This window comes from Halosimplex aquaticum, from assembly GCF_028747785.1.
In the GTDB taxonomy this organism is placed as follows: Archaea; Halobacteriota; Halobacteria; order Halobacteriales; family Haloarculaceae; genus Halosimplex; species Halosimplex aquaticum.
Genome location: NZ_CP118158.1, coordinates 3919911 through 3976395, shown reverse-complemented (window position 1 = coordinate 3976395; position 56485 = coordinate 3919911). Strand labels below are relative to the sequence as shown.

At 70.0% G+C, this 56485-nt stretch carries 53 protein-coding genes and 1 pseudogene (1 of these 54 running past the window's edge); 43 read left to right on the top strand and 11 right to left on the bottom strand.

The window, feature by feature from the left end; genetic code table 11:
• Positions 1 to 123: 123 nt before the first annotated feature.
• Positions 124 to 1863: a YcaO-like family protein gene (locus PSC72_RS19595; RefSeq protein WP_274323111.1), complete on the bottom strand. Its 1740-nt coding sequence runs from the start codon at positions 1861 to 1863 to the stop codon at positions 124 to 126.
• A 40-nt stretch (positions 1864 to 1903) separates the two neighbouring features.
• On the bottom strand, positions 1904 to 2722 hold the full coding sequence (gene tbsP / locus PSC72_RS19590) for a transcriptional regulator TbsP (RefSeq protein WP_274323110.1): 819 nt from the start codon (positions 2720 to 2722) through the stop codon (positions 1904 to 1906).
• A gap of 279 nt (positions 2723 to 3001) precedes the next feature.
• On the opposite strand from tbsP, the gene glyA reads away from it, so the two are divergent.
• A complete protein-coding gene (gene glyA, locus PSC72_RS19585) occupies positions 3002 to 4276 on the top strand; it encodes a serine hydroxymethyltransferase (RefSeq protein WP_274323109.1) in 1275 nt (424 codons plus the stop codon).
• Between the two features lie 83 nt (positions 4277 to 4359).
• On the opposite strand, the gene PSC72_RS19580 is transcribed toward glyA, so the two are convergent.
• Together PSC72_RS19580 and PSC72_RS19575 are read right to left on the bottom strand one after the other, a co-directional pair.
• Positions 4360 to 4602 carry a HalOD1 output domain-containing protein gene (locus tag PSC72_RS19580; RefSeq protein WP_274323108.1) on the bottom strand — a complete coding sequence of 81 codons (243 nt, stop codon included), beginning with the start codon at positions 4600 to 4602 and terminating at the stop codon, positions 4360 to 4362.
• A gap of 20 nt (positions 4603 to 4622) precedes the next feature.
• Entirely contained in the window at positions 4623 to 5018 is a 396-nt protein-coding gene (locus PSC72_RS19575; RefSeq protein WP_274323107.1) for a hypothetical protein, read from the bottom strand.
• Between the two features lie 220 nt (positions 5019 to 5238).
• Here PSC72_RS19575 and PSC72_RS19570 point away from each other — a divergent pair, with 220 nt between their 5' ends.
• The 6 genes from PSC72_RS19570 to lwrS all read left to right on the top strand — a co-directional run bounded on the left by PSC72_RS19570 (position 5239) and on the right by lwrS (position 10995).
• Positions 5239 to 6588 (top strand): aryl-sulfate sulfotransferase, encoded by a 1350-nt coding sequence (locus PSC72_RS19570; protein WP_274323106.1) that lies wholly within the window; start codon positions 5239 to 5241, stop codon positions 6586 to 6588.
• Between the two features lie 67 nt (positions 6589 to 6655).
• The gene (ahbB, locus tag PSC72_RS19565) at positions 6656 to 7714 is read left to right on the top strand and encodes a siroheme decarboxylase subunit beta (RefSeq protein WP_274323105.1); all 1059 of its coding nucleotides are present in this window, start codon (positions 6656 to 6658) and stop codon (positions 7712 to 7714) included.
• A 126-nt stretch (positions 7715 to 7840) separates the two neighbouring features.
• Positions 7841 to 8503 (top strand): precorrin-2 dehydrogenase/sirohydrochlorin ferrochelatase family protein, encoded by a 663-nt coding sequence (locus tag PSC72_RS19560; RefSeq protein ID WP_274323104.1) that lies wholly within the window; start codon positions 7841 to 7843, stop codon positions 8501 to 8503.
• Positions 8500 to 9834 carry a glutamyl-tRNA reductase gene (gene hemA, locus PSC72_RS19555; RefSeq protein ID WP_274323103.1) on the top strand — a complete coding sequence of 445 codons (1335 nt, stop codon included), beginning with the start codon at positions 8500 to 8502 and terminating at the stop codon, positions 9832 to 9834. The genes PSC72_RS19560 and hemA overlap by 4 nt, the downstream gene beginning before the upstream one ends.
• A gap of 450 nt (positions 9835 to 10284) precedes the next feature.
• Positions 10285 to 10560, top strand: coding sequence for a 4a-hydroxytetrahydrobiopterin dehydratase (locus tag PSC72_RS19550; RefSeq protein WP_274323102.1), 276 nt, complete (start codon positions 10285 to 10287; stop codon positions 10558 to 10560).
• A complete protein-coding gene (gene lwrS / locus PSC72_RS19545) occupies positions 10561 to 10995 on the top strand; it encodes an LWR-salt protein (RefSeq protein WP_274323101.1) in 435 nt (144 codons plus the stop codon).
• 42 nt (positions 10996 to 11037) lie between these two features.
• Here the strand turns inward: lwrS and PSC72_RS19540 are convergent, their stop codons facing one another.
• Positions 11038 to 11724, bottom strand: coding sequence for a YIP1 family protein (locus PSC72_RS19540; RefSeq protein ID WP_274323100.1), 687 nt, complete (start codon positions 11722 to 11724; stop codon positions 11038 to 11040).
• 159 nt (positions 11725 to 11883) lie between these two features.
• Here PSC72_RS19540 and PSC72_RS19535 point away from each other — a divergent pair, with 159 nt between their 5' ends.
• The gene (locus tag PSC72_RS19535; RefSeq protein WP_274323099.1) at positions 11884 to 12516 is read left to right on the top strand and encodes an HAD family hydrolase; all 633 of its coding nucleotides are present in this window, start codon (positions 11884 to 11886) and stop codon (positions 12514 to 12516) included.
• A 36-nt stretch (positions 12517 to 12552) separates the two neighbouring features.
• Here PSC72_RS19535 and PSC72_RS19530 read toward each other — a convergent pair whose 3' ends face one another.
• Both PSC72_RS19530 and PSC72_RS19525 read right to left on the bottom strand, forming a co-directional pair.
• Positions 12553 to 14517 carry a molybdopterin biosynthesis protein gene (locus tag PSC72_RS19530; RefSeq protein ID WP_274323098.1) on the bottom strand — a complete coding sequence of 655 codons (1965 nt, stop codon included), beginning with the start codon at positions 14515 to 14517 and terminating at the stop codon, positions 12553 to 12555.
• Entirely contained in the window at positions 14514 to 15734 is a 1221-nt protein-coding gene (locus tag PSC72_RS19525; protein ID WP_274323097.1) for a molybdopterin molybdotransferase MoeA, read from the bottom strand. The genes PSC72_RS19530 and PSC72_RS19525 overlap by 4 nt, the downstream gene beginning before the upstream one ends.
• A gap of 109 nt (positions 15735 to 15843) precedes the next feature.
• Between PSC72_RS19525 and PSC72_RS19520 the strand changes: the two genes are divergently transcribed.
• The 7 genes from PSC72_RS19520 to PSC72_RS19490 all read left to right on the top strand — a co-directional run bounded on the left by PSC72_RS19520 (position 15844) and on the right by PSC72_RS19490 (position 23394).
• A complete protein-coding gene (locus tag PSC72_RS19520) occupies positions 15844 to 16197 on the top strand; it encodes an Hsp20/alpha crystallin family protein (protein ID WP_274323096.1) in 354 nt (117 codons plus the stop codon).
• 6 nt (positions 16198 to 16203) lie between these two features.
• Positions 16204 to 17865 (top strand): ABC1 kinase family protein, encoded by a 1662-nt coding sequence (locus tag PSC72_RS19515; RefSeq protein WP_274323095.1) that lies wholly within the window; start codon positions 16204 to 16206, stop codon positions 17863 to 17865.
• A gap of 294 nt (positions 17866 to 18159) precedes the next feature.
• Positions 18160 to 20079, top strand: coding sequence for a beta-CASP ribonuclease aCPSF1 (locus tag PSC72_RS19510; RefSeq protein WP_274323094.1), 1920 nt, complete (start codon positions 18160 to 18162; stop codon positions 20077 to 20079).
• 288 nt (positions 20080 to 20367) lie between these two features.
• The gene (locus PSC72_RS19505; RefSeq protein WP_274323093.1) at positions 20368 to 20577 is read left to right on the top strand and encodes a hypothetical protein; all 210 of its coding nucleotides are present in this window, start codon (positions 20368 to 20370) and stop codon (positions 20575 to 20577) included.
• 3 nt (positions 20578 to 20580) lie between these two features.
• Complete coding sequence (locus tag PSC72_RS19500) at positions 20581 to 21261, top strand: DUF7504 family protein (RefSeq protein WP_274323092.1); 681 nt, start codon at positions 20581 to 20583, stop codon at positions 21259 to 21261.
• 208 nt (positions 21262 to 21469) lie between these two features.
• The gene (locus PSC72_RS19495) at positions 21470 to 21652 is read left to right on the top strand and encodes a DUF5786 family protein (protein WP_274323091.1); all 183 of its coding nucleotides are present in this window, start codon (positions 21470 to 21472) and stop codon (positions 21650 to 21652) included.
• A gap of 398 nt (positions 21653 to 22050) precedes the next feature.
• Positions 22051 to 23394, top strand: coding sequence for a ribonuclease J (locus PSC72_RS19490; RefSeq protein ID WP_274323090.1), 1344 nt, complete (start codon positions 22051 to 22053; stop codon positions 23392 to 23394).
• Positions 23395 to 23435: 41 nt separating this feature from the next.
• On the opposite strand, the gene PSC72_RS19485 is transcribed toward PSC72_RS19490, so the two are convergent.
• Positions 23436 to 24500, bottom strand: coding sequence for a hypothetical protein (locus PSC72_RS19485; RefSeq protein WP_274323089.1), 1065 nt, complete (start codon positions 24498 to 24500; stop codon positions 23436 to 23438).
• A gap of 161 nt (positions 24501 to 24661) precedes the next feature.
• Here PSC72_RS19485 and PSC72_RS19480 point away from each other — a divergent pair, with 161 nt between their 5' ends.
• On the top strand, positions 24662 to 25237 hold the full coding sequence (locus PSC72_RS19480) for a cupin domain-containing protein (protein ID WP_274323088.1): 576 nt from the start codon (positions 24662 to 24664) through the stop codon (positions 25235 to 25237).
• A 94-nt stretch (positions 25238 to 25331) separates the two neighbouring features.
• Here PSC72_RS19480 and PSC72_RS19475 read toward each other — a convergent pair whose 3' ends face one another.
• Positions 25332 to 25631 (bottom strand): DUF5785 family protein, encoded by a 300-nt coding sequence (locus tag PSC72_RS19475; protein ID WP_274323087.1) that lies wholly within the window; start codon positions 25629 to 25631, stop codon positions 25332 to 25334.
• Positions 25632 to 25798: 167 nt separating this feature from the next.
• On the opposite strand from PSC72_RS19475, the gene PSC72_RS19470 reads away from it, so the two are divergent.
• From PSC72_RS19470 to PSC72_RS19365, 22 genes are all read left to right on the top strand, one after another.
• A complete protein-coding gene (locus tag PSC72_RS19470) occupies positions 25799 to 26110 on the top strand; it encodes a HalOD1 output domain-containing protein (RefSeq protein ID WP_274323086.1) in 312 nt (103 codons plus the stop codon).
• 124 nt (positions 26111 to 26234) lie between these two features.
• Positions 26235 to 26795, top strand: a complete 561-nt coding sequence (locus tag PSC72_RS19465; RefSeq protein ID WP_274323085.1) for a GNAT family N-acetyltransferase — start codon at positions 26235 to 26237, stop codon at positions 26793 to 26795.
• Between the two features lie 451 nt (positions 26796 to 27246).
• A complete protein-coding gene (locus PSC72_RS19460) occupies positions 27247 to 30123 on the top strand; it encodes a DEAD/DEAH box helicase (RefSeq protein WP_274323084.1) in 2877 nt (958 codons plus the stop codon).
• Between the two features lie 92 nt (positions 30124 to 30215).
• On the top strand, positions 30216 to 30407 hold the full coding sequence (locus PSC72_RS19455) for a hypothetical protein (RefSeq protein WP_274323083.1): 192 nt from the start codon (positions 30216 to 30218) through the stop codon (positions 30405 to 30407).
• Positions 30408 to 30533: 126 nt separating this feature from the next.
• Positions 30534 to 32495 carry an ABC transporter ATP-binding protein gene (locus PSC72_RS19450; RefSeq protein WP_274323082.1) on the top strand — a complete coding sequence of 654 codons (1962 nt, stop codon included), beginning with the start codon at positions 30534 to 30536 and terminating at the stop codon, positions 32493 to 32495.
• Between the two features lie 263 nt (positions 32496 to 32758).
• The gene (locus PSC72_RS19445) at positions 32759 to 33328 is read left to right on the top strand and encodes a hypothetical protein (RefSeq protein WP_274323081.1); all 570 of its coding nucleotides are present in this window, start codon (positions 32759 to 32761) and stop codon (positions 33326 to 33328) included.
• A 111-nt stretch (positions 33329 to 33439) separates the two neighbouring features.
• On the top strand, positions 33440 to 34612 hold the full coding sequence (locus tag PSC72_RS19440) for a TIGR00341 family protein (RefSeq protein WP_274323080.1): 1173 nt from the start codon (positions 33440 to 33442) through the stop codon (positions 34610 to 34612).
• Positions 34609 to 35769: a hypothetical protein gene (locus PSC72_RS19435; protein ID WP_274323079.1), complete on the top strand. Its 1161-nt coding sequence runs from the start codon at positions 34609 to 34611 to the stop codon at positions 35767 to 35769. The genes PSC72_RS19440 and PSC72_RS19435 overlap by 4 nt, the downstream gene beginning before the upstream one ends.
• Before the next feature lie 152 nt (positions 35770 to 35921).
• Positions 35922 to 36725: a DUF2182 domain-containing protein gene (locus tag PSC72_RS19430; RefSeq protein ID WP_274323078.1), complete on the top strand. Its 804-nt coding sequence runs from the start codon at positions 35922 to 35924 to the stop codon at positions 36723 to 36725.
• Between the two features lies 1 nt (position 36726).
• Entirely contained in the window at positions 36727 to 37719 is a 993-nt protein-coding gene (locus PSC72_RS19425; protein ID WP_274323077.1) for a hypothetical protein, read from the top strand.
• 63 nt (positions 37720 to 37782) lie between these two features.
• Complete coding sequence (locus tag PSC72_RS19420) at positions 37783 to 37995, top strand: heavy-metal-associated domain-containing protein (RefSeq protein WP_274323076.1); 213 nt, start codon at positions 37783 to 37785, stop codon at positions 37993 to 37995.
• 285 nt (positions 37996 to 38280) lie between these two features.
• Positions 38281 to 39852, top strand: a complete 1572-nt coding sequence (locus PSC72_RS19415) for a permease (RefSeq protein ID WP_274323075.1) — start codon at positions 38281 to 38283, stop codon at positions 39850 to 39852.
• A complete protein-coding gene (locus PSC72_RS19410; RefSeq protein WP_274323074.1) occupies positions 39849 to 41183 on the top strand; it encodes a hypothetical protein in 1335 nt (444 codons plus the stop codon). The genes PSC72_RS19415 and PSC72_RS19410 overlap by 4 nt, the downstream gene beginning before the upstream one ends.
• Positions 41180 to 42742, top strand: a complete 1563-nt coding sequence (locus tag PSC72_RS19405; protein ID WP_274323073.1) for a cytochrome c oxidase subunit I — start codon at positions 41180 to 41182, stop codon at positions 42740 to 42742. Before PSC72_RS19410 ends, PSC72_RS19405 begins: the two co-directional genes overlap by 4 nt.
• Positions 42743 to 42816: 74 nt before the next feature.
• Complete coding sequence (locus PSC72_RS19400; protein ID WP_274323072.1) at positions 42817 to 43239, top strand: PadR family transcriptional regulator; 423 nt, start codon at positions 42817 to 42819, stop codon at positions 43237 to 43239.
• Complete coding sequence (locus PSC72_RS19395) at positions 43239 to 43586, top strand: hypothetical protein (RefSeq protein WP_274323071.1); 348 nt, start codon at positions 43239 to 43241, stop codon at positions 43584 to 43586. Before PSC72_RS19400 ends, PSC72_RS19395 begins: the two co-directional genes overlap by 1 nt.
• Before the next feature lie 105 nt (positions 43587 to 43691).
• The gene (locus PSC72_RS19390; protein WP_274323070.1) at positions 43692 to 44783 is read left to right on the top strand and encodes a hypothetical protein; all 1092 of its coding nucleotides are present in this window, start codon (positions 43692 to 43694) and stop codon (positions 44781 to 44783) included.
• The gene (locus PSC72_RS19385; RefSeq protein ID WP_274323069.1) at positions 44780 to 45094 is read left to right on the top strand and encodes a hypothetical protein; all 315 of its coding nucleotides are present in this window, start codon (positions 44780 to 44782) and stop codon (positions 45092 to 45094) included. Before PSC72_RS19390 ends, PSC72_RS19385 begins: the two co-directional genes overlap by 4 nt.
• Before the next feature lie 53 nt (positions 45095 to 45147).
• Positions 45148 to 46104 carry a transcription initiation factor IIB gene (locus PSC72_RS19380; protein ID WP_274323068.1) on the top strand — a complete coding sequence of 319 codons (957 nt, stop codon included), beginning with the start codon at positions 45148 to 45150 and terminating at the stop codon, positions 46102 to 46104.
• Positions 46105 to 46189: 85 nt separating this feature from the next.
• Positions 46190 to 46960, top strand: a complete 771-nt coding sequence (gene coxB / locus PSC72_RS19375) for a cytochrome c oxidase subunit II (protein WP_274323067.1) — start codon at positions 46190 to 46192, stop codon at positions 46958 to 46960.
• A complete protein-coding gene (locus PSC72_RS19370; protein WP_274323066.1) occupies positions 46960 to 47730 on the top strand; it encodes a cytochrome c oxidase subunit 3 in 771 nt (256 codons plus the stop codon). The genes coxB and PSC72_RS19370 overlap by 1 nt, the downstream gene beginning before the upstream one ends.
• Before the next feature lie 79 nt (positions 47731 to 47809).
• Entirely contained in the window at positions 47810 to 49225 is a 1416-nt protein-coding gene (locus PSC72_RS19365; RefSeq protein ID WP_274323065.1) for a lipopolysaccharide biosynthesis protein, read from the top strand.
• A gap of 35 nt (positions 49226 to 49260) precedes the next feature.
• On the opposite strand, the gene PSC72_RS19360 is transcribed toward PSC72_RS19365, so the two are convergent.
• Positions 49261 to 51225 (bottom strand): 3-hydroxyacyl-CoA dehydrogenase/enoyl-CoA hydratase family protein, encoded by a 1965-nt coding sequence (locus tag PSC72_RS19360; protein ID WP_274323064.1) that lies wholly within the window; start codon positions 51223 to 51225, stop codon positions 49261 to 49263.
• 114 nt (positions 51226 to 51339) lie between these two features.
• Here PSC72_RS19360 and PSC72_RS19355 point away from each other — a divergent pair, with 114 nt between their 5' ends.
• The 5 genes and pseudogenes from PSC72_RS19355 to PSC72_RS19335 all read left to right on the top strand — a co-directional run bounded on the left by PSC72_RS19355 (position 51340) and on the right by PSC72_RS19335 (position 56197).
• Positions 51340 to 52497, top strand: coding sequence for an acyl-CoA dehydrogenase family protein (locus PSC72_RS19355; protein WP_274323063.1), 1158 nt, complete (start codon positions 51340 to 51342; stop codon positions 52495 to 52497).
• 678 nt (positions 52498 to 53175) lie between these two features.
• A pseudogene (gene cysE, locus PSC72_RS19350) lies at positions 53176 to 53688 on the top strand (serine O-acetyltransferase); the annotation flags it as partial.
• A gap of 330 nt (positions 53689 to 54018) precedes the next feature.
• Positions 54019 to 54621 carry a DNA-3-methyladenine glycosylase family protein gene (locus tag PSC72_RS19345; protein WP_274323062.1) on the top strand — a complete coding sequence of 201 codons (603 nt, stop codon included), beginning with the start codon at positions 54019 to 54021 and terminating at the stop codon, positions 54619 to 54621.
• 192 nt (positions 54622 to 54813) lie between these two features.
• Positions 54814 to 55824, top strand: coding sequence for a transcription initiation factor IIB (locus PSC72_RS19340; protein WP_274323061.1), 1011 nt, complete (start codon positions 54814 to 54816; stop codon positions 55822 to 55824).
• A gap of 73 nt (positions 55825 to 55897) precedes the next feature.
• Complete coding sequence (locus tag PSC72_RS19335) at positions 55898 to 56197, top strand: hypothetical protein (RefSeq protein WP_274323060.1); 300 nt, start codon at positions 55898 to 55900, stop codon at positions 56195 to 56197.
• A gap of 30 nt (positions 56198 to 56227) precedes the next feature.
• On the opposite strand, the gene PSC72_RS19330 is transcribed toward PSC72_RS19335, so the two are convergent.
• Positions 56228 to 56485 carry the 3' portion of a putative ATP-dependent zinc protease gene (locus PSC72_RS19330; protein ID WP_274323059.1) on the bottom strand. The gene runs 1086 nt beyond the window's last position, so the window shows 258 of its 1344 coding nt (coding positions 1087-1344); the start codon falls outside the window, past its right edge — the gene reads right to left on this strand; its stop codon occupies positions 56228 to 56230.

Below are 56485 nucleotides of genomic sequence, written 5' to 3'. Positions count from 1 at the left end.
TAAATCCTCGTATTAGTCTATTTCCTGGCAAATTACGGGCTGTCGGGCGATCGGGAAAACCGGCTCCGATCGGGCCCGACCACAGCGGGCCGTCGTTGCGCGCCCCGAGTGGACAGCTACCTGTCAGGGATAGGGGTGGTGGTCGCGGTCGAGTGCGGGCTCGAACCCCATGTCCGCCGGGACGGTCCGGGCGCGTTCGCCGAAGTACGGGTCGCCGAAGAAGAGCGGCTGGGCGCCGGGGACCACCACGCGGACCGCCTCGAAACCGAGCTGCTGGACGTCACGCGTCGTCGTCCGCGCGCCGTAGACCGACATGCCGGCCGTGACGACGCGGTCGAGGACGGCGTCGAGGTGGTCGCCGCCCTCGGGGACGGTCTCCGGCCCCACGGAGTCGGCCGGCACGCTCGTCTCGGGGCTGACGAACTCGTCGACGACGGCCGGCCGGTCGGCGTAGTGGCCGATGGCGCCGTCGGTCGCGGCGGCGTCCTCGCGGCCCATCCCGTCGAGTTCGACCCAGTTCTGGACGGCCTCGGCGAGCGCGTTCCTGGCCGCGCGGCCCGCGTCGAGGTGGGCGGCGGTGCCGAGCGCGAGTTCGGGCCACTCGTCTCGGGTGACCGCGACGGCGACGACCGGCACGTCGACGTCCTGGGTCAGGAGGAGCGCGGTCGCGTCCAGCCCCTCGGCGCCGGCGCGGGCGGCGAGGCGCTCGTAGCCCTCGTCGGCCACGTCGAGGCCCAGCGGGTCGAACGTCGAGTACCAGGCGATGGTCGTCGCGTCGCGCTCGACCACCTCGTAGAGGCCCGAGAGCAGCGCCTCGACCGAGGAGTTGCCCAGGCCGAGTCCGGTGGTGATCGCCGGGCGGATCGTCCGCTCGGGCGGCGGGTAGTGGACGGTCTCCGCGGGGAGCGATACCGGCTGTTCGGTCACGAGGTCGGTCCCGCGGACCCACGGCCGCTCGGCTCGGTCGCCGCCGGCGTCGACGCCCCCCTCGTCGTTCCCGACCCAGCTATCGGGGCGGACGAACGACGACGGTTCGATGGCGTCGGCCAGGTCGGTGGCGGCGGCGCGTTTGAACTCTTCTCCGTGGTAGACGCCCGCGCAGTAGCGCTCGTATGCCTCGCCGAGCGCCTTCATGAACGCGGCGTCCCAGCCGGGGTCGACGCCGGCGGCCTGCCGCGAGGCCGTCGCGTCCGCGAACGCGCTCGTGTCGCAGATCTGCGCGAGGTAGTACGGCGCGGGGTAGGACTCGGCCTCGCCGACCTGCTGGACGATGCCCACGCGGTCGTCGAGTCCCGCCTCGGCGCGGGTGAGCGCCCGCTCGACGTCGCGGTCGAGGTACCCCCTGTCGAGGACGCGGTCGCGGCCCTCGCCGCAGTCACAGCCCGGGACGGGCAGGAACTCCCGTTCGGCGTGGGGGAGTTCGACGACGGTGCCGAGGGGGTCCGGTTCGGCGGGGTCGAGGAACTGCGCGGCGCGGCGGCCGGCGACGGCGCCGGCGAACCGGGCGGTCGCGTCCGACGGCGCGGCCGTCGGGTCGGCGTCGGCCTCGACGTTCGATTCCACCCGAGCGGAGAGACACCGGTAACAGGCGCCCTCGGGGTCGAATCCCGCGACCGACGCGTCGACGACGGGGACGCTCCCGACGCCGCCGAGTTCGACCGCGAACCAGGGGAGGCCGGCTTCGCGCGCCCGCTCGTTCGCCCGCTCGAAGGTCGCCGCGCCCGCCTGGTCGACGACGACGGCGAGTCGCATGCCCGGCTCGAAGTCGTCGACGCCGACGCGTTCGATGGGCTCGTTCACGTCGCCCAGGGCCGCCTCGACGGCCGCGGCGGCCGGGCCCGATCCGACGAGTCCGACTGTCATGCCTGCCCGGAGGCGGCGGCGGGTAGAAAAGCCCGGGGACTCACTCCTCGAGGCGCTCCTGTGCTATCGCGGCCAGCTCGGGGAGGTCGGCCTCCGCGATCTCGTCGTCGCCGGGTCGGAGGCGCAGGCGCGGCCGGCCGACGTCGATGGGCACCTTCTCGGTCTGGACGAGGCCGCTGTCCTCCAGCCGCGTCTTCATCCGCGAGAAGGTCGCCTTGCTCGCGAGACCGACGTCCTCGCCCCACTTGCTCATGTCGTAGAGCAACTGGCCGTTGCGCGCGGCGACGAGCAGGGCGATGGCGACCTCGTCGAGCCCCTCGCCGTCGCCCTTCGCGACGGACAGCGAGTCGAGCAGGCCGTCGAAGTCATCGGCGGTGTCGGTCCCGATGTCCGCCGCGAGCGTCTCGCGGACCCGCGACAGCGGCGGGGTCCGGAGCGAGAACGCCTCGGCGCCCTCCCACTCGTCGGCGTAGCGGTCGCGCATCGCCGTCACGAACTCCTCGTCCCTCGTGGTGAGTCCGCCGACCCGGTCGCCCGCCGAGACCAGCGAGACGACGCTGGATTCGGTCACGAGCAGCGACGCCTCCGGCGCGTCGTCGAGGACGCGCAGCCCGAGCGTGTCCGCCGCCACGAGGTCGGCGGCGTGCCCGGCGACGATGAAGTCGGCCATCACGTCCTTGATCGGATCGCCCGGCGCGAGCAGCCTGACCGTCGGCGGGTCCGCCACGTCGTGGAGCCGGAATATCAGCTCGGTGAGAGTCTCCCGCGTGGGGTTGACGGCGTATACGAGGCCGCTACTGTCCCGAAAGACGCCCGCGAGAACGTCACCGACGTCCTCCTCGAGAAAGTTCGAACTCATCTGATAGCTGCGGTATTTCGGATTATCACACTTAATTTTACCGCCGATGGCCGATGAATCGACCCGTATCGCTCCCGTTCGGGCGCGTTTCGGCCGACCCGTCGCCGTCTCGCGATTGGCAGGGCCGTCGCGCGTCCACGGAGCGGCGTCCTGCGGGTGTCGTCCCGTCTCGGTCGCGTTTCGTCGGTCCCGTGCCACTGTCTCGCGGTCGCCCGCGGGTCGTCGCCGCTCGCCGAAAAGGTAGATTATTGACGGACCGTCGCCGAGAAACCAGTACAGATGAACTACGACACGGTCCGGGAAGTAGACCCGGAGGTCGCCGACGCGCTCGAAGCGGAAGTCGAGCGCCAGGGCGACACCCTGGCGATGATCGCCAGCGAGAACCACGTCAGCGAGGCCGTCCTCGAAGCGCAGAGCTCCGTCCTCACGAACAAGTACGCCGAGGGCTACCCCGGTTCGCGCTACTACGGCGGGTGCGAGTACGCCGACGTCGTCGAACAGCTCGCCATCGACCGCGCGAAGGAGCTGTGGGGCGCCGAGTACGTCAACGTCCAGCCCCACTCGGGGTCGCAGGCCAACATGGCCGTCTACACGGCCGTCCTCGAACCGGGCGACAAGATCCTCTCGCTCGACCTGACCCACGGCGGTCACCTCAGCCACGGCCACCCGAAGAACTTCGCCGGCCAGGTCTACGAGGTCGAGCAGTACGAGGTCGACCCCGAGACGGGCCGGCTGGACTTCGACGAGATCCGCACGCAGGCCGAGGACTTCGACCCGGACATGATCGTCTCGGGCTTCTCCGCGTACCCGCGCGAGGTCCAGTGGGACGAGTTCCAGGCCATCGCCGACGACGTCGACGCCTACCACATGGCGGACATCGCCCACATCACCGGCCTCGTCGCCGCGGGCGTCCACGACTCGCCGGTCGGCGTCGCCGACTTCGTGACGGGCTCGACGCACAAGACCATCCGCGCCGGTCGCGGCGGCATTATCATGGCCGACGAGGAGTACGCCGACGCGGTCGACTCGGCGATCATCCCCGGGACCCAGGGCGGTCCCCTGATGCACAACATCGCAGGCAAGGCCGTCGGGTTCCAGGAAGCACTGCAGCCGCACTTCGAGGAGTACGCCGAGCAGACCGTGAAGAACGCGAAGGCGCTCGCCGACCACCTGCAGGACCACGGTTTCTCGCTGGTCTCGGGCGGCACCGACAACCACCTCGTGCTCGTCGACCTGCGCGACTCCCATCCCGACGTGACGGGCAAGCAGGCCGAGGAAGCGCTCGAAGACGTGGGGATCGTCCTCAACGCCAACACGGTTCCGGGCGAGACCCGCTCGCCGTTCGTCGCCTCGGGCATCCGCGCCGGCACGCCCGCGCTGACGACCCGCGGCTTCGACGAGGACGCCACCGAGACGGTCGGCCACTGCATCGCCGAGGTCATCGACAACCCCGACGACGAGGACGTCAAGGCCGAGGTCGCCGAGATCGTCCAGGGACTCACCGAGGAGTACCCGCTCTACGGCGACGACAGCGAAGGCCTCGTCTTCGAATAAGCGCCGGGACTCCCATTTTCGGGCCGGTCTCGCTTTTCGCGCCGACTCAGCGGTCCGCACTGACTCCACGTTCGTCGCGGCCGCTATCTGATCTCGTCAGACTGGACGACGTCGCTCTCGCGGACCGTCACGCCGTCGATACGTATCTCGCCGGCGCCGTCGACGGTCACCGTGTGGTCCGGGACCTCGAACGTGAGTTCCCAGTCGTCCGTGTCCGCCTCGGCCATCGCCCGGACCGCGTCGGTCGCCACGTAATCGTGCAGCGAGTAGTCGAGTTCGTGCGCTTCGACGCCTTCTACCGCGGCGATAGCGCCCACGAGTTCCATGGTGACATCGTCGGGCCGGGTCACGACTGCCCCCCCGCGTGCTCTTCGAGCCGCTGGCACTCCTGGGTCAGTTGCGGCGGGATCGCGCCCGCGTACGCCTGGAGCGCGTCGAAGACCACCGCGACCTCTTCGAAGGCGGGTCCGCGTTCGACCGAGAGCGGTTCTCGCTCCCACTCGACGAAGTCGTGCTCGGCGAGCACCGGGAGGTGCGTGTGTACCAGGTCGACGTACAGCGTCTCGGGGTCGCGGAGTTGATACGGCGGGTTCGCCGCCTCGGGAAGGGACAACTGTCGCTCCGGCGGCGCCTCCATGAGCGCAACTACGATCTGTCTGCGCGGTTCCGCGGTGAGTGCGCGGAACACGCGGTCCCATCGCTCGATCATCGCCGACGCGCGCCGATCTCTGTCAGTCGGCATGGTGTGATGCACGGTCTCAATGACCAAAGCCGTTCCGTGGTCGGACCTGTGGATCGCGACGTCGCCTCGTCGGTCCGAGATCGCTTCAGCAGCCGACGGAGTCGTCGGACGCGAACGGCGCCCGAGAGCGGGCGGTCGGGCGACGAACGCCGCTCTCCACCGCCGGCCCTGCGAATGCCGCGGGAACACCTTCGACCGGCGAGTCCCAGACGCGGATCGAATGCGTTCGCTCCCTCGCCGGTGGCGGATCCGCGGGGCCCTCGGTGTCGTCCTCGTAGCGCTGCTCGCACTGACAGCCGCGGCCGTCGCGTCGGAGGAGTCGACCGCCGCGGCCACGGCTATCGATTCCCGGGCGGCGGCGGAGACGATTATCAGCGTTCAGGGCGTCCGCTTCCGGGACGACGTGCGCGGCCCGTCCCCGTCGCGACTGTTCGCCGTCGACGGCGACGGGGACGTCCAGTGGAGCTACAGCGGGACGAGACACGGCTTCCGGTGGCTCTACGACGTGGACCCGCTGTCGAACGGGAACCTGCTCGTGACGGCGACGGTCCCCGGCGACACGGTGGTGTTCGAGTTCGACCCGGAGACGCGCACCCGTGCCTGGACCGAGCGGTTCGACGCCCGCGACACGCACGACGTGGACCTCATCAACGGCGACGAGTTACTGGTCGCCAACCTCCGCAACTACGACGTCGAGGCGAACGTGAGCCGCGACCGCGTGTTCGTCTACAACCGCACCCGCGACGAGATCGTCTGGGAGTGGCAGTTCCGGGACCACTACCCCGAGTCCACGGATAACGGGTTCCGAGTCGGCTGGACGCACCTCAACGACGTCGACGAGATCGACGACGGGCGCTTCCTCGCCTCGCCGCGGAACTTCGACCAGGCCATCGTGATCAATCGGTCCACGAGGGAGATCGAGATGCGGCTCGGCCGAGACGACAACCGGACGAAACTGTTCAAGCAGCACAACCCCGACTACCTCGTCGGGGAGAACGGGACGCCGACGATGCTTGTGGCCGACAGCGAGAACGACCGCGTCGTCGAGTACGCGCGCGTCGACGGCGAGTGGGAGCGGACCTGGGCCGTCCGCGGGTTCCACTGGCCGCGCGACGCCGACCGGTTGCCGAACGGGAACACGCTCGTCACGGACACGAAGAACAACCGGGTCGTCGAAATCACGCCGACCGGTGAGGTCGTCTGGGCGGTCGCCGCGCCGTGGGGAACGTACGAGGCCGAGCGCGGTCGCGACGGCTCGCACGGGCCGACGGTCCGCCAGCAGAACGCGACCGGCCGGTACCGCGTCCACGGCGGGGAACTCGGCCGAGTCGAAGCCGGCGACTCGGTCGGGACGTGGATCGCGACCGCCGGCGAGGGGACCCCCGCCGCAGCGCAGGCCCGCGACCTCGGCGTCGCGTTCCGGCGATTCGAGGAGCGGTTCGCGCCCCCGTGGCTGTCCAGCTGGGCGTTCGCGGCCGCGGTCCTCGCCGGAGTGGTGGCCCTCACCTGGGCCGCGGGCGAACTCGCCTTTCGGTATCGTCGCCGGCGTCGGGGCGCAGAGGGCCCCTGACTCGGTGCTCCGCAGCGGCCGTCCGACAGCCACGCCGCTTATGAGCGCTGGCTCCCGAGAAGCGGGTATGACCGACCTCGATTCCGTCGACCGGGCGATCCTGAACGCCTACCAGGGCGGGTTCCCGGTCGTCGCGGACCCCTACGGGCCGGCGGCCGCTGCGCTGCGCGACCACGGCGTCGACGTGACCGCCGCGGAACTCCACGAGCGCCTCGCCGCGCTGGACGAGGAGGGCGTGCTCACCCGGTTCGGCGCGCTGATAAACGCCGAGGCGATCGGCGGGACGGCGACGCTCGTCGCGATGCACGCGCCCGAAGACCGGTTCGACGAGGTGGCAGAGCGAGTCAACGCGCACGCCGAAGTCGCGCACAACTACGAGCGCGAACACCCTCACCTCAACATGTGGTTCGTCGTGAGCGTCGCCGAGGAGGACCGCGTCGACGAGGTCCTCGCCGAGATCGAGGAGGAGACCGGCCAGGAGACGTACAACCTCCCGAAACAGCGGGAGTTCCACGTCGGCGCGAAGTTCCCCGTCGAGGGGACGCTGGAAGACGTGGACGGCGGGATCGACCTCTCGGACTTGGGCCCCGACGTGGAGCTCGTCGACCGCGACGGCCTGACGCCGCGCGAGCGCGATCTGGTGGTCGAGATCCAGGGTGGGCTTCCGACGACGCGGACGCCCTACCGCGACGTGGCCGAGGCGCTCGGCGAGGACGTGGAGTGGGTGCTCTCGACGATCAAACGCTTCGACGCGGAGGGGAAGGTCCGGCGCGTCGGCGTCATCCCGAACCACTACTCGCTGGGCTACTCGGAGAACGGGATGACCGTCTGGAACGTCCCCGACGACGTGGTCGACGAGGTCGGTCCGGAGATCTCCGCGTTCGACTTCGTCACCCACTGCTACCGGCGGCCCCGCCACGAGGGCGTCTGGCCGTACAACTTCTTCGCGATGACCCACGGCCGCAGCGAGGACGAGAGCGAGGCCCGCGTCGAGCAGGTCCGCGAGAAGATGGCCGAGCACTGGGACGTGACCGACGACGACTGGGACACGCTGTTCTCGACGGGCATCCTCAAGAAGACGGGCATCCGCATCGAGGAGCGCGCCGACGCGAACGTCGACTCCTGACCCGCTCTGGGGCGTCTGCCGTCCGAACACGTGCCAAAGAGCGCCTGCGAAACGGTGGCACGTCCGGCCTCAGCGGGGCCATCGCCAGAAGAACGCTTACTTACCGGCAGTGGCAAGGACTCCAACATGATTCCCCTGCTCCACGACTTCGGGGGCGAGACCGTCCTCGTCTTCGGGGGCGGACGCGTCGGCGCCAGGAAGGCCCGGCGGTTCGCCCGGGAAGCCCGCGTGGTCGTGGTGAGCCCGGAGTTCGCGACGGCGGACGGCGAACGGGTGGACTTCGGCGACGCCGAGCTGGTCCGCGAGGCGCCCGACCCCGACGACGTGTCAGAGTGGTTCGACCGGACTGACCCGGCGCTGGCGGTCGCGGCGACGAGCGACGCCGAACTGAACGAGCGGGTCGAAGCGGTGGCCCGCGAGCGAGGCGTCCTCGTCAACCGGGCCGACCAGCACGGCGAGCGGGAGGCGGGCAGCGTCGTCGTCCCAGCGACAGTGCGTGACGACCCCGTCGTGGCCGCGGTAGCGACGGGCGGCGCGAGCCCGGCGCTGAGTCGGCACCTCCGCGAGCGGATCGAGACGGAGATCGCCGACGCGGGTGCGATGGCCGAGTTGACCGGCGAGCTACGCGAGGAGTTACAGCGGGACGGGGTCGCGCCGGACCGCCGTCGAGCGGCCGTGCGGGCGGTTGTCAGGTCGGACGCGGTTTGGAAGGCTTTAGATAGTGGGATACCCAAAGCTCGACAAGTGGCAGCGGACGTAATCGCGGACGTGACGGGTGAGACAGCGTGACTGTCGGAACGGGCGTCATCTCCGGCGCGAGCGTCGACATCGACCGCGCGACGGTCGACGAGCTCGAATCGGCGACCGTCGAGAGCCAGCGGGAGGCCGTCGACCGGTTGCTCTCGGTGCCGGCGGTCGAGGAGGCGTACGTCCTCCAGACCTGCAACCGGGTCGAGGCCTACGTCGTCACCGGCGACGGACCGGAGGGTCGCGCTGCGCTCGACGTCTTCTTCGAGGGCGTCCCCGACGACGTCCTCGTCGAGTTGGGACACGAGGAGAGCCTGCGGCACCTGATGCGAGTCGCCGCGGGCCTCGAATCGATCGTCGTCGGCGAGGACCAGATCCTCGGCCAGGTCAGCACCGCATACGAGGACGCCCTCGCCGCCGGCGGCATCGGCCGGATTCTCGAAGCCGGCGTCACGAAGGCCGTCCACGTCGGCGAGCGCGCCCGGACGGAGACCGCGATCAACGAGGGCTCCGTCTCGCTCGCCAGCGCCGCGGTCAAACTCGCCGACGAGGAGGTCGGCGTCGACGGGGCGGACGCCCTCGTCGTCGGCGCCGGCGAGATGGGGCGGCTCGCCGCCCAGTCGCTCGCGCCGCGCGTCGACCGCCTCTACGTGGCCAACCGGACGGCCGAGCGCGCCGAGCACCTCGCCGACACCGTCGACGCGGACGCGACGGTCGTCGGGATGGACGACGTGGCCGATGCAGTCGGGGAGGCCACCGTCGTCGTGACGGCCACGGGGAGCCCGGACTACGTCTTCGAGAAGCCCACCGTCGCCGACGCCGGCGAGACGTTCGTCGTCGACATCGCCCAGCCGCGGGACGTGCCGCCGACGGTGACCGAACTCCCCGACGTGACCGTCCGCGATCTGGACGCGCTGAAGACCGTCACCGACGAGAACCGCGCCCAGCGCGCGGAGGCGGCGACGGTCGTCGAGGAGATGATCGACGTCGAGTTCGACCGCTTGCTCGCCCAGTACAAGCGAAAGCGGGCGGATCGAGTCATCTCGGCGATGTACGAGAGCGCCGAGCGCGTCAAGGCCCAGGAGGTCGAGACGGCGCTCGGCAAGGCCGACCTCGGCGAGGACCAGCGCGAAGTGGTCGAGGCGATGGCCGACGCCATCGTCAACCAGTTGCTCGCCGCGCCGACCAAGAGCCTGCGCGACGCCGCCGAGGAGGACGACTGGTCGACCATCAACACCGCGCTCCAGCTGTTCGACCCCGAGTTCGGCGGCGAGAGTGAGAGCGAAGGGGACGCGGTCGACGGCGAGGAGATCCCCGAACACATCCGCGACCAGATGCCCGACGCCGTCTTCGACCAGCTGAGCGACGACTAGGTGGTTTTAGTTCTCAGTTCGGCCGCGCCTGGCTCAGAGAGACCGCTAACTCGACAGCGACCGCCGGCTCAGTCGTGACTGCGAACAGCGTGAAAGCCCCGGCGCGTTCGACTCGGGAGACTCGCTGCGCTCCTCGGCCTTCGGCCTGCGGTGCTTGCTTCGTCTGCCTTCGTCGAACGCGCCGCCCCTTTCATTCCCGCCCGCACAGACTGATCGGCCAAGCTACGCGGGTGGGAATGAAAGGGGCCGGACGCTCCGGGAACCCGGGCGACGCAAGCACCGCAACGGAGTGAGGAGCGCAGCGAGCCCCGGGACCGGAGCGTCCGGGGGCTTTCACGCTGTTCGCGGTCCCGGTTCGAATAGCGGTTGTCTCGATCCCGGGCAGATCGTCGCGAGCGGTTCTCACTCCTCGGCCGAACTTTCATGCGGGTACCGCTCCACTGTTCGAACATGGCAGACCTGCTCTCTGACGACGAGATCGAGGAACGGCTCCCGGAGGAATGGGAACGCGACGGCGACGAGATCGTGCGGACCTACGAGTTCGACGCGTACCTCGACGGCGTCGGCTTCGCGGCGGGCGCGGGCGGGGTCGCACAGGACGCCTTCCATCACCCCGAGATGACGATCGGCTGGCGCGAGGTCGAAGTGCGGCTGACCACGCACGACGAGGGGGGCATCACCGACAAGGACATCGAACTCGCCGAGCGGTTCGACGACCTGCAGTAGATGGCGACGGGTGACGACGAGGGGCGGGGCGGTGACGGCTCTACGGCGGCGACCGACGCGAACGCGGCGTACGTGTTCCGGGTGACGGTACGGCTCGAACCCGGCGTCGAGGGGGTGTGGGCGACGCCGGACACCTTCGAGACGACGGTGTTCCGCGCGGCGGATCCCCCGGGCGAGCCCGGGTGGCTGTACTTCCGGGACAACCTGTGGAGGGGCGAGTGCGGCGACGAGTCGTACATGCGCGAGGTGACCGAGGACGCGCTGGGGACCACGGTCGCGAGCGTCTCCTTCAGCGAACTCCGGACGACGCAGGGGTATCTCGACGACCTCCGCGAGACGATCGCCGACAACCTGGACCTGTTCAATGCCTCGACCGTCGACGAAGTGCTCTCGAAGTACCTCGGAAGCTCGATCCACGTGACCAGTGAGGTGTGAGCCCGCCCGTTTTCGATTCGGCTCGCCAGTTTTCACGCCGATTCAGACCAGTCCGAGAACCTGCGCGAGGAACGCGACGTAGGTTCCGACGGCGTTCAGCACCGCGATCCCTCCGGGGAGCGCGATGCAGAGCAGCGCCTGACGCTGCGTGAGATCACGGCCGTACTCGGCGGCCAGCGTCCACAGGTAGACGACCCAGAGGGTGAACAGCGGCCGGGCGAAGTCGACGGCCACCCGGGCCGGATGGTCCACGACGGTCGAGCGAACCCACTGATTGAGCGCCGCCTCCGACGCGAACGTGGGCGCGTCGAGGAAGATCGCGGTCATCGCGACTGCGGACGCGGCCGCCGGGATCAGCGTCGGCGCGAGCGTCCATCCGACGAACGCGAGCACGCGCCGGAAGGGCCCCTCGCCGTCGAAGTACAGGGAGACGAGGTAGATCACCGCCGCGACCGCGAGCCAGATCGCGAAGTAGGCGACGGCGTTGACCCACAGCAGGAGGACGAACGACCCAGGCGCGCTGACGCGCTGGCTCGCGGTGGCGTAGACGAGCGTACCCAGGTCGATTTCGGACAGCAGGCGGCCGAACGTCCGGAGGAGCAGCGCCGTCGGGGCGATCACGAGGAGGGCGTGCGCGACGACGACGAGCGCGGGGCCGACAAGCGAGGGGTCGTCCCGCCGCCGCGCGAAGAACGTCCGCGGGTCGGTGACCAGCGTTGACAGGCCCATGGTGTCCGCACGCTGGACCGTCTATGTCATAAATCCGGTCGGTCCCGGCCGCCACGCTTCGCCGAGCGATCCTGGTCGGGGGATCGCCGGACAGCGGGCGGCCGCTGCTGGTGCTCGCCAGAAGGTACTTACAGTCCAGACTCCTATAGTATCGATCCAATGGCCGGCGACGCGTACGATTTCTGGTTGTTCGACCTCGACGGCACGGTCGTCGACGTCGACCCCGACTACCCCCGCGAGGTCATCGGCGAAGTGGGGGACCGGCTCGGGTACAGCTTTACCGACCGCGAGGCCGACCACCTGTGGTACGGCGTCGGAGGCGCGCGATCCGACGTCTTCTCCCGGCGCGGCCTCGACCCCGACGTGTTCTGGGAGACGTTCCACGAGGTCGAAGACCCGATCGCCCGCGCGGAGTCGTCGTTCGTCTACGAGGACGCGGCGGCGTTCATCAGCGGCCTCGACTGTCCGACCGGCGTGGTCACCCACTGCCAGTCGTACCTGACCGGGCCGCTGCTCGACCACCACGACATCGCCGACTGGTTCGACGCCGTCGTCTGCTGCGACGACGACATCGGCTGGAAGCCCGACCCGAAACCGGTCGAACTGGCGATGGACCGCCTCGGCGTCGGGTACAACGGCCACGAGGGAGCCCTCGTCGGCGACGACCCCGACGACACAGGCGCGGCGTGGAACGCCGGCATCGACGCGATCCACGTCGACCGCGTCGACGCGGTCGAACGCGGTCAGTGCGTCCTGGGCGACCGCCGCATCGGCGGCTTCGACGACCTCTGAGCTCGTCGAGCGGTTTCAGCAGGTATCGATACGCTATCACTCGCTCTCGAAGCCGTCGAGGCCGTCGAGAACGTCCGAGAGGTCGTCGAGGCAGTCGCTCAATTCCCTCACGCTCGCTTTCTCCGTCCGGTCCGGGTTCGCCAGCACGCGGACGGACTGGACGCCGACGGGGACGAAATCAAGTCCCAACTTCGAGGCCGTCGCGCGGAGCCCGAGCCCGGCGTCGGCGTCGCCGGCGGCCACGGACCGCGCGGGGCTCTCGAACGCCCGCGCGGCCAGGTCGAACCCGGAGATGGCGTCGGTCACGTCCCGCCGTTCCACCCCTCGCTCCTCGGCCAGTTCGGCGAGGGCGTTCGAGAGACTGGTCCGGAGGCCGGACTCGGACCCGCGGTTGACGAACGCGAGGTCGCGGTCGACCAGATCGCCGAGCCCGTCGACGCTCTCGGGGTTCCCGTCGGGAACGACGAGGCCCCACTCGCGCGTCCAGCCGCCGAGGTCGACGGCGTCGGTCACGTCCTCCTGCTCGGCGTCGAACGGGCCGGCGACGACGGCGACGTCCGGCAGTCCGTCGCGAAGCTGTCGGAGTCCGCCGCGCGACCCGCGAGCGAGATACCGCGGGCGGTCGAGCCGGTCCAGCAGTCCCGAGAGCGCGGGGTCGTCTTCGCCGACGCCCAGCAGCGTCGGCGGGCGGACGTCCGGCGAGAACAGGTCGACGGTGACCGAGTCGCCGGCGGCGAGGCGGTTCGTGTCCGCGGGCACGTCGACAACGCCGTCCGCCGCGGTGAGCGTCGTCGTCGCGCCGCTGCCCTTGTCGACGGGGTAGACGAGCGTCTCGCCCGATTCGTCCTCGACGAGGCCGACCGCGAGCAGGCGGCGCCGGCCTTCCTCCGAGCGCTCGGAGACGGCCATCCGGCCGTCGACGCGGGCGGTCTGCGGTTCGGGCAGTCCCACGGCGGAACGGATGGCGGGCGCGACGAACGTGCGGAAGATGGTCAGCGCCGAGACGGGGTAGCCGGGGAGGCCCACGTAGGCGGCGCCACTGTCGGGGTTCGCGTCGGCGGGTCCGTCCTCGCCGCCGATCCGACCGACGAGCATCGGCTTGCCGGGCTTTATCGCCACGCCGTGGAGCAGGAGTTCGCCGCGCTCCTCGATGACTCGATACACGACGTCGACCGCGCTGGCGCTCGTGGACCCGGAGGTGAGCACCAGGTCGCAGTCGGCGGCGGCCTCGACGAGCGTCCGCTCCATCGCGTCCATGTCGTCGCCGACGTGGGGGTAGACGACCGGGTCGCCGCCCGCTTCCTCGACGGCGGAGGCGACGGCGTAGCTGTTCACGTCGTATATCTGGCCGGAGCGGTGGTCGAGGTCGCCGCCCGGCCGGACGAGTTCGTCGCCGGTCGAGACGATGGCGACCCGGGGCTCGGCGCGGACCGGCACCTCGTCGACGCCGAGCGCCGAGAGCAGTCCGATCTCCCGGGGAGTGAGACGCGTGCCCGGTCCGAGCGCCCGCTCGCCGGCGGCGATGTCGGCGCCGGCGAGCATGACGTTCTCGCCGGGCGTGACCGCCGTCTCGACGCGGACACCCCGATCCGACGGGCTGTCGCCGTCGACCTCGCTCCCGGCCACTTCTTCCGTCCGCTCGACGATCACGACCGCGTCGGCCCCTTCCGGCATGACGGCGCCCGTCGATATCTCCGCCGCTTCGCCGGCGTCGAGGGACAGGCCGGGGGTCTCGCCGGCGTGTACGCTCCCGACGACGGGGAGCGCGACCGGGGAGTCGTCGGCGCCGTAAGTGTCCGGCGCGCGGACCGCGTACCCGTCCATCGCGGCGCGGTCGAATCCCGGCACGTCGAGGGTCGCGTCGACCCGTTCGGCGAGGACGCGCCCCCGAGCGTCTTCCAGTGGGATGCGCTCGCTCCCCGTCGACAGATTCAGGGAGGCGACAGTCTCGCGGGCCCGCTCCGGGTCGGCGAGGTCGCGGAACTCCTTGCGGTCGCTCATACCGACGCCTCCCAGCGCTCGACGGAAACCGTTTCGCCCGCGGCCAGTCGCTCGCGCGTCGGCGGGACGACCATCCACCCGTCGGCGCGGGCGAGCGTCGACAGCGGTTCGTCGGCGACGGGACGTGCGGTCCGCTCCGTCTCGGTGTCGGATTCGTCCCCTTCCTCGAATTCGACGGGGACGACCGAGGTCACGCCGGCCTCGCCGTCGAGGGCGGTCGCGAGCGCGGCGTCCGCGGTCACCGGTACGGGCGGGTCGCGGCCGGCGAGGCGGGCGACGGCGGGCGCGACGAACTGCGTCGTCGCGACGAACGCCGCGACGGGGTCGCCGGGGAGCGAGAGGATCGGTCGGTCGTTCACGACGCTCAGGGCCGTGGTCTCGGCGGGTTCGACCGCCACGCCGTCGACCTCCACCTCGCCGAGGTCGGCGATGACGTCGACGATGCGGTCCGATTCGCCCGGCCCCGTCCCGCCGACGGTGACGAGTAGGTCCTTCGTCAGGTCGCGCTGGACGGCGGCGCGGAGGGCGTGCGGGTCGGGCGTGACCGGATCCCGGTAGGTCACCTTGCCGCCGAAGCGCTCGGCGAACTCCGCGACGGTCGTCCCGTTCGTCTCGACGGTCTCCTCGGGCCGAGAGCCGCCGTCCGCGATCCCTCCGCCGGTCGGGACGATGCCGACGGCGGGCCGCTGGACGACTTCGACGCGCGTCCGACCGACCGCGGTGCAGAGCGCGGGATCGGACGGTCGCAACCGGTGGCCCGCCGGCCTGACCGTCTCGTCGGCGGCGACGTCCGCGCCGGCGCGGCGGACTCCGACCTCCGGGTCGACCGGGCGCACGACTGCGAGGGATTCGCCCGTCGCGTCCGGATAGACCACTGCGTCGGCCCCGTCCGGCAGTTCGTCACCCGCCTCCACGGGCACGGCCGTCCCGGGTTCCACGGACGCGGTGGCGCCCCCGTCGGCCGAGGCGGTCGCCACGGCGAGTTCTACCCGCGCGTCGGCCGTGTCGGCGGCGCGGACGGCGAAGCCGTCGCGTGCGGCCTGGTCGAACGAGGGGACCGCGCGGTGGGCGGTCACCGGCTCGGCGAGCGGGCGGTCGACGGCGGTGCTGACCGGGAGCGTCTCGGTCCTGTCGATGGGGGCGACGACCGCGCGGAGTCGCTCGCGGGCCGTCGACGGCGAAGTCCGGTCGGGAGCCGACCGGCGTGACTCGGTCATACCGACGGTTCCGGCGCCCGGCCAATAAGCGGTGCGTCGCAGCCGTTCGGCCGCCCGTCGGGGCTGAGACACCGCGGCCTTTTTCGCCGTCGCATCCCAAGCACCGCCCATGACATCGTTGCGCGACGCGCTCAGGGACCTGCCCGACGCCGTCTTCGCCGACGTGCTGGAGAGCGACGACGCGTACCTGCTGGTGCTCGACCTGCCCGGTGCGTCCGAGGCGACAGTTGACGCGGCGGTCGACGGCAGTCGGCTGCGCGTCGAGGCGCGCCGCGAGAAAGACGTCCCCGCCGACTTCGAATACGTCGAGGAGGAGCGCTCGCTGTTCCTCGACGTCGAACTGCCGCTGCCACCGGGGGTCACCGGCGCCGGCGCCTCCGGGTCGATCGACAGGGGCGTCCTCGAACTCGAACTCCCCAAGGCCGAGGCCGCGCCGGAGACGGAGATCCCCATCGACGGCTGAGTTCACGTGAACATACGCGCATACTGGCGGTTCGTCGTCGTCACGTGGCAGTTCCTGCCGCTCGCGGTGGCGTACGTCCGCGACCGCAACCGGTTCTTCCTCTTCGGCCGCCGCCGGTCGGTCTCGCCGGAGACCCAGCGCGAGCGCGCCCGGACCCTCCTCGACACCCTCCTGACGCTCGGACCGACGTTCATCAAGCTGGGCCAGCTGCTCTCGACCCGGCCCGACGTGCTCCCGCCGGAGTACATCGAGGAGCTCGAGGAGCTCCAGGACCGCGTGCCCCCGGCCGACTGGGAGCGCGCCCGCGTCGTCCTCGAAGAGGAACTCGGCCCCGTCGACAGCCGCTTCGCCGAGTTCGACACCGAGGCGATCAGCGGCGCGAGCCTCGGCCAGGTGTACCACGCGCGGACAGAAGACGGCGAGGTCGCCGTCAAGGTGCGCCGGCCGGGCGTGGAAGACCTCGTCGAAGCGGACCTGCGGGTGGTCAAGTGGGCGCTGCCGATCCTGCTGTACTTCGTCGACGAGTCGCGGGCGTTCTCGCTGGAGACGCTGGCCGACGAGTTCGACCGCACGATCCGCCAGGAGATGGACTACGAGCGCGAGGCGCGGATGCTCGCGGAGATCCGCGCGAACTTCGCCGGCGACCCGGACATCTGCATGCCCGAGGTCGACGAGTCCCGGTCGACCGACCGCGTCCTGACGATGGAGTACGTCCCCGGGACGAAGATAACCGACCTCGAGGAACTCGACGACCGCCACCTCGACCGCACTGAGCTGGCCCGGACGCTCCAGGAGGCGTACCTCCAGATGATCATCGAGGACGGCGTCTTCCACGCCGACCCGCACCCCGGCAACCTCGCCGTCCAGGACGACGGCACGCTCGTCTTCTACGACTTCGGCATGAGCGGGTACGTCGACCCGTTCATCCAGGAGAAGATCGTCGACTTCTACGTCGCCGTCGCCAACCAGGACATCCAGGCGATCCTCGACGCGCTGATCGAGATGGGGACCCTCAGTCCGGACGCCGACCGGAAGGTGATGGCCGACGTGCTCGAACTCGCCATCGCCGACGCCCGCGGCGAGGACATCGAGCAGTACCGCGTCCAGCAGATCGTCCAGCAGGTCGAGGACACCATCTACGACTTCCCGTTCCGCCTGCCCGCGAACCTCGCACTGGTCCTCCGCGTGGCCACCGTCGTCGAGGGGGTCTGCGTCACCCTCGACGAGGACTTCGACTTCATCGACGTGGCGACGGACTACCTCCGCCGGCAGGGCTTCCTCGCCGACACCGCCCGCGAGTACGTCGAGGACCGCGTCGACGAGGTCCAGGAGGCGACCAAGTCCGCCGTCAGGACGCCCCCGAAGATCGAAGAAGTGCTCGATCTGGCGATCCACGAGGACCTCCAGGTCGAGGTGGACTTCCGGGACTCCCAGAACCTCCTCGGGCGCGTGACCCGGCGGCTCATCTACGGGATGGTCCTCGCGAGCGCCGTCTTCTCCTCGGCCGTGCTCTTCGCGTTCGAGCAACTGGTCGCCGCCGCCGTCACCGTCGCGCTCGCCGTTCTCGTCGCCGCCCTGCTGTACTTCTCGTTCCGCAGGCGCCGCGGGATCCGCGCCCAGCCGCAGTTCACTCGCCAGAGCATGCGCCAGCGCGACCGGGAGCAGTGAATGACGAGAGCCGAGAGCGACGGGGCGGGGGCTGGGGTGCGCCGAGGCGAGTGTCGGAAACGGTTTATACTGTGACTCGACTACCTGAAAGCGAACGACGTCGTCCGTTCGCGGGCACCGAACCGCCGGTTTCGGTTCTTCTCTCCGTCCGGGCCAGATTCCACGGCGAGGGCGGCCGAGGCGGCGACTCGCGGCCGGATCCGTTCGAACGAACCGCTCTGAGCGCTCGCGCCGACGGCCGTCGTCGGCCGACCGAGAGACCATCCCCGACCACACGCGGAACACACGATATGAATGAGTACTGACGACAGCACGAACCCGATCGAGGCGATGCGAGAGACCATCGAGGCCGAGATACCCGACGAACTCGAGATTTCGCGGGTCACCTTCGAAGGCCCCGAACTCGTCATCTACACCGAGACGCCCCAGAAGTTCGCCGAGCAGGACGGACTGGTCCCGCGACTGGCCAGTTCCGTCCGCAAGCGAATCACCGTCCGCCCGGCGCCGGGCACGCAGGTCCGCGAGCGCGACGCCGAGGCGCAGATCCGCAGTCTCATCCCGGAGGAAGCCGGGATCGAGAACCTGCGGTTCTACCCGGGGACCGGCGAGGTCGTGATCGAGGCGGAGAAGCCCGGCATGGTCATCGGCAACCGCGGGAGCACGCTCCGGGAGATCCAGCGGGAGGTCGGCTGGACCGCGGAGGTCCTGCGGACGCCGCCGATGGAGTCCTCGACCGTCGACAACGTCCGGAACTTCCTCATCCAGGAGCGCGACGAGCGCCGGGAGTTCCTCGAACGCGTCGGCGAGCGGATCCACCGCGAGCAACAGGAAGAGACCGACTGGGTCCGCGTGACGACGCTCGGGTGCTGTCGCGAGGTCGGCCGCGCCTCCTTCATCCTCTCGACGCCGGAGACGCGGATCCTGATCGACTGCGGCGACAAACCGGGCGCCGAGGGGGAGGTCCCCTACCTCCAGGTCCCCGAGGCGAACCCGATCCCCGACCTCGACGCCGTCGTCCTGACTCACGCCCACCTCGACCACTCGGCGCTGCTCCCGCTGTTGTTCAAGTACGGCTTCGACGGCCCCATCTACACGACGCAGGCCACGCGGGACCTGATGGGCCTGCTCCAGCTGGACTACCTCGACGTCGCCGCCAAGGAGGGGCGCTCGCCGCCCTACGAGTCCGAGATGGTCCGCAAGGAGCTCAAACACACTATCCCGGTCGAGTACGGCGACGTGACGGACATCGCGCCGGACGTCAAGCTCACGATGCACAACGCGGGGCACATCCTCGGGAGCGCCGTCTCGCACTTCCACATCGGGAACGGCTTCCACAACGTCGTCTTCTCCGGCGACATCCACTACAAGGACACGCGGCTGTTCAACGGCGCATCCAACGACTTCCCGCGGGCGGAGACGCTCGTCATGGAGTCGACCTACGGGAAGCGCGACGACTACCAGACCGACCAGGAGGACAGCGAGCGCAAGCTCACCGAACTCGTCAACGAGACCTACGAGGAGGGCGGCAAGGTCGTCATCCCCGCGTTCGCGGTGGGCCGCTCCCAGGAGCTGATGCTCGTCCTCGAAGAGGCGATGCGCGAGGGCCGGATCCCGACGATGCCGGTGTACCTCGACGGGATGATCCGCGAGGCGACGGCGATCCACACGGCCTACCCGGAGTTCCTCCGCGACGGGCTGCGCGAGCGCATCCTCCACGAGGACGAGAACCCGTTCCTCGCCGACCAGTTCCAGCAGGTCGACGGCGGCGAGGAGATGCGCGAGGACATCGCCGACGGCGAGGAGTGCATCATCCTCTCGACGTCGGGGATGGTGACCGGCGGGCCGATCATGTCCTGGCTGCGGCTGCTGGGCGGCGACCCGGAGAACACGCTACTGTTCGTCGGGTACCAGGCCCAGGGGACGCTCGGCCGCCGGATCCAGAGCGGCCGCCGCGAGATCCCGTTCAGCGACCGCGGCAGCCGGAGCGAGCAGATGACGTTGCGATTCGACGTCGAGTCGGTGAGCGGGTTCTCCGGCCACGCCGACCGCAACGGCCTGGAGGACTTCGTCGGGACGATGAGCCCGCGCCCGGAAGAGGTCCTCTGCGTCCACGGCGACGAGACGGCGACGGACCAGCTCTCCTCGGCGCTCTACCAGGAACTCAACGTCCGGACCCACGCCCCCCGGAACCTCGAAACGTTCCGCTTCGACTGAGCGGCCTCTAGATAGGCTGCTTCGACTGAGCGGGCGGTCCCGGTTTCCTGCGATCGGACGAGAATCTGACCCGCCGTGGACGGACCGACTGAGCGAAACATATTTACGACGTACAGCGAAACGGTCTGTCGTACTGCGGACTTCGTCCGGTCCGTTCTTCGTTCGCCCATCGGTTCGCCACCGCTGCGAGGCGTCCCTCGATGGCACTGCTCTGAGATGCGCCGTGCCGGATGCGACCCTTTCATGGCGGGCCCTGGGTCTCACCGACGGGACCGGCCACACACACCCATGAGAGAAACTGACCTCCCCTGTTCGGACTGCGGGGCATCGCTCGTCGAACGCGTCGTCTTCACCGCGGATCTGCCGATCGAGACCGACGGACAGTCCAGCGCTCGCATCGCCCGGTGTGACACCTGTGGGGCGCGTTACTACCCGCATCGAACGGTCTCGCAACTGGCGGGACGGTCGAACGCCTCTCGGCGGCGCCGGAGCGACTGATCAGTGACCGACCTCCCCGACTCGTCGAGCGGGCGTGAGCCGAGGTCCGTCGGCGCGCTCCCGCAGGGTCTCTCGACGGGGGCGACCGTTCTCGTCGCGGGTTCGACCGACCCCTCCCACCACGCCGTCGGCTTTCAGATCGTCTCTCGGCTCGGCGACGCCGACGACGCGGTACTGGCCGTCACGACGACCGAGAGCGCCGGCGAGACGGTCGAAGCCGCCGAGCGCGTGTATCCGGACGGAGACAGCCCCCGACTCGGCGTGGTCGACACGTCGTCGAGACAGCAGTCGATCGCCGCACCAGCCGGGGAGGTCCCGACCGTCTACACGCCGTCTCCCGGCGACCTGGAGCGGCTGGTCGTCGGGCTCACCGAACTGTCCGCGGACGGTCCGCCGGCGACGGGCGCGCGCCACCTCCTGGTCAGGTCGCTCACGCCGGTCCTCGCGACCGTGCCGACCGATCAGGTGTGTTCGATGCTCGCGCAGATATCGGGGATCCGGACCGATTCGGGCGTCACGCTCGTCGGCGTCGACTACACCGCGCACGACGAGGAGACGATGGCGGCGCTGGCCGAACGAGTCGACGGTATCCTCTGGGTCGCGCCGGGATCGGACGGGACACTGGACCTCGAGTACGAGCCGGCGAGAGGTCGATTTGAGGAGTTCTCCCGTCGACCGCGCTGAACACTCCGACGCGCCCGCCTGCGCTGTCCGCGTGGGATTGCCCGGCAGCACTCGGAGGTCGGATGCCGTCTGTGATCCCCCGTTCGTCTTCGATTCCGCTCCTCGGTGAGCCGGCCGGGAGACACCGCCGTCCGTCCCCGGTCAGATTCTCGACTGTCCCCGACCGGCTATCGGTTGTTTTTTCCGCGAGAGTTGGGATCGATCACGTATGGGTTTTGGAAGCTACGACGAATCCGAGCAACAGGATCAGAGCGTCGACGCTGACGAAGGCGAGGGTGTGAGCGTCCACGAGAACGACCACGAGGGGGAGATCACGTTCGAGACCGAGGCCTCGACCGACGACCTCGTCGACCGGCTGTCTGACATCAAGGACTCGGCCGACGACGCCTGAAGCGGATGTCGCGAGGGAGTACACCGCGGCGAAGCGAGCCGGACGGTTCGGAGACGCGGCGGAGACGAGCCGGACGGCACGGTCGGGGTTGACGAGTTCAAACCGTCCTCGGACGCCACCGCTTACCGGGCCGACCGACGACAGGCCGCGTCGGCGACCCCCGGAAGCAACGTACGTCGGTGAGCGGTGGTAGACTCGGTCCGTCGGCTATTTACGTCGCGAGCGCGGACCACTACGTAACCGAAACACGCGTTATCCCCGGGAAGGCTGTGCGTTCGGGGCGGGCCGCGACGAGCGGCCCGCCCCGTCCGGCCGTCGAAGTGCCGTTTCACCTCCGACTCTCCTCCGTTGGCGGACTCTGCAAGGGGTTCTGGGATCACTCTGATCGGACCCACACTATGGAAATCGAAATCGCAACTATCGGCGGCTACGAGGAAGTCGGCCGCCAGATGACGGCCGTCCGTGCCGGAGACGACATCGTCGTCTTCGACATGGGCCTCAACCTCTCGAAGGTACTGATCCACGACAACGTCCAAACCGAGCGCATGCACAGCCTCGACCTGATCGACATGGGCGCGATCCCCGACGACCGCGTCATGTCCGACTTAGAGGGCGACGTGAAGGCCATCGTGCCGACGCACGGCCACCTCGACCACATCGGCGCCATCTCGAAGCTGGCCCACCGCTACGACGCGCCCATCGTCGCCTCGCCGTTCACGCTCGAACTCGTCAAAGAAGAGATCCAGGACGAGGACAAGTTCGAGGTCGGCAACGACCTCGTCGAGATGGACGCGGGCGAGACGATGTCGATCGGGGACAAGAACGAACTGGAGTTCGTCAACGTCACTCACTCGATCATCGACGCGATCAACCCGGTCCTGCACACGCCCGAGGGCGCCATCGTCTACGGCCTCGACAAGCGGATGGACCACACGCCGGTCATCGGCGACCCCATCGACATGAAGCGCTTCCGCGAGATCGGTCGTGAGGACAACGGGGTTCTCTGTTACATCGAGGACTGCACGAACGCGAACAAGAAGGGGCGAACCCCGAGCGAGTCAGTCGCCCGGAGCCACCTCCGCGACGTGATGCGGAGCCTCGAAGACTACGACGGCGGCATCGTCGCGACGACGTTCTCCTCGCACATCGCGCGGGTCACCTCGCTCGTCGAGTTCGCCGAGGAGATCGGTCGCGAACCCGTCCTGCTCGGCCGCTCGATGGAGAAGTACTCCGGCACCGCCGAGCGCATCGGCGCGGTGGAGTTCCCGGACGACCTGGGGATGTACGGCCACCGCCAGTCGGTCGACCGCGCGTTCGAACGCATCATGAACGAGGGCAAGGAGAACTTCCTGCCGGTCGTAACGGGCCACCAGGGCGAACCGCGCGCAATGCTCACCCGCATGGGCCGCGGCGAGACGCCGTACCAGATCGACGACGGCGACAAGGTCATCTTCTCGGCGCGAGTCATCCCGGAGCCGACCAACGAGGGCCAGCGCTACCAGTCCGAGAAGCTGCTCGGCATGCAGGGCGCGCGCATCTACGACGACGTCCACGTCTCGGGCCACCTCCGGAAAGAGGGCCACTACGAGATGCTGGACGCGCTCCAGCCCCAGCACGTCATCCCGGCCCACCAGGACATGGCCGGCTTCTCCGGGTACGTCGACCTCGCGTCCAGCGAGGGGTACAAGCTCGGACGGGACCTGCACGTCACGTCGAACGGCAACACCATCCAGCTCGTGTAATCGCCGGTGGTCCGGTCCGCGAGGTATCGCGCCTCGCGGCCTCACTCGTTCGTGTCGGCGGTGTCGCGGATCGTGAACGGGCCGATGGCGAGCGTGCGCTTGGTCACGCTGGCGATCCGGAGGATGTACGCGAGGAGGACGAGGAACGGGACCAGCGCGACCGTGACGGCGGCGCTGACGACGAAGACGGCCAGCGGGACGCCGAAGACGGGGTCGGCCGGCGTCCCCGGGGCGTGGAACAGTAGCATGTAGAGCGTGACGATCAGCGCCGGGACCGCGCTCAGGAGGACGTACCGCGAGAGGTCGATGAGTTCCCACTGGATGAGCAGCGTCTTGACGTGCTCGCGAGCGGGAGCGAACAGTTCGAGGGTCGCGAGCAGTTCGTCGAGTGCGTCGACCGCCGAGTCGGGCAGGTCGTCGGCGTATCGGGCCCGGATCCGGCGGGCCTCGTAGATTTTCGCGGAGTAGTTGAAGTCCAGCGCGGCCGACAGCACGTCGAACGTCCCGAAGGAGGCGCCGTCGAGCTGTTCGGTCACGACGTCGGCGTTGGACCGGATGCCGTCGGCGAGCGCGGCGACCGCGGCGCTCGCGTCCGCGGGGGTGCCCGCGTGGGTCGCCGCGCGAGCGGCGTCGGCGTCGTCAGCGGCCGCGGAGACGATCGAGCGGACGAACCGCGAGGGATCGGACGGCGCGATCTCGGGGTCGACGTGGTCGCCGACGGACTCGCGGACGGACATCGTCGCGTCGAACCGGTCGCGCTGCTGGTCGATCGTCCCGAACTCCTGGGAGAGGACGAGCTGGTTGAGCGTCACGACGAGCGTGACGCCGGTGATGATGGCGCCGAGCAGCGCCTGGAACGTCGTCTCGACCGGGTCGCCCGACCGGAGCAACGCGATCGGGTTCGAGACGAGGGCGCCGATCGTCGCGAGGGAGCCGAAGACGAACAGCGCCGCGGCGGCGGCCACCAGCCGGCGGTCGGCCTCGATGAACAGCCAGAGCTTGACGCGGTTCTCCCCGGCGCGTTCGCGGAGGCTGTCGGCGCTCTCGGCGACCAGGTCTGCGCCCGTCACCTCCCTCGCCTCGTCCGCGGAGTCCGAGTCTGCCACGAGAAGCTCTCGATCGGAGGAAGAGCGGACAGCCCCTAAACGCTACCCGGGCAGGTGCAGGGGTCGGTTGGGACCGAACGCCGGCCGCGTCCGGGCCGAGCGACGACCGACCGGATAGCGCTGACCGGACACGTATCCGCGTCCGTCGCCAACTCCCGCCGATGACGCGACCAGGGACGGCGCTCGAAAACCCGGAGACCGGGGAGCGAATCGAGTTCCGAGAGACCGCCGCGGAGACGGGCGGCGACCGGGTAACGTTCGACTACGTCCTCCGGCCCAGCGGGTTCGGCCTCGGGAAGGTCGACCACCGCCACCCGCGCCAGACCGAGCAGATCGAGGTCCGGTCGGGCCGTCTGGGCGTCCGGACCGACGGCGACGAGTGGACGGCGACGCCCGGGACGCGGTTCGCCGTCCCGCCCGGGACCGCCCACACGGTGTGGAACGACGGCGACGAGGAGATGCACGCGGTCGTCACGCTCTCGCCCGCGCTGGACGTCGAGACGTTCTTCGAGACCACGTTCGGGCTGGCAGCCGCGGGGCGGGCGACCCGGATCGGTCTCCCCGGGCCGCTCCAGTTCGCCGTCCTCGCGGACGCCTACCGCGAGGAGTTCGCCGTCGCCGGCCTCCCGCTGTCGGTCCAGCGGCCGCTCGCGACCGTCCTCGGGGCGCTCGGGCGCGCGAGGGGCTACCGCGCGGCCTACCCGGTCGTCGAGGAGCGGGAGCCCGCCGACGCGTAGCGGTCGGCCGACCCACCGGTCGACGCTCAGGCGACTCGGAGAACGTCACGGGAACGAGAGACGCGTCGGCAGAGAGAACGGGTCGCCGTCGCGTTCAGGCGTGTTCGAGGCGGTACGGCCAGTAGTCGGCCTCGCGGAGCGCCTCCCCGACCGCCTTGTGGAAGTCGGGGAAGTCCTCGTACTCCTCCTGGTCGACGTGCTCGAAGATCTCGGCGACGCTGACGACCGTCTGGTAGTCGATCCGGATCGGGTGGTCGCCGTAGGCGTCGACGAACTCCGACTGGGTCAGCGGGAAGTCCTCGTCCTCGTCGATCTTCTTCGCGAGCACCGCCTGCCCGTACTTGCGGCGCCCCTCGCTCCCCTCGTCGCCGTCGGGGTCGTGCGGCCAGTCCATACCCCCACGTGCGGACGAATCACGCAAAAGGATTTCTCTCTTCCGGCGCGGGCGGCGCGAACGGGGTGCCGCCAGACACCTAATCATGTAGACGCCAGGTACTTACCTAAATATCGCTGTTTGTCAACGTCGGCGCGATGCGGACGACGTCGCCACCACACCGAACCATGATCAATCAGAGAGCCTGGGCCGACAGTCCCCACGCGTACGAAGCCGACCTGGAGTCCGTCGCGCCCGAGTCAGCGAGCGTCGCCGTCTACAGGGCCGTCGCCGCACTCACAGACACCGAGCCCGAGTCCCTCGACCCGCTCGGGCGGACCGTCGACACCGACGCCCTCGACGCGCTCCTCGACGGGAGCGGCGACTCGGACTGCCGAGTCTCGTTCCGATATCAGGGGTTCCTCGTCGAAGTCGCCGCCGGCGATTCGGTCCGCCTCACACCGCTCAGCGAGGGCGCCATCGGCGAAGCGGACCCCTGAGGCCCGACGGCCGACGCTCCGTCGATTTCGTCTCGCCCGCCGTCTCACGGGAGGGCGGGCGACAACTCGGATTTTATCCCGGAGACCGGAAGACAGATGCCCCAGGGACGCCCTCGTGTGTCGCATGCCAGGCGCACGCATCGCCAGCGGCGAGCGCGTCACGCTCCGCTCGGTCGAGGAGGAAGACGTCCCCTTCCTCCAGCGGGCGAGCGCGAATCCCGAGATCCGCTACCCGCTCGGTAGCTACCTGCGGAACCAGGAGGCGATGGACGTCTCCGAGGAGCGGGGAACCGACCGCTTTCTCGTCTGTCTCGACGGCGAGGACGCGGGACCCGGCCAACCCGACGAGGACGAGATCCGACGTATCGGCGCCGTAAACGCCGAGGAGATGCACTACCGCCGGCCGGAACTCGGCTACTGGCTGATCCCCGAGGTCCACGGACAGGGGTACGGGAAAGAGGCCGTGGGGTTGGTGGTCGACTGCCTCTTCCGTGAGTACGACAAGCCGGCGATCGGTGCGGGCGCGTTCGACCACAACGACGCCTCCCGCGGGCTGCTGGAGTCCCTCGGGTTCACCCAGGAGGGCCGCCGCCGGAAGTTCATGTTCGTCGACGGCGAATACCGCGACATGGTCCAGTACGGGCTGCTTCGCGAGGAGTGGCTAGATGGAGCGGACGAGGGCTGAGCGGTCGATGACAGCAGGAGACTCGGTATCTCAGGGCGGTTGAGCGTCGAACGCCCTCGGCGCGCTCGCGGTCGCTGAGCGGCATATCCTCGCGGCCTGCGGCCGCTTCGGATAGGGGCCGCTCAGACGACTACATAAACGCGAGCCGGGAGGTCGGCTTCGCCGACCTCCGCATGCCGTGGCGGCTACGCCGCCACGCGCGCCTCGCCCTTTCAGTCCACCAGGAACAGCACCGCAACCGCCTCGCCCAGCACCGCGACCGCCCCGCCCGGCACCGCAGACAGCCACGGACCTCCCCAGCCGATTCGCTCCCTGCGGTCGCTCATCCCTCGCACGGTTCCCGTCGCGCGCATGAAAGCGCGCGACAGCGCGCGCCGGAACGGAGTGAATCGAGCGCGAAACAGCACCGGAAACCGGCGGGCTTAATCGGTTCAAATCCCTAGCGCGGGCGATGACAGACGCCGGAGCAGCGGGTGAGGCCGTCGGCGAGTCGAGCGGCGCCGCCGACGACGGCGACCCGGGGGCGTTCGCCGCGCTGGGCTCGGAGGTCCGGGCGGCGCTGTCCGAACGCGGGTTCACGACGCCCACGGAGCCACAGCGCAAGGCCATCCCGCCGCTGGTCGACGGCGAGAACGTCCTCGTGGTCGCGCCCACCGGAACGGGGAAGACCGAGACGGCGATGCTCCCCGTCTTCGACGCCCTCGAAGGGGAAGATCGGTTCGGCATCGGCGCGCTCTACATCACGCCGCTGCGGGCGCTCAACCGGGACATGCGCGAGCGCCTGGAGTGGTGGGGCGACCGACTGGACCTGGACGTCCAGGTCCGCCACGGGGACACGACCGACTACCAGCGCCAGAAGCAGGCGAACGACCCGCCGGACGTCCTCGTCACGACGCCGGAGACGCTGCAGGCGATGCTCACGGGGTCGAAGCTGCGGACCGCACTCGCCGACGTCGACCACGTCGTCGTCGACGAGGTCCACGAACTCGCGGTGTCCAAGCGCGGCGCGCAGATGACGGTCGGGCTGGAGCGGCTGCTCGAACTCGCCGACGGCTTCCAGCGGATCGGCCTCTCTGCGACGGTGGGCGACCCCGCGGAAGTCGGACAGTTCCTGACCGGCGACAGGGGCTGTTCGGTCGTCGAGATCGACGTGGGGAGCCGCCTCGACGTGCGCGTCCGCTCGCCGCAGGTGCAGGACGGCGACGAGGGACTGGCCGGCGAACTGATGACCGATCCCGACTTCGCCAGTCACGTCAGGTACATCCGCGACCTGGTGGAGGAGTACGACTCGACGCTGATCTTCGTCAACACCCGCCAGCTCGCGGAAGCGCTCGGATCGCGGTTCAAGGAACTCGACGCGAACATCGGCGTCCACCACGGCTCGCTCGCCAAGGAGTCACGGATCGAAGTCGAGGACCAGTTCAAGGCGGGCGAACTCGACGGGCTGCTCTGCACGTCGTCGATGGAACTGGGGATCGACGTGGGCCACGTCGACCACGTGATCCAGTACAACAGCCCCCGGCAGGTGACGCGGCTCCTCCAGCGCGTCGGCCGCGCGGGCCACCGCCGGGACCTGGTCTCCCGGGGCACCATCGTCACCTCCCACCCCGACGACACGCTCGAAGCGCTCGCCATCGCGCGGAAGGCCCGCGCTGGCGAGGTCGAGTCGGCGGACATCCACGACGGCAGCCTCGACACCGTCGCCAACCAGATCGCCGGGCTCGTCATGGACTTCGGGGACATCCGGGCGATGCGGGCCTACGAGATCATGACGCGGGCGTACCCCTTCCGCGACCTCTCCGAGCGGGAGTTCAAGTCCGTCGTCCGGGAGCTTGCGGGCAACAAGGTAATCTGGCTGGAAGAGGAGACCGACGAGATCCAGAAGCGCCGGGGGACCTGGCAGTACTTCTACCACAACCTCTCGATGATCCCCGACGAGGCGACCTACAGCGTCGAGGACGTCGCCAGCGGCCGCGACGTCGGGACGCTCGACGAGCGCTTCGTGGTCAACTTCGCCACCCCGGGCGAGGTGTTCATCCAGCGCGGCGAGATGTGGCGCATCACCGAGATCGACGAGGAGGAGGAGACGGTCACCGTCTCGCCCGTCGAGGACCCCGGCGGCGAGGTCCCGTCGTGGACCGGTTCCGAGATTCCCGTTCCGTACGCCGTCGCGCAGGAGGTCGGCGAGATGCGCGGGATCGCGGGGCGGCAACTCCAGTCGGGCGCGCCGGTCGACTCCGTCGCCCGGGAGTTCACCGCCCGCTACGACGGCGACGCCGACACGATCGCCGGCGGTCTCGAACAGGTCGCCGACCACGAGCACCCGATCCCGACCGACCGCGACCTCCTCGTCGAGTTCCGGGGGCGCGAACTCGTCGTCAACGCCGCGTTCGGCCACAAGATAAACGAGACGCTCGGGCGCCTGCTGTCGGCGCTGCTCGGCCAGCGCACCGGGTCTTCGGTGGCCATGGAGATCGACCCCTACCGGATCGAACTGGAGGTGCCGCGGAACGTCTCGGCGACGGACGTGTTGGAGGTGCTCGAAGAGACCGACCCCGAGCACCTCCCGGAACTGATCGAGTTGAGCCTGAAGAACGCCGACTCGCTGAAGTTCAAGGTCGCCCAGGTCGCGACGAAGTTCGGCGCTCTCAAGCGCTGGCGCGGCCGCGGGTCGAGCGGCAAGTTCGGTCGCGACCGCCTCATGGACGCCCTGGAGGGGACGCCGGTGTACGACGAGGCCGTGCGGGAGATGCTCCACGAGGAACTGGACGTCGATGGGGCCGCCGCGGTGCTGGAACGGGTCCAGTCCGGCGACCTCTCGGTCGAACTCCTCGGCGAGCGGACGCCCATCGGCCTCGGCGGCCGCAGTGCCGGGCAGGAACTGCTCTCCCCGGACCACGCCGACGCGAGCGTCATCCAGACCGTCCGCGAGCGCATCCAGAACGACCGGATGATCCTCTTCTGCCTGCACTGCCAGGACTGGGAGCGCAAGAAACCGGTCAAGCGAATCCGCGATCGGCCGGAGTGTCCCGAGTGCGGGTCGACGCGCATCGCCGCCCTCAATCCGTGGGCCGACGAGGTCGTCTCCGCGGTGAAGGCGGCGGAGAAAGACGACGAGCAGGAGAAGATGACCGAGCGGGCGTACACGTCGGCGAGCCTCGTCCAGACGCACGGCAAGCAGGCGGTAATCGCGCTCGCGGCCCGCGGCGTCGGCCCGCGCAACGCCGCGCGGATCATCAACAAGCTCCGCGAGGACGAGGACGAGTTCTACCGGGACATCCTCCGACGCGAGCGCGAGTACGCGCGAACGAGAAGTTTCTGGGACTGAGGCGGGACGGCGTCGCGGGTCGAACGGCGCCGGGGCGCGGGCGTGTCGGCGTCGGGTTTATCTTCGCCCGTCCCCGACAGGTGTCTGCTCGAATGACCAGTTACTCAGTCGAACTCCTGGACGGTGAAGAACGCGGGATCCGCGTCTCGTGCGACGAGCACGGCGAGTCGACGGAGTTCCCGCCGGACCGCCGCAGCGGGACCTTCTACTGCGAGGGATGCGGGCGCGAACTCGACGTCGGCGTCCACACCGAGGAGTGGCGCGACCTCGGCGAGATGTGTTGAGCCGCGGGGGACGGCCGGCCCGGAGCGAGCGCGCCCGGCGTCGCGGGCCGAAAAACTAGCGGAGAGACTGTGGCCGACCGACCCCTTTTTGCGACGGGATCGCTAACACGCGTGACAGTCTAACCCGTGAGCCCAGATCAAGCGATAGATTCGGAGTACATACGACAGCATCGAGAGGACATCGAGCATCCGCTGTGGCAGCTGTTCATGCAGTTCGGGGAGGGGAACCGGCGGTGGTTCGTCGTGGGGGTGCTAGCCAGTATCGGCTCTCGCTTTCTCTCGCTGGTTCCGCCCGTCCTCCTCGGCGTAGCCATCGACGCGCTGTTTCACGACACCGCCCCCTTCACGCTCCCGTTCATCCCCACAGCGTGGCTCCCCACAACCAAGATGGCGCAGTTCTGGTTCGCCATCGGCGCCATGGGCGTCGCGATGGTCGGACAGGCCCTCCTGATCTTCGTCAGGGCGTCGTCGCTGAATCTCTTCTCCCACCGCGTGAAACACGAGGCCCGGACGGCCACGTACCAGCAGATGCAGCGGCTCGACATGGACTTCTTCAACGAGGTGCAGACGGGCGAACTCATCTCTATCCTCTCGAACGACACCAACCGGCTGGAGCAGTTCCTCGACTCGATGATGGGCGAGCTGATCCAGCTCATCGTGTTGATGGGCGGGACCGCGGTCATCCTGCTCTGGCTCAACCCGCAGCTCGCGGCGGTGACGCTGCTGGTCATCCCGCTGTCGGCGGTGTTCACCCTGTGGTACATGCGCCTCGCCGAGGAGCGCTACGCCGACATCCGCGAGTCCGTCGGGAGCCTCAACAGCCGCCTGGAGAACAACCTCAACGGCATCCAGGTCATCAAGTCGTCGAACACGGAAGAGTACGAGGACGACCGCGTCGAGGAACACTCCTACCGCTACTTCCGGCTCGACTGGCTCGCGCTCCGTCTCGGATTCATCTACCGGCCGGGCCTGCGCGTGCTCACCTCGCTGTCCTTTATCGCCACGTTCATCGTCGGCGGGATCTGGCTCCTCCAGGGGCCGCCGGGGCCGATAACCAACGATTTCACCTTCCTCGGTCGGGACTACGGGGAACTCACCGCCGGGACGCTCGTCACCTTCCTCCTGCTCACCCAGCGGCTAGTCAACCCGCTCGCGCAGATGGGCAACATCATCGAGCGCTACGAGGACGCCAAGGCCTCGACCAAGCGCATCCTCGGCCTGATGAGCCTGCCCGTCCACATCCAGGACAAGTCCGACGCCGTCGACCTCGAAGACGTCGACGGCCACGTCGAGTACGACGACGTGACCTTCGCCTACGACGAGGACGAGACCGTCCTCGAGGACATCGACATCGACGTCGAACCCGGTGAGACGGTCGGCCTCGTCGGTCCGACCGGCGCCGGGAAGACCACCATCGTCAAGCTCCTCCTGCGGCTCTACGACGTGAACGAGGGAGCAGTCCGCGTGGACGGCCACGACGTGCGCGACGTGACCCTCGCCAGCCTGCGCGGGTCGATGGGCTACGTCGGCCAGGACAACTTCCTCTTCGACGGCACGGTCGAGGAGAACGTCAAGTACGGCCACTTCGACGCCACCCGCGAGGACGTCGTCGAGGCCTGCAAGCGCGCCGAGGCCCACGACTTTATCACCAACCTCCCCGACGGCTACGACCAGGACATCGGCGAACGCGGCGTGAAGCTCTCGGGCGGGCAGCGCCAGCGGATCGCCGTCGCACGGACGATCCTCCAGCACCCCTCGATCATGATCTTCGACGAGGCGACCTCGGCGGTCGACACGGAGACCGAGATGCTGATCCAGCGTTCCATCGACGAACTCGCCGCCGACCGGACGACGTTCATCATCGCCCACCGTCTCTCGACGGTCCGCGACGCCGACAAGATCCTCGTCCTCGAACAGGGCGAGATCGTCGAGCGGGGCACGCACGACGAGCTGCTGGAGACCGACGGCCTCTACGCCAACCTCTGGCGCGTCCAGGCCGGCGAGATCGAGGAACTCCCCGACGAGTTCGTCGAACAGGCCAGCGAGCGCGTCGCACAGCAGGCGCTCGACGCCGCCGAGGACGACTGACCGCTGCCACGAGATGAAAATACTATAGCATTTCTAGATTACTGAATCAGTTTCTTCGACGGCAGTTGGTGAAAATAACTGTTTCAGAGAGTTTAGGCGCAGATCTAAAATCCCGCGTTTGTCTTATGTCGATAGTCCACAAATTGGTAGCGTCTCCTGTCCTTTTACCCATCGGTCGGTAAGATGGGGCGTAGTCCGGTCCGGGCGACGCGCCGTCGATCGCGCGGATGACCCCCGGCCCGAGTAGATCCCGGTGTAGAAACATGATCGGAATCGATTCATTCTGTCCGAAAAGTGGCGCTGCGCTCACGCGCGACCGTCACTACGACGAGCGCGGACGGAGCAAACGCGCGGTCACCGCGACCGACGGGTCGTCCGCGACTGGGACGGTCGGCGAACTGACGAATGGAGCCGTGCGGTCCGCACAGACCGCGTTGCTCGCGTACTTCCGGCGGTGTCACGCCCGCCACGCCGAACCGGCCGACGACCTCTACCGGCGCGCCTCGCTCGCCCTCAGGCGGCTGAAGTCGAGCGCCGACGGCCGCCAGGAGTGGGACGTCCACGTCTGGCTGGCGCTGAACCGGCGTCTCGACGCCACGGGGTACGACGTCGACTGGATGCACTGCCACACGGCCATCAGGTGCCCCGGCTGTCACGGTCGACTCCGCTTCCGGACGACGGATTCGGGGACGGTCGTGGCGCGCTGCGGCGTCGACTGCGACGGGCAGACCGGCGACGCGCTCGTCGAGATCCGTGAGACCCTCGCCTCGCTGTACGCCGATGCCTTCGACGGCGAGGACTGTCCGGGGCCCGAGGAGTTCCTGCAGTTCTGAGGGCGACGTCCGACCGCGCGGTGTCGAGAGCGGACGCGTCCGGGAGGCGGTATCGGCGACGACCGATCACCGGCAACGAGCGGCGGCGCCGGTGGCGGTGTATACGACATCATGGCAGATAACAACGACACGGGCGCCCCGCCGCCCGGGGGAGGAGTCGACCCCGGCGCCGGTGGGACGCTCTCGATGGACGCACAGGACGACCTCGAACGGGCGTTCGTGGTCGAAGAGGACCTGCGTGCGGTCGAGGTACTGATACTCGATCCCGACAGCTACGAGCAGGTCGTCACGGTGCTGGAGGAGTTCGACCTCGACTACGTCGTCTCGGACCAGACCGACGGCGACGGGTCGGCGGTCATCCGGTTCCCGCTACCGGCGGAGACGGTCGAGCACGTGCAGGACCGCTTCGAGGCGCTGGGTATCGACGACGGGCTCTACACGGTCATCGTCGACCCCGAAGTGATAATCTCGGACCGCTTCGACGGGAAGGCCGAGCTGTACCACGAGGTGAAGGGGCTCGGCTACCAGGGGATCTCCCGGACTGAGCTGCAGGGCAAGACCGCCGACCTGCTCCCGGACCTGAGCATCTACGTCCTGCTGACGGTGATAAGCGCCGTCGTCGCGACCGCCGGCGTGTTGCTCAACTCCATCGGCGTCCTCATCGGGTCGATGGTCATCGCGCCGCTCATCGGTCCGATCGTCGCGACGGCGGTCAGCACCGTCGTCAACGACGACCGGCTGTTCGAGAAGAGCGTCAAGTACCAGCTCATCGGCGGCGCCGGCGGGCTCGCCAGTTCGATCGCCTTCGCTACCGTCATCCGGTTCAGCTCGCTCGTCTCCCCGTCGTTCGAGATAAGCGAACTGCTCCGGCTCAGCAGTCACACCGCGCCGAACACGCTGTTGCTGGTCGTCGCGCTCGGCGCCGGATTCGCCGGCGCGCTGAGCCTCTCGACCGGCGGGACGATCGACCTCGTCGGCGTCATGATCGCGGCCGCCCTCATCCCGCCGATCGGGATCGCCGGCGTCGGCGTCGCCTGGCTGGAGGCGGGTATCGTCGTCGGCTCGCTCGCGGTCGTCGTGATGAACCTCTTCGCGGTGACGTTCGCGGCCGTCATCAGCCTCTGGTACCTCGGCTACCACCCCGAGAGCCTGGAAGCGCTCCGGCGCGCCCGCCGCGTCATGCTGACCCGCGTCGTGATACTGATCACGGTCATCGCCATCGCGGCGACCGTCCTCGCGCACGTCTCCGGCGCGGACCTCCCCATCCTGACGGTGATACCATGACCGACGAAGACGAACGGCACTCGACCGAGAGCGCGACCGACGGCGGCGACCGACGGCTGTCGATCCGGGCGTTCCTGTGGGCGGTCCGGTTCCTGTGGCTGGTCGTCCGCCTCGGCGCGGCGGGCGTCGCCGTGGCCGCCTCGGTCGTCACCGACGCCGAACACCGCTCGCGCGCCCGCCGCTGGCTGCTCCTCGAAGGCGACCGGTGGCGCCTCGTCGCGCTCATGGTCGCCGGGGTCGGCGGCGGGACGTTCCTGCTGAGCCTCGTGGACGCCGTCGGCGTCGCCGAGGGGTCGTTCGTCGCGACGACGTTCGGCGCGGCCATCTCCGGGCTGTTCTCGTTCGTGCCGATCGTCATCGCCGTCAACCAGCTCACCGTGTCTCGGCTGTTCGGTTCGCCCGAGCAGTTCCGCCAGCAGGTCCAGGACGTGGACGCCTTCCGCCGCGAGTTCGAGGACGACCACCCGACGGAGTCGGTCAGTCCGACGGAGCCCGCGAAGTTCCTCGCCCTCGCGGTCGAGGTGGTCGCGAACCAGGCCGACGCGCTGGAGCGGTCGGTCGAGACAGTCGACGGCGACGCCCGGGGCGTCGTCGACGCGTACGTCGCCGTCGTGCGCGAACAGGTGACCCACGTCAGCGAGCACCTCGACGGGAGCCACCAGCCGCTCATCGAGGTGCTGCCGCCGATGATGGGCGACAGCTACTCGCGGAACGTCAACGACGCCCGCCGGATCCGCGACCGGTTCAGCGGCGAACTGCCGGTCGACGCACGGGACAGGCTCGAGGACCTCGAAGAGTCGTTCGTCGCGCTGGCGGTCCTGCGCCAGTACTTCAAGGCGCTGTACCTCACCCAGGAGCTGTCGTACCTCTCGCGGCTCATCGGGTACACCGGCGTCGGCGCGTTCGTCGTCGCGACGCTCGTCATCATGGCGTTCGCGAACGGGCAGCCGCTGGGCGGCCACCCGATCCTGCTCGACGGGCTGCTCAGCGCCGCCTTCGCCGCGATATTCCTGCCGTTCGCGGTCCTGCTGTCGTTCATCCTCAGAGTCGCGACCATCGCCAAGCGGACCGCGGCGCCCGGGCCGTTCACGCCCGAGCGCGAGACGCCGGACTACGCGACCCACCGGAGCGAGACGCCGCCGATCCACGGCGACTGACACCGCTTTCGCTCGCGCGGGCGCTCCGGTGACACGGCCGAGAGCCGTCACCCCGCTGAGCGGCGGCGAGGCCGAGGGCCCGTCGAACCGGCCGACACGCCACTTGATCCACCGATCCACCACTGGACTGATCTAACCGTTCACGACCACTCATGACAGCAGAGAAACAGCTACGCCAGTATCGAGACAGACTCACCGACGCCGTCCTCCCGGAGCGCGTCCCGCCCGCCGCGGTCGGGGTGACGCTCGTCACGGTCGCCCTCTGGGCGGTCGTCCTCGGCGGGCGGCTCCCCCACCCGCCGATGCCGGGGCCGATGACCGCTCCGGGCGTCCCCGAGGCGATGGGCACGTCGAACGGTGCCGCCGGGGTCATCGCGTACCTCGCGATGTGGGGGACGATGATGTCGGCGATGATGTACCCGTCGATGCTCCCGCTCGTTCGGGAGTACGTCCGCGGCCACGACGACGCGGGAGTCGCGGAGAACGCCGGCATCGTCGCCGTGCTCGCGACGTACAGCCTCGCCTGGACGGCCACGGGGACCGTCCCGCTGGCCCTCGACACCCTCGTGAGCATCCGCGGACTCGCGGCGGCGCACGGGCCGCTACTCGTCGGGGCGCTCGGACTGTTCGTCGCCGGCTACCAGCAGACGGAACTGAAACGCGCCTCCCTCCGGAACTGCTGCCGGGTCCCGGATCTGGACGACTCGGGCCTGTCGGTCCGGGAGGGGGCGCGCCGCGGGCTCGAACACGGCCTCCAGTGCGTGCGGGCCACCTGGCCGCTGTTCGCGCTCCTGGTCGTCTCCGGGTCGATGAACGCCGCCGTCATGCTCGCGCTGACCGTCGTCGTGGTGGCCGAGCGGCTCCCGCCCTGGCGCGGGGAGGTCGCCACGGCGGTCGGCGTCGCCGCCGGCGTCGGCGGAATCGCAGTCGTCCTGTTCCCGGGGCTGATTCCCTGAGATGCCTTCGAAGGATCTCTCTTCGCGGCGAGCGTTCCTGCTCGGTGGCGCGAGCGCGCTCGCGGCGGGGCTCGCCGGCTGCGGGGGTCGCTCGGTCAAACACGGCTGGCTCGACGTCGGGGCGCCGGTCGACGGCACGCTCCGCGACGTGGTCGTCACGACCGCTGGCCCGCACGCCGTCGGCGAGAGCGGCGCCATCGTCGCGCGGCGGAGCGACACGTGGGAGACGGTCGTCTCCGACGGGCCGGCCGGCCAGTCCACCGGGCTGTACGGCGTCGACGTGACCGACGACGGCCGGCGGCTCTGGGTCGCCGGCTCCGGCGGCGCCGCGGGCGCGTACGACCCCGCCAGCGGCGAGATGATCGACTTCTCGGGGCCCGCCGGGAACACGAGCACCTGGACGGACGTCGCCGTCTCTGGGCGAGCGGGTTCCGAGCGGATCGCGCTGTTGAACGGCTCCGGCGAGTTGCTCGCCGGTCGCGCCCGCGAGGGAACCGTCCGCTGGAGCGAGGTGACCAAGCCGACCGGCGGCGTGAGCGGGACGGCCGTCGACGCCGTCGGACGGACGACGGTCGTCACCGACTCGGGCGGCGGCGTCTACGGCCACACCGGACCCATCGATCCGACGAAGCCCGACGAGCCGGGGTGGAAGACCGTCGGGATCCGCGGCGTCGAGACGAGCCTGCGCGACCTCGTCGCGGTCGCACCCGACCAGGTCGAGGTCGTGACCGACGACGGGACCAGCTACCGGTACGACGGGCAAAGCTGGTTCCGCACCGACGTCGCCGACGGGTCGCTCCACGCCATCGACCGGCGCGGCGGAAACGCGCTGACCGCCGGCGTCGACGGGGCGATCTACGAGGTCTCGAACCACCAGTGGGAGCGAGCGGAGACGCCCACGTCGAACACCCTGCACGGCTGCGCGGTGGCGACCGACTCCTACGCGGACGTCGCCGTCGGCGCGGGCGCGACGATCCTCGAACGGTTCGGCTGAACGGGTCAGCGCGCGGGACGGTCTCGCCCCCTTACAAGGGCGACCGGGGTACCTCGCAGTGCGATGCCCGAGTTCACCATCGACGTCGACGGTATGGTCTGCCCGAGCTGTGAGAAGACGGTCTGCTCGGCCGTGTCGTCGTTCGAGAGCGTCCGGTCGGTCACCGCTGACGCCGAGGACGGCTGCGTCACCGTCGAGTGCGCCGAGTCAGACCGCGCGGCGGTGCGCGAGTGTATCGACGGGCTCGGTTTCGACGTCCCCGGCGCCGGCGAGTGACCCCCGTCGACGGATTCCCGCTGACGGGACCGCCGACGGGTCCTGCTGACGGTCCCGCCCGCTGACGCGGCCCTGCGCTGATGCGGTCCGACGCTGGCGCACCCCCGTCGCTGACGCGACCCCTCCGCGTGGTACAGACCGACCGCGGGTCCGGCCCCGTCCGCGACCCGCCGTCGAACTGCGACCGGTCGCGGTTTTCGTCGGTCGGGCCCGCCCCGACCCTCCGTTCACCCCTTCATGTGGCTCTTCGATAGCACACTCAGAGCGGCAGCGTTGATCGCCGAGATGGCCTGGGACACCTGGTGGGCGCTCGTCCTCGGGTTCACGCTCTCGGGCGCCGTCGAGGCGTTCGTCAGCGAGGACCGGATGACCGGCGCCCTCGGTGGCGACGGCTGGCGGGAGGTCGGCCTCGGGGCGCTCCTCGGCGCGGCGTCGTCGTCGTGTTCGTACTCCGCCGTCGGCACGACGAAGACGCTGTTCAAGAAAGGCGGCTCCGGCGTCGCCACCCTCGGCGCGTTCATGTTCGCCAGCACCGACCTCGTGGTCGAACTCGGCCTCGTCATCTGGGTGCTGCTCGGCTGGCAGTTCGTCGTCGGCGAGTACCTCGGCGGCGTCGTCGCCGTCGCCGTCCTCGCGCTCCTGTTCCGACACGTCGTCCCCGCCGAGTGGGTCGAGAGCGCCCGCGAGCACGTCCGCGCGACCGACCGGACGGCCTGCCCCACCTGCGACGTGACCGTCGACCCGACCGACGAGGACGCGGTCTCGATGGAGACGGCGACCGGCCTCGAACACTTCTGCTGCGGCGGCTGTCGCCGCGTGTTCGAGGCCCGCGAGACCGGGTCGGACGACGCCCGCCTGCGCGACCGACTGGCGACCCGCGACGGCTGGGAGAGCGCCTTCCGCGCCGCGATGAAAGACTGGGAGATGGTCTGGCGGGACGTGGCCCTCGGGTTCGTTATCGCGGGCCTCGTCGGCGGGTTCGTCCCCGACGCGTGGTGGACCGCGCTGGTCCCCGGCGGGTCGGGCCTCGCCGGCGTCACGCTGGCGACCGCGGTCGCCATCGGCATCGGCGTCGCGACGTTCATGTGCTCGGTCGGCAACGTCCCCTTCGCGCTCGTCCTCTGGCAGAACGGCCTGCCCTTCGGGGCGGTGCTCTCGTTCGTCTACGCCGACCTGCTGATCCCGCCGCTCGTCCGGATCTACCGGCAGTACTACGGCGCGCGGATGGCCGCCGCGCTGACCGCGGCACTGGCGGTCGCCGCGCTCGTCGCCGGCGTGACGGTCCACTACGTCGCGACCGGCGTCGGGTTCGTCCCGCCCGCCGGCGAGGTCGGCGGCACGGTCCCGTCGGGCTACACGACCGCCCTGAACCTCCTCCTGACGCCGGTGTTCGCGGTGCAGGTCGCGGTCACGTACGGGACCGACGCCGTCCGGCGGCGGACGGCCGCGACGCTGGACCGCGTCGACTCGTCCGTCCGCCGCTCTGTGCGCCTGACGGGCGCCGTCCTCGCCGTCGGCGCCGCCGTGGTGGCGGCCGCCATCGGAACCGCCGTCGACGCCGTCGCCGAGCACCGCTCCGAGCGGACGGACGACCGGAGACGCTGGCGGGACAGAGCGGTCCGGGCCGTCGGGACCGCCGCGTCGGCCGGCAAACGAGGCGAACGGGCGCTCGCGGCGGCGAACCGCGCCGTGATCGACCGGATCGATTCGGCGGAGACCGGTCGGTCCGCACCGGCCGCGGACGCGAGTACCGCGGACCAGACCGGCGGGACGGCTCCCGGTTCGACCGCGGAGACGGCGGACGACGGCGATTCAGCCGCCGACACCGACGAACGTTCCTCGGACCCCACATCATGACAGACACGACCGAACCGACCGACAGCACCGACCAGGGCTCAGTCGCCGACCGGATCGCGGCGGCCGTCGACGACTCGCCGGCCGAGGAGGTCGCGGCGCGGGCCCGGAACCGACTCGGGGACGGCGAGCCGCCGGGCCTGCTCGTCGCGGCGCTCGGGTTCGACGGCCTCGTCTACGCGGCGAGCCGCTACCTGCCCGAGTACCTCGGCATCCTCGGCGGCTCCGCGCTCGTCATCGGCCTGTTCGGCGCGGCCGCGATGGCGCTGGCCCCGATGGCCGCGTCGCTCCGCGCGCCCGAGCCGCCCGAGCCGTCGGTCGCCGCGCCGCTCCTCGGCGCGACCGGGCTCCTCGTCTGGCTGGTAGCGCCGGAGCTCGCGGCGGCGTCGGGGCTCCCGGCCTGGGCGTGGATCCTGCTCGGTCTCGTCCCGCTCGGGATCACCGCGGTCACGGGCGAGACGGCGCCCGTCGAACCGCGACCCGACGGGTTCGCCGTCGGCCCGGCGGCCGACGACTGGCGCGAAGCGGCCGCCGCCGGCGTCGGCGTCGTACTCGCGGTTGGTCTCATCGTCGGTGCCGGGACGCTGGGCGCGGCGCTTCAGGCCCTGCTCGCGCTCGGTGCCGCGCTCGGGATCGTCGTCTCGGCACTGCGGTTCTTCGCGGCCGACGACGAAACCGCGGTCGACACGCCGCCGCTTCCGGAGGAGCCGCCGGTCCCGCGAGTCCGGCCGTTCGTCCGGACCGTGCGCTCGGTGCCGCGGGCCGCGCGGTCGCTGCTCGTGGGCGAGACGCTGATCCACGTCTCGGTCGCGCTGGTGTCCGTGTTCGTCATCGTCGTCGTGACGAGCGTCCTCGGGCTCCGGACGACGCTCTTCGGCGTCCGGCTGAACCCGAGCGCGACGTTCGGCGCGCTCGTCCTCACCGAACTCGCCGTCGCGACCGCCGCGTCTGCCGCGGCACGCCGGGTCGACGCGCCCCGCGACGGTGCGGCCCGCCTCGTCGGCGTCGCCGCGCTCGCGGCCGCGTTCCCCCTGCTGTTCGTCGGTCTGCCGCCGGTCGCGGGAGTCGTCGCCGCCCTGTTCGCGGTCGCCGGAGTCCGCGGTGCGGGCGCGGCGATCCGCGACGAACGGGTCGAGGCCGTCGTCAGCGACGCCGCCGTCGACCCCCAGCAGTACCGCACCGCCCGCGCCCTCGTGGTCGCCCCGAGCCCGCTGGTCGGCGGCGTGCTCTACACGCTCGATCCGACCGTCGCGTTCGGCGCGGCGACGACCGTCGGCGCGGTCGGCGTCTGGGAGCTCTGGCGGTACGCCCGCCGGACCGACGGGGCGCTGTGACCCGCCGGACGAACGGCCGCGTGCGGGCGATCGGTAGCCGAGCGCGTCACTGGCTCACGACGACCGACCACGCGGACGTGGGGCGGCTCTACCTCGCGTTCGGGGCGGTCGCCGGGCTGTGGGGCGCCGCCGACGCGATGGCGCTCCGGACGGAACTCCTCACGCCCGGACAGGCGGTGTGGTCGGCGACGACCTACGACGCTTTCTTCACGACTCACGGGCTGACGATGCTGTTTTTCTTCGCCACGCCGGTCGTCTTCGGGCTCGCGAACGTCGTCGTCCCGCCGCTGGTCGGCGCCGACGACCTGGCGTTCCCCCGGCTCAACGCAACCGCGTTCTGGCTGTTGCCGCCCGCGTTACTCCTCGCGCGCGCCGGCGTCGTCGGCCACCTGCTCGGCGTCCCGGATCTGGCGCCGCCCGCCGTCGGGTGGACGCTGTACGTCCCGCTGGCCCGCACTGCCGCCGGCGCCAGTCTCGACGTGCTCCTGATCGGGCTCCACCTGAGCGGCGTGAGCACGGTCCTGAGTGCGATCAACCTGCTCGTGACGATCCTCGTCGAGCGGGAGGTCGGCTGGGACCGCGTCGACGCGTTCACCTGGTCGATGCTGACGACCGCCGGCCTCGTGATCTTCGCGTTCCCCGTGCTCGGAAGCGCGCTCGTGATGTTGCTCCTCGACAGGTCGGTCGGCACGGCGTTTTTCGCCGTCTCGTCGGGCGGGCCGGTCCGTTGGCAGCACCTCTTCTGGTTCTTCGGTCATCCCGAGGTGTACATCCTCGCGCTCCCGGCGCTGGGAATCGTCAGCCACGTGCTCCCCGTCTACGCCGGCCGGCGGCTGTTCGGGTTCCGCGCCGTCGTCTACTCGACGCTGGCCATCGGCGTCCTGAGCTTCGGCGTGTGGGCCCACCACATGTTCACGACCGGGATGGACCCCCGGTTGCAGGCGAGTTTCATGGCCGTCTCGCTCGCCATCGCCGCCCCGAGCGCGATCAAGGCGTTCAACTGGCTCGCGACGCTGTGGGGCGGTGACATCGAACTGACGCCGCCGATGCTGTTCTGCCTGGGCGCCTTCGGCAACTTCGTCCTCGGCGGCGTGACGGGCGTGTTCCTCGCCGCCGTCCCGGTCGACCGGCTGTTCCACGGGACGTACTACGTCGTCGGCCACTTCCACCTGGTGCTCGTCGGGACGGTCGTCTTCGCGCTGTTCGCGGCGGGGTACCACTGGTTCCCGCTGGCGACCGGGAAGCGCTACGACCGGCGGCTCGCGCGGGTGCACTTCTGGTTCACCGCCGTCGGAACCCTGGTGACGTTCCTGCTGTTGCTCGCGCTCGGGCTGCTCGCGCTGCCGCGCCGGAGCGCGACCTACCCCGGGGCGCTGGCGCCACTCCAGGTGTTCGCGACGCTCGGCGCGTATCTCATGGGAATCGGACAGGTAGTGTGGGTGTGGAACGTGACCAGATCGGTGCTGCTCGGCCGCGCCGCCGACTCGGAGATCCGACGGCGAGCGCGCGACGACCGGTTCGGCCGAGCGTGGGAGGGGTGGTCGGACCGCGATCCCTGATCGCGTTCGGTACCCACGCCGTCGCCGGGTGCAATGCCCGGACGCGACCGTAGCGGGGATTCCCGCTGACATTTATGTCCAATGATAACTTCCCTGGAACGGACGCGCCGCTCTCAGACATCTTCGGCCCGGACAGTTGCGACGCGCTGGACCACGACCGGTTGCAGCCGTTCATCCTGCTGACCGGGTTCCAGCGAGACCTCCTGTTCGTCGTCGCCGACCTCGCCGAGACGGACCCGAGCGGGAGCGACATCAAGTCCGTGCTGGACGCGGAGTACCTGCGCGAGGCCAGCCACGGGACGCTGTACCGGAGCCTCCGTCACCTGCACGACGAGGGCTACCTCCGGAAACACCCGATCGACGGCCGGACGTACAGCTACCACCTCACCGACGAGGCGAGAACCGATATGCGGACGTATCTCCGGTGGGCGATCTGCTGTCTCTCGGGAGAGCGCGCCTGTCCGCGGTCGCAGTCGACGAACGGGGGATTCCAGTGATGTTCCACCACCTCGTCGCCGCTGCCGTCGAGGGAGCGATCGGCGGGCTCGTCGCAGCCCTGCTGTTCGTCGCGCCGGCGGTCTACGCGGCCGGACGGTCCGGGCGGTTCGACCGCGTCGGCTCGTTCCCGGTCGCCGTCACCGTCGCCGTGACGGGCGTGTTCGTCGCCGGTCTGGTCGACCTGCTGGTCGGGTGGATACCGGTTGTCGGCCCGTTCGCCTCCCCGCTCGCCTGGGCGGCCGTCGTGAAGTACGCGGGCGGGAGCGACTGGCCGCCGGCACTGCTGCTCGGCGGCGTCTCCTGGCTCCTCACGGTCGCCTTCTTCGCCGCCCTCGGACTCGGTTGACGGTCCCGTCGGCGGCTCGATCGTCGCCCCGCGGACCGCGAGCCCGGCGCCGCCCAACCAGCGCGCAAGCACAGCGAGACGGATCCAAAACGGAACTTCACACCCATGACAGACTCACAAGACGACAGCGACTGGACCGAAGCGGAGACCCCGCTCGACCTGAACCTCCGCGACGTCGCACAGACCGCCGACGGCCCGTACGCCGTCGGCACGGACGGCGTCGTCCTCGGACGGCGCGACGGGACGTGGCACATCGTCGTGCCGGTCGGTCCCGCGACCAAGCGGAACGTGCTCACGTCGGTCGACGCGACGGCCGACGGCGAGCGCGTCTGGTTCGCGGGGTCCAGCGGCGCGCTCGGCATGTACGACACGGCGAACAGGCGCAAACACGACTACAGCGCCCCCGGAGGGAAGACGAGCACGTGGGAAGCGATCGCCGTCACCGGCGAACGCGGTAGCGAGCGACTCCTCGTCGCGAACGGGTCCGGAGAGGTCCTCGCGGCGACGATCGGACCCGACGGCTGCCCGCGCTTCGGCGACGTCGTCAAGCCGGGCAGCGGATCGACGATCACCGGCCTCGACGTCGGCGGCGACACGGTGTACGCCATCGACACCAGCGGCAACGTGTTCGCCAAGCCCGTCGAGTCCGTCGGTGACGATCCCTCGGGCGATCCGGCGACTGACGGCGAGGCCCGCTCGACCGCTCCGGACCGGTCGGCCGAGGACGAGATCGAGGGCCACCCCTGCGCTGACGGCGACACCGACGGCGCTGCCGTCGACGGAACGAACGACGCGGAGGCCGGAGCCGACGACGCCGCCGACGAGCGGCCGGAGGACGCCGAGTGGCGGGAGATCGGCATCAGGAACGCGCAGGTCAACTTCCACGACGTGACGGCCTCCGGCGACCGCGTGCTGGTCGCCGGGGACGGCGGGCTCGTCTACCGCTACGACCGCGTCTGCGAGAACTGGACGCCGGTCCAGGCCGGTGACGTAGCCCTGCTCGGCATCGACGACGACGGCGAGCGGACGGTCGCCGTCGGCGCCAACGGCAGCGCCTTCGAGCGGCGTCGCGGCAGCTACGGCTGGCGACCGACGCCGACGCCGGTCAGCGCGCAACTGCGGGCGGTCGCGCTCGGCTCCCCGTCGGTGGCGGTCGGCGCCGACGGAACGGCCATCGAACGGGGGGACGACGCGTGAGCCTGGACGTCGCGCTCGCGCTGTTGCAACTCGTCGCGCTGACGATCCCGCCGATCGCCGTCCTCATCCAGATGCTCCGCAAGTCCGAGAACCTGCCCTGGCGGCTCAGAAAGCTGAGCTTCGGCCTCGTGATCGTCAGCGTCGTCTCGTTCATCGCCACCGGCGTCAGCGTCCTCACGTACTTCCTCGTCCACGTGTCCGTCCCGGGGCTGCTGGTGGTCGGCCTGTTGCTGACCGTGGTCGGCCTGATCCCGTTCGCCCTGTTCACCGGCGTGCTGTACAAGGAACACAAGGCGGCGCACGGTCCCTGAGCCGCCCGCTATCCGCGCGAGCTGCGCCGACGCGAGAGCGCGATCTCCGCACTATGTCACCCACAAAGCTATCCACGACGAGCCGCGAGCGAGTCGAATCGACGCACGAACCGACCAGCGCCGGCGACGCCTGCCCCGAGTGCCGGGGCCCGACCCGCACGGACGAACCGCGGGGGGAAGTCGTCTGTCGGGACTGCGGGCTGGTCGTCGACGAGACCGTCCTCGTCAGCAACCGGGCGCGGACCGACCCGGGGGACGACTCCGACGTCGGCCGCGTCGGGTCGCCGACGTCGCCCCGGTTCCACGACCGGGGCCTGACGACGGTCATCGACGGCGGCGAGCGCGACGCGAACGGGAACCGGCTCTCCCAGCGCAAACTGAGCCGGATCCGGCGGTTGCGGACCTGGAACGCCCGCTGTCTGGCGCGCAACGGGGCCGAGCGGTCGCTCCAGTTCGGCCTCTCCGAACTGGAGCGGATGGCCTCTGCCGTGGGCCTGTCGGACTCGGTCCGCGAGGTCGCCAGCGTGCTGTTCAGACGCGCCCACGAGGCCGGCGTCCAGCGCGGCAGGTCGCTCGAAGCGGCGGCGAGCGCGGCGCTCTACGCGGCCGCCCGCAGCGAGGGCCTCCCGCTGACGATCGACACCGTCGCCGAGGCGAGCCGGGTCGACCGGCGGTCGTTCGTCCGCGCGTACCGCGAGACGATCCGCGAGCTCTCGCTGGAGATCGGCCCGCCGGACCCGTCGGACCACGTCGCGTCCATCGCCTCGGACCTCGACGCGAGCGACGCGGTGACGCGGCGGGCGCGGTCCCTGCTGGACCGGGCGAAACGCGACGACTACCACGTCGGCAAGCACCCGTCCGGAATGGCCGCCGCCGCGGTGTACGCCGCGAGCCTCATCGAGGAGGCCGGGCTGACCCAGCTCGAGATCAGCGACGCCGCGGACGTCTGCGCCGTCACGATCCGCGACCACTACTCGGCGATGCTCGACGAGTGGCGCGCCGACGCGTGACGCTCGACCCGAACTGCCTGACTTCCCGCCGGGCCGGACCGCGACCGGATCGACCGGCGACGAGCGGACGCGACGACATCGACAGATGAGAGGCGCTCTCGACGCCGATCGGCTGGCCCGAACGATCGCGGTCGCGACGGTCGTCGCGGCCGGACTGTCGGGGCTCGTCCTCGCGGTCGTGGCGACGCGGGGCGCCTACGACTCGACGACGGAGGCGCTCCGCCGGTCGCTCCACCGGACGCTGCTGGCGGTCGGGCTCCCCGCCGCGATCCTCTTCGAGGGCGCCCTGGCCTACGCGGTCGTCAGGTTCACCGGCGACGGGCCGGCCGCCCCGGTCACCGAGCGGCGGTGGCTCGAAGTCGGCTGGACCGTCGCGGTCGGGGCGCTGTTCGTCCTCGTCGGCGTCCTCTCCTACCAGGCGATGCTCCAGACGGCCGCCGTCGGGCCGGCGGTCGGCGAGGGCGCCGCCGGCGACGACGGCGTCGTCGTGGTCCACGCGACCGCAGCGCAGTGGGACTGGACGTTTCGATACCCGGCGGCCAACGTCACCAGCGACAGGCTCGTCCTGCCGACGAACCGGACCGTCACTGTCCGATTGACTTCGCGGGACGTGGTTCACTCCTTTTCCGTCCCGGGGCTGGGGCTCAAACAGGACGTCTTCCCCGGGCAGTACACGTACGTCCGGACGACGCCGACGAGCACCGGCGAGTACCGCGTCCAGTGTACCGAGTTCTGCGGCGTCGGCCACTCGCAGATGACCGCGACCGCCGAGGTCCGCTCGCCTGACGGGTTCGAGAACTGGACGCGCCGCGCACGGGCGTCGGAAACAGTTCGTGGGCGCTCCTCGAACGGCTGATGACCGGCGACGGGACGGCCGAGGCGGCCAGCGTCTGGCCGGTCCCGACGGCCCTGGGCGTCGCCGGACTGTACGCCACGGCGGCGCTCGCCGTGCTTGGCGACGCGGTCCCGCCCTGGAGCGTCGCGGTCGCGGCCGCGCTCGCCGTCGGATCGCTCGCGGTCGGCGTCGGCGGCTGGGTCTGCCGGTGGACGCTGTCCGGAGCGGGCGAGCCGACCCGCTCTCGCTCGCTCGACGTCGCCGTCGCGGCGTTCCTCGTCACCGAGGCGGCGACGTTCGGCTGCGCGTTCGCCGCGTTCCTGTTCCTCTGGGCGGGGCCGTGGTCGCTCCGGCCGCTCCCGCCGATCAGGCCGCCGGCCACGCTGGCCGCGACGCTGGTGCTCCTCGCCAGTAGCGCCACGCTCCACGAGGCGCGCGCGGCGGCCCGGCGAGACGGTACCGGGGCATTCGATCGGTACCTCTCCGTGACCATCGGCCTGGGCGCCCTCTTCCTGGTCGGCCAGGCCGGCGAGTACCACGAGCTGTACGCGGCGGGCGTCACGCCGACGAGCGGCGCCTACGCCGCCGCGTTCTACGGGCTGACCGGGTTGCACGGCCTGCACGTCCTGGGGGGTCTCGGCGCGATGGCGGCGCTCCGCGCGGTCGGCCGCCGCCGCGGAACCGCGAGCGAACAGGCCGCGGCGGCGGTCGGCCGGTACTGGCACTTCGTCGACGCCGTCTGGCTGGTGCTTGTCGCGACGCTGTACGTCGGCGTCCGCGTCTGGCCGTGAGTCCCGGTCGACGGCGGCGACGTCGCCGCGACAGCACGCGGGTCGGTCGGGCGCCAGCGGACACGCACACGCCGATACCATGGACGAGAACGCCACCCACCTCCGGCAGGAAGTCGGGCGAGCGGCGCTGTACCAGGCGGCGATCGGCGCGGTCGGGCTCGCCGGCAGCGTCCTGTTCGCGCGCCGGCTCGGCCCCGACGCCTTCGGATCGTACGCCCTCCTCTATGCGCTCGCCGAGATCTGCAACCGGTCCGTGTCGGGCGTCGGCGAGGCGGCGAAAAAACGCATCAGCGGCGGCGCCGTTCCGCCCGGTGAGGCCGTCGGCGCCACCGTCCTGACGGCGATCCTCGCCGCCGTCGCCGGCGGAATCCTCGGAGCGGTCGCCGACGACTGGCTCGTCGCCTTCACCGGCGTCTCCCACGCCGGGCTGTGGTTCGCCCTGCTGTTCGCGTCGCTCGGCGCCTTCGAGTCGCTACAGGTGGTCATGACCGCCGACGGGCGCGTCGACCGCGAGACGTTCCACGACCTCCTCCATCGAGTCCAGACGGTGTTGCTGCAGGCCGGAGGGGTCGCGCTCCTGGGCGGCGCGGCCGGCATGGCCGCCGGTCTCACCGGGGGGACGCTGCTCGCCATCCAGTACCCGTTGCGTGCAGTCGCCCGGCCGGCGATCCCCGAGCGAGCGACGCTCCGATCGCTCTGGCGGTACGCGCGATACGCCGTCGTCGAGCGGGCCACCGTGCAGACGTGGAACCGCGTCAACCTCGTCCTGCTCGGCTGGCTGGCGACCTCGGCGGTCACCGGCCGGTTCACCGTCGCCCGCGACCTCAGTTCGCCCGCGCTGTTCGTCGTCGGCGCGACCGCCGCCGGCGTGATGGCGCAGGTCAGCGACCGCCACCGGAGCGACGAGCGCGTCGCCGGCGTGATCCGGGACGCGCTCGCGCACTCGTCCGTCCTCGCCGTCCCGATGCTCGCCGCGGTCGCCGCCGCCCCGGAACGGGTCGTCCTGGCGCTGTACGGCCCGGCGTACGCGGGCGCAGCGCCGTTCCTCGTCGGCCTCGCCGTCTACCAGTTGCTGGTCAGCCAGTCACGGCCGGTCGCCGCGGCGCTCAAGGGGCTCGACCGCCCGGACGTCGTCGTCCGGCTGTCGGTCGTCTGTTTCGCCCTGGACGTGCTCCTCGGCGTCGCGGCCTTCTTCGCCACGGGGCCGGTCGGCGTCGTCGTCGCGACCGTCGCCGCACAGTCCGCCTGGCTGGCGCTCGGCGCGCTGGTGCTCAGGACGCACGTCGACGCGCTGGCAGTCCCGCGGGAACTCGGCCTCCAGGCCGTCGGCGGGGTCGTGACGTACGCGACCGTCGCGCTCGTCGCCCCGCTGCTCCCGCGGACCTCGGTGCTCTCGCTGGCCGTCGTGGCGTCGCTCGGCGGGGCCGTCTACGTCGGCGTCCTCCTACTGTCGCCGGCGACTCGCAGCGTCGTCGCCGACCTCGCGCCGATCTGACGAGACAGCGAGAGAAATGCGCGGCGCGGACGCCGTTACTTCCCTTCGAACTCTGGCTCGCGGTCCTGCTGGAACGCGGCGAGGCCCTCCCAGACGTCGTCGGTCGTGAACAGGTGACCGAAGGCGGAGGCCTCGTACTCGAGACCGGCGTCGGTGTCGTCGCGGCCGGCGAGCATCGCGCGCTTGGTGAGCTTCTGGGCGATGGGCGGGCCGGCGGCCAGGTCGCGGGCGAGTTCCCACTTGCGGTCGTCGAACTCGTCGGGGCCGAGGACCTCGTTGACGAAGCCGTAGTCGGCCATCGTCTCGGGGTCGTAGTCGTTGCGCGCGGTGAAGATGATCTCCTTGGCGCGGCCCTCGCCGACGACGTGTTTCAGTCGCTGGGTACCGCCCCAGCCAGGCAGGAGCCCGAGGTTGTGCTCGGGCTGGCCGAACTGGGCGCCCTCGCTGGCGATGCGCATGTCCGCGGCGGTCGCCAGTTCCATGCCGCCGCCGAGGCAGTAGCCGTCGACGGCCGCGACGACCGGCATCCCGACCTCTTCGAGGCGGCCGAACACCTGCTGGCCCTTGCGGGACATCTCGCTGGCTTCGAGCCCGCTGCCGGGCGCCGCGCTCGCGGCGTCGAACCCGGCGGAGAACGCCCGGTCGCCGCCGCCTTCGAGGATGACGGCGCGCACATCGTCGTCCGCGTCGAACTGGTCGAGCGCGGCGTCGATCTCGTCGATCATCTGGACGGTGATCGTGTTCATCCGCGCCGGGCGGTCGAGCGTGATGTGGCCGACCGCTCCGTCGACCTCGACCTCGATCTGCTCGAAGGAGACGGTCTCGCCTTCCTCCGCGCCGCCGTAGAAGCCGCCCTCCTCCGCGGCGTTCCGGAGGCCGTCGGAGACCTCGTAGCGGGCCGCACCGGTCTCCTCGCGGGCCGATTCGAGCGTCTCGATCAGGTCGTCGAGGCCGTATGCGTCGGCGCGTTTGCCGGGACCCTCGGGGTAGCCGGCGCCGAGCATCATCGCCTCGTCGATGTCGCCGACGGGGGCGACGTCGTCCTGGACGAGCTTGCCGACCTCGTTGGCCATCACGGCGAGCAGGCGCGCCTCCACGTCGTCGCGGCCGGCGTCGGCAGGGATGTCGACGCCGCCGTTCTCGTAGTCGTAGAAGCCCTCGCCGGTCTTCTTGCCGAGCTTCTCGGACTCGACGGTCTCTTCGAGGAGCGGGCAGGGCTCGTAGGCGTCGCCGAGGACCTCGTGGAGGTACTCGAGGACGTGCAGGGTCACGTCGTGGCCGACCTGGTCGCCGAGTTCGAACGCGCCCATCGGGAGGCCCATGTCGAACTTCGTCGTCGAGTCGACCTCGGCGACGGTTGCGACGTCGTCGTGGACGAGCCAGCACGCCTCGTTCATCTGCGGGACGAGCACCCGGTTCACGATGAAGCCGGGCGAGTCCTTGCGGACGCGGACGGGCGACTTGTCGAAGGCCTCGGCGAGTTCCTCGACGGCGTCGAGCGTCTCGTCGCTGGTGTGCTCGCCGCGGATGACCTCGACCAGCGCCATCCGGACGGGCGGGTTGAAGAAGTGCATCCCGCAGAACTGCTCGGGCCGCTCGGTCACCTCCGAGAGTTCGGTGATCGAGAGGCTCGACGTGTTCGTCGCGACGATGGCCTCGTCGGGGGCGTACTCTTCCAGTTCGGCGTAGACGTCCTTCTTGACGTCCATCCGCTCGGGGACGGCCTCGATGACCACGTCGGCCTCGGCGACGGCGGCCTCGAAGTCGACGAGCGGTTCGATCCGATGCAGGACCTCGTCGGCCTCCTCCTCGGAGATCTGGCCGTTCTCGGCGAGCTTGCCGAGCGACCACTCGATGTTTTCGTAGCCGTCCTCGACGAACTCCTCTTTGATGTCCCGCATCGTCACGTCGTACCCCGCCAGGGCCGCGACCTCGGCGATGCCGTGGCCCATGTTGCCGGCACCCAATACCGCGACCTGTTCGATATCCTCGAAGTTCATAGCGTGTGCATCGTCTCTCGGCTGCCGTTTCAAGGTTTCTCTCGTGAGGAAACGGTTGACGAGTTGATAGTTGATTACGAAGCGTTATGTATGCTAACGGGTGACAATTGACACATGGACTTCGCGCTCTCAGACGAGCAGAAACAGGTCCGTGACGAGGTCCGCCGCTTCGCCGAGAACGAGATCGTGCCGGTCGCGACGGAGTACGATACCGAAGAGAAGTTCCCCCACGACCTGGTCGAGCGGGCCGCGGAACTGGGGCTGGTCGGGTCGAACATCCCCCTCGAATACGGGGGCGTCGGCTACGACTACCTGACGAACATCGTCATCGTCGAGGAGCTGTTCGCCGCCGACCCGGGTATCGGCCTCTCCATCTCCTCGGCCGCCTTCGGCGCCGACGCGCTCGTCGAGTTCGGCACCGAGGAGCAGAAAGAGGAGTACCTCCGGCCGGTCGCCGAGGGCGAGGCCATCATGGGCTCGGCCATCAGCGAACCCGACGTGGGCTCTGACGTGTCGTCGGTCTCCACGACGGCCGAGAAGGACGGGGACGAGTGGGTGATCAACGGCAACAAGATGTGGATCACGAACGGGTCGGTCGGCGACTTCTTCGTCGTCCTCTGCAAGACCGACCCGGACGCCGACGGCCGGTACAACGGCTTCTCACAGATCATCGTCGAGTCGGACCGGGACGGCTTCGAGGCCGAGAAGATCACCGGCAAGCTCGGTATCCGTGCCTCGGACACCGCGGAACTGCTGTTCGACGACGTGCGCGTCCCCGAGGAGAACCTCGTCGGTACTCGCGGCGCCGGGTTCCTCCAGCTGATGCAGTTCTTCGACGAGACCCGTACCGCCGTCGCTGCTCAGGGCGTCGGCATCGCCCGCGGCGCCGCCGAGCGCGCCCTCGACTACGCCCAGGAGCGCGAGCAGTTCGGCCAGTCCATCAGCGAGTTCCAGGCCATTCAGCACAAGCTCGCGGACATGCACACCAAGACCGAGGCCGCGCGGCAGCTGACGTACAAGTCCGCCTGGAGCGTCGACCACGCCGACGACCAGCTCACCCAGCTCGCCTCCATGGCCAAGGAGTACGCCTCCCGCGTCGCGGTCGAGGCCGCGGACGAGGCCGTCCAGATCCACGGCGGCGCCGGCTACGTCAACGACTTCGACGTCGAGCGGTTCTACCGCGACGCCAAGATTACCCAGATCTACGAGGGCACCACGGAGATCCAGAAGAACATCATCGCCCGCGAACTGCTCGGCAAAGGCATCGCCTGATTCAGTTACCGGGCGTTTCGTTTACCAGCCTGTCAACGGCTGTGGCGCGCGCTGTCGCGGCCTCCGTGCCGCGACGTAGTCGTGCGAGGGATGAGCATCGCAGCGAACGGCGTGAGCGAGAAGCGCAGTCGGTTGGGGAGGCGTGAGGGCGTCTGCCGTCCTGTGCGTTGCGGTCCTGGCGGACTGAAAGGGCGAGGCCCGGTCGGCGGCGCCCCGGGGAAGTAAGCACGCGAACGAAGTGAGCGCGCGCAGCGAGCGCGTGGCGCGACCGACGGGAGCGCCACGGCCGCTCGAACGGTGAGCGAAGCGAACCGTGAGAGCCGCGGCGTCCCGAGCGGGCCGAGGGCTTTCATCGCATGCTGTCGACTGCTGTTCCGACTGCTAGCGAGCAGGCTCCGTCCCTCCAGCACTCACTGTCGAGCGCGGTCGAAGCAACTCTGAGCGAGCGACTCTCGGTGACAAGTGACCGGGAATCGATAGACCGTACGGTTCCGGGGAGTGTCGCACGATTTAAGCCGCTGGGAAATCGAGTGAGAGATATGCACAACGGGCGCTCGCGCTCGTCCGGTCGCACGGGTGCCGACCAGCCGAACACTGTTCGGCGTCGCTGTTGTTGAGCGCCCGCTCTTTCTCGTTCGCATCGCCCGCTCGATTCACCGATCCACACACCGACACATCATGTTCGACAGACTCCGCGAGGACGTACGCACAGCCCGCGAGACCGACCCCGCCGCCAAGAGTACCACCGAGGTGTTCCTCTACGCCGGACTGCACGCCGTCTGGGCCTACCGGCTGGCTCACTGGCTCTGGACGCACGAGTTCCACTTCACCGCGCGACTCGTCTCCCAGGTAGCCCGCTTTTTCACCGGCGTGGAGATCCACCCCGGGGCCGAACTCGGGCGGCGGGTCTTCGTCGACCACGGGATGGGCGTCGTCATCGGCGAGACGGCCGAGGTGGGAGACGACGTGGCGATGTACCACGGCGTGACGCTGGGCGGGGACGACCCGCGGCCGGTCAAGCGCCACCCGACGGTCGGCGACGGTGTGACGCTTGGCGCGCAGTCGACGCTCGTGGGCGACATCACCATCGGCGACGGCGCGACCGTCGGCGCGGGCGCGGTCGTCGTCGAGGACGTGCCGGCCGGCGCGACGGTCGTCGGGAACCCGGCAAAAGTGGTCGAGCGGGACGGCGACGAAGAAGCGGCCGAGCGCGAACCGATTGCGGACGACGTGGAGGTCGGCGACGACGGTGCCGAGTCGGGGCGGGATGCCGAAGCGATCGACGACGAGTCGGTCACCGACGGCGACGCCGACGAAACGACGCCCGCTGACCCGCCGGCGTGCTGCGGGACGGCCGGCCACGCCGACTGAGGGACGACTCTTCTCCACCGTGGACGCGTCCGTGAGCGACGCGGACGGGGCACGTCCGACGCGGACGGGAAGTTCGACGCGAGCGGATACCTCGACGCGGAGCGATGCGGTCCGAAACGGCCTTGCCCGGCCGGCACCGAACCCCTGGCGATGACAGCGGACCCCATCGAGGCGCTCGCGGCCGACGAGATACTCGGTCCGGTCGTGGCCGAACACGGACCGCTCGAACTCGAACCGGCCGAGGACCTCTACGAGCGGCTGGTGATCTCCCTGATCCGCCAGCAGGTGTCGATGGCCTCTGCGGCGGCGATCCGCGAGCGGCTGTTCGAGGCCGTCGAGGTCACGCCCGAGGGGATACTCGCCGCCGACCGCGAGGTGCTCCTCGACGCGGGGCTCTCCCAGGCGAAAGCCGAGTACGTCAAGACCGCGGCGCAGGCGTTCGTCGACCACGGCTGGGACCGGCAGACCTTCGCCGAGATGAGCGACGACGCGGTCAAGGCCGAACTGACTGAGATCCACGGCGTCGGCCCGTGGACAGCGGACATGTTCCTGCTGTTCGGACTCGGACGCGAGGACGTCTTCCCGGTCGGCGACCTGGGCATCCGCAAGGGGATGGACCTGTTGTTCGACGCCGAGATGACGCGCGCCGAGATGGTCGACGCCGCCGAGCGCTGGCGCCCCTACCGCTCGTACGCGTCGCTGTACATCTGGAACCACTACGAGGGCGGCGAGACCGAAGTCGGGCAGGCCTGAGCGAGAAGCGGATCCGGCGGCGAACCGCGCTTACCGCGTCGTCCCTCGCGCATCTTCACTTAAAGGGCCGCGAAACATTTAAGTACCTTTCGCCCTTACAATGGGTTAGCAGGGGCGGTCACCGGATTTTTCGGTTTTCCCCCGCCGGTAGCCACCGCCCGCGCATCCTGCCCTCCACGCAGGTGACTCACCATGACAGACACGCGCACCACAACCGGCGAGGCGGAGACTCGCGTATCGGCCCCGGAGACGCGAACCGAGACGGAGGCCCAATCGGAACGCCAGCAGACGGAATCGACCGACGAGCGAGTCTGCCCGGAGTGCGCCGGCTCGCTCGTCAGCGACGACACCCGCGGCGAGACGGTCTGCGAGGACTGCGGCCTCGTCGTCGACGAGGACGAGATCGACCCCGGCCCCGAGTGGCGGGCGTTCAACTCCTCGGAGAAAGACGACAAGTCCCGCGTCGGTGCGCCGACGACGAACATGATGCACGACAAGGGCCTCTCGACCAACATCGGCTGGCAGAACGAGGACGCCTACGGCAACTCGCTGAACTCGAACCAGCGCCAGAAGATGCAACGCCTGCGCACGTGGAACGAGCGCTTCCGCACCCGCGACTCGAAAGAGCGCAACCTCAAACAAGCGCTCGGCGAGATCGAACGCATGGGGAGCGCGCTCGGCCTGCCCGAGAACGTCCGCGAGACCGCGTCGGTCATCTACCGCCGCGCGCTCGACGAGGACCTGCTGCCCGGCCGCTCCATCGAGGGCGTCGCCTCCAGCGCGGTCTACGGCGCCGCTCGAATGGCCAGCACCCCGCGCAGCATCGACGAGATCGTCGCCGTCAGCCGGATCGACGAGATGGAGTTCCAGCGGACCTACCGCTACATCGTCCGCGAACTCGGCCTGGAGATCGAACCGGCCGACCCCGCGAGCTACGTCGGCCGGTTCGCCTCGGACCTCGACCTCTCCGACGAGGCCGAGCGCCGCGCTCGCGAACTGCTCGACACCGCGAAGGACCAGCAGGTCCACGTCGGCAAGAGCCCTGTCGGTCTCGCGGCCGCCGCGGTGTACGCCGCACCGCTGCTGTGCAACGAGAAGATCACGCAGGCCGAAGTCAGCGAGGTCGCCGACATCTCCGAGGTGACCATCCGCAATCGCTACCAGGAGCTGCTGGAAGCGTCCGAGCAGCCGACGATGGCCTGAGGGCCCGGTCGGAACCGATGACGACGCCGCCCGAATCCCCAGACCGAAGGGGACCGAGCCCGTCTCTTTCTCCGTGACGGACGATACCGACGGCTCGCTGGCCGAGCGAGTCGACCGCCTCCACGGCGAGTTGCGAGCGACCGAAGAGCGACCGGTCGAACGCGAGGCGAGCCGCTGGATAGGCGAAGCCCAGGCGGTCGCCGGCGACGCCGCGGACGTGGCCGCGACCGAGGGGTCGACAGCCGTCGTTCGGGAACGCGTCGGCCACGTCGCGACGCTGCTCGACCACGTCGAGGAGACGGGCGACGCCGCGGCCGACGAACACGTCGAGCGGGCGAAGACGCTCGCCGATCGCATCGCGGACGCCGAGTGAGGCCGCGAACGCCGGCGAGCACACGCGGGTCTATTCCTCGGATTCGATCTCGGAGTCGGACTCCCGGTCGGCCTTGCGGCTCACGTCGACCTGGTAGTCGCCGAGGATGTCGCGGCCGAGGATGACGGGGTAGTTCATGTGGCTGCGGTCCTCGACGCTGGCGGTGACGGTGTGGCGGGTGCCGCCGACGCCGACGACCACGTCCACGAGCGGCCGGCTCTTCGAACTCTTCGAGGACCCCGAGCGGACCTTCGTGATGGACTTGATCGGGCCGGCGCCGATGTTCGC

What these genes read in the sequence shown, in the direction of transcription:
- PSC72_RS19595 (WP_274323111.1), bottom strand. Translation starts at nt 1,863, where the DNA reads ATGACAGTCGGACTCGTCGGATCGGGCCCGGCCGCCGCGGCCGTCGAG.
- tbsP (WP_274323110.1), bottom strand. Translation starts at nt 2,722, where the DNA reads ATGAGTTCGAACTTTCTCGAGGAGGACGTCGGTGACGTTCTCGCGGGC.
- glyA (WP_274323109.1), top strand. Translation starts at nt 3,002, where the DNA reads ATGAACTACGACACGGTCCGGGAAGTAGACCCGGAGGTCGCCGACGCG.
- PSC72_RS19580 (WP_274323108.1), bottom strand. Translation starts at nt 4,602, where the DNA reads ATGGAACTCGTGGGCGCTATCGCCGCGGTAGAAGGCGTCGAAGCGCAC.
- PSC72_RS19575 (WP_274323107.1), bottom strand. Translation starts at nt 5,018, where the DNA reads ATGCCGACTGACAGAGATCGGCGCGCGTCGGCGATGATCGAGCGATGG.
- PSC72_RS19570 (WP_274323106.1), top strand. Translation starts at nt 5,239, where the DNA reads ATGCGTTCGCTCCCTCGCCGGTGGCGGATCCGCGGGGCCCTCGGTGTC.
- ahbB (WP_274323105.1), top strand. Translation starts at nt 6,656, where the DNA reads ATGACCGACCTCGATTCCGTCGACCGGGCGATCCTGAACGCCTACCAG.
- PSC72_RS19560 (WP_274323104.1), top strand. Translation starts at nt 7,841, where the DNA reads ATGATTCCCCTGCTCCACGACTTCGGGGGCGAGACCGTCCTCGTCTTC.
- PSC72_RS19550 (WP_274323102.1), top strand. Translation starts at nt 10,285, where the DNA reads ATGGCAGACCTGCTCTCTGACGACGAGATCGAGGAACGGCTCCCGGAG.
- lwrS (WP_274323101.1), top strand. Translation starts at nt 10,561, where the DNA reads ATGGCGACGGGTGACGACGAGGGGCGGGGCGGTGACGGCTCTACGGCG.
- PSC72_RS19540 (WP_274323100.1), bottom strand. Translation starts at nt 11,724, where the DNA reads ATGGGCCTGTCAACGCTGGTCACCGACCCGCGGACGTTCTTCGCGCGG.
- PSC72_RS19535 (WP_274323099.1), top strand. Translation starts at nt 11,884, where the DNA reads ATGGCCGGCGACGCGTACGATTTCTGGTTGTTCGACCTCGACGGCACG.
- PSC72_RS19530 (WP_274323098.1), bottom strand. Translation starts at nt 14,517, where the DNA reads ATGAGCGACCGCAAGGAGTTCCGCGACCTCGCCGACCCGGAGCGGGCC.
- PSC72_RS19525 (WP_274323097.1), bottom strand. Translation starts at nt 15,734, where the DNA reads ATGACCGAGTCACGCCGGTCGGCTCCCGACCGGACTTCGCCGTCGACG.
- PSC72_RS19520 (WP_274323096.1), top strand. Translation starts at nt 15,844, where the DNA reads ATGACATCGTTGCGCGACGCGCTCAGGGACCTGCCCGACGCCGTCTTC.
- PSC72_RS19510 (WP_274323094.1), top strand. Translation starts at nt 18,160, where the DNA reads ATGAGTACTGACGACAGCACGAACCCGATCGAGGCGATGCGAGAGACC.
- PSC72_RS19505 (WP_274323093.1), top strand. Translation starts at nt 20,368, where the DNA reads ATGAGAGAAACTGACCTCCCCTGTTCGGACTGCGGGGCATCGCTCGTC.
- PSC72_RS19495 (WP_274323091.1), top strand. Translation starts at nt 21,470, where the DNA reads ATGGGTTTTGGAAGCTACGACGAATCCGAGCAACAGGATCAGAGCGTC.
- PSC72_RS19490 (WP_274323090.1), top strand. Translation starts at nt 22,051, where the DNA reads ATGGAAATCGAAATCGCAACTATCGGCGGCTACGAGGAAGTCGGCCGC.
- PSC72_RS19480 (WP_274323088.1), top strand. Translation starts at nt 24,662, where the DNA reads ATGACGCGACCAGGGACGGCGCTCGAAAACCCGGAGACCGGGGAGCGA.
- PSC72_RS19475 (WP_274323087.1), bottom strand. Translation starts at nt 25,631, where the DNA reads ATGGACTGGCCGCACGACCCCGACGGCGACGAGGGGAGCGAGGGGCGC.
- PSC72_RS19470 (WP_274323086.1), top strand. Translation starts at nt 25,799, where the DNA reads ATGATCAATCAGAGAGCCTGGGCCGACAGTCCCCACGCGTACGAAGCC.
- PSC72_RS19465 (WP_274323085.1), top strand. Translation starts at nt 26,235, where the DNA reads ATGCCAGGCGCACGCATCGCCAGCGGCGAGCGCGTCACGCTCCGCTCG.
- PSC72_RS19460 (WP_274323084.1), top strand. Translation starts at nt 27,247, where the DNA reads ATGACAGACGCCGGAGCAGCGGGTGAGGCCGTCGGCGAGTCGAGCGGC.
- PSC72_RS19455 (WP_274323083.1), top strand. Translation starts at nt 30,216, where the DNA reads ATGACCAGTTACTCAGTCGAACTCCTGGACGGTGAAGAACGCGGGATC.
- PSC72_RS19445 (WP_274323081.1), top strand. Translation starts at nt 32,759, where the DNA reads ATGATCGGAATCGATTCATTCTGTCCGAAAAGTGGCGCTGCGCTCACG.
- PSC72_RS19440 (WP_274323080.1), top strand. Translation starts at nt 33,440, where the DNA reads ATGGCAGATAACAACGACACGGGCGCCCCGCCGCCCGGGGGAGGAGTC.
- PSC72_RS19435 (WP_274323079.1), top strand. Translation starts at nt 34,609, where the DNA reads ATGACCGACGAAGACGAACGGCACTCGACCGAGAGCGCGACCGACGGC.
- PSC72_RS19430 (WP_274323078.1), top strand. Translation starts at nt 35,922, where the DNA reads ATGACAGCAGAGAAACAGCTACGCCAGTATCGAGACAGACTCACCGAC.
- PSC72_RS19425 (WP_274323077.1), top strand. Translation starts at nt 36,727, where the DNA reads ATGCCTTCGAAGGATCTCTCTTCGCGGCGAGCGTTCCTGCTCGGTGGC.
- PSC72_RS19420 (WP_274323076.1), top strand. Translation starts at nt 37,783, where the DNA reads ATGCCCGAGTTCACCATCGACGTCGACGGTATGGTCTGCCCGAGCTGT.
- PSC72_RS19415 (WP_274323075.1), top strand. Translation starts at nt 38,281, where the DNA reads ATGGCCTGGGACACCTGGTGGGCGCTCGTCCTCGGGTTCACGCTCTCG.
- PSC72_RS19410 (WP_274323074.1), top strand. Translation starts at nt 39,849, where the DNA reads ATGACAGACACGACCGAACCGACCGACAGCACCGACCAGGGCTCAGTC.
- PSC72_RS19400 (WP_274323072.1), top strand. Translation starts at nt 42,817, where the DNA reads ATGTCCAATGATAACTTCCCTGGAACGGACGCGCCGCTCTCAGACATC.
- PSC72_RS19395 (WP_274323071.1), top strand. Translation starts at nt 43,239, where the DNA reads ATGTTCCACCACCTCGTCGCCGCTGCCGTCGAGGGAGCGATCGGCGGG.
- PSC72_RS19390 (WP_274323070.1), top strand. Translation starts at nt 43,692, where the DNA reads ATGACAGACTCACAAGACGACAGCGACTGGACCGAAGCGGAGACCCCG.
- PSC72_RS19380 (WP_274323068.1), top strand. Translation starts at nt 45,148, where the DNA reads ATGTCACCCACAAAGCTATCCACGACGAGCCGCGAGCGAGTCGAATCG.
- coxB (WP_274323067.1), top strand. Translation starts at nt 46,190, where the DNA reads ATGAGAGGCGCTCTCGACGCCGATCGGCTGGCCCGAACGATCGCGGTC.
- PSC72_RS19370 (WP_274323066.1), top strand. Translation starts at nt 46,960, where the DNA reads ATGACCGGCGACGGGACGGCCGAGGCGGCCAGCGTCTGGCCGGTCCCG.
- PSC72_RS19365 (WP_274323065.1), top strand. Translation starts at nt 47,810, where the DNA reads ATGGACGAGAACGCCACCCACCTCCGGCAGGAAGTCGGGCGAGCGGCG.
- PSC72_RS19360 (WP_274323064.1), bottom strand. Translation starts at nt 51,225, where the DNA reads ATGAACTTCGAGGATATCGAACAGGTCGCGGTATTGGGTGCCGGCAAC.
- PSC72_RS19355 (WP_274323063.1), top strand. Translation starts at nt 51,340, where the DNA reads ATGGACTTCGCGCTCTCAGACGAGCAGAAACAGGTCCGTGACGAGGTC.
- PSC72_RS19345 (WP_274323062.1), top strand. Translation starts at nt 54,019, where the DNA reads ATGACAGCGGACCCCATCGAGGCGCTCGCGGCCGACGAGATACTCGGT.
- PSC72_RS19340 (WP_274323061.1), top strand. Translation starts at nt 54,814, where the DNA reads ATGACAGACACGCGCACCACAACCGGCGAGGCGGAGACTCGCGTATCG.